Origin of the sequence: uncultured Photobacterium sp., from assembly GCF_947039875.1 — a bacterium.
Taxonomy (GTDB): domain Bacteria; phylum Pseudomonadota; class Gammaproteobacteria; order Enterobacterales; family Vibrionaceae; genus Photobacterium.
Genome location: NZ_CAMRAN010000035.1, coordinates 1 through 41356, shown reverse-complemented (window position 1 = coordinate 41356; position 41356 = coordinate 1). Strand labels below are relative to the sequence as shown.

The 41356-nt window shown below is 39.3% G+C and carries 34 protein-coding genes, 1 tRNA gene and 2 pseudogenes; 11 read left to right on the top strand and 26 right to left on the bottom strand.

The features are described 5' to 3' along the window. Positions 1–183 precede the first annotated feature (183 nt). Positions 184–260, top strand: a tRNA-Pro gene (locus Q0V26_RS12730). A 50-nt stretch (positions 261–310) separates the two neighbouring features. Further along, positions 311–412: pseudogene (locus Q0V26_RS12725) on the top strand. 18 nt (positions 413–430) lie between these two features. Here Q0V26_RS12725 and Q0V26_RS12720 read toward each other — a convergent pair. Beyond that, positions 431–1294 (bottom strand): TraB/GumN family protein, encoded by an 864-nt coding sequence (locus Q0V26_RS12720; RefSeq protein WP_297482001.1) that lies wholly within the window; start codon positions 1292–1294, stop codon positions 431–433. A 200-nt stretch (positions 1295–1494) separates the two neighbouring features. After that, a complete protein-coding gene (locus Q0V26_RS12715) occupies positions 1495–4377 on the bottom strand; it encodes a copper-translocating P-type ATPase (protein ID WP_297482000.1) in 2883 nt (960 codons plus the stop codon). Positions 4378–4480: 103 nt separating this feature from the next. Here Q0V26_RS12715 and cueR point away from each other — a divergent pair, with 103 nt between their 5' ends. Then, positions 4481–4873 carry a Cu(I)-responsive transcriptional regulator gene (gene cueR / locus Q0V26_RS12710; RefSeq protein ID WP_297482004.1) on the top strand — a complete coding sequence of 131 codons (393 nt, stop codon included), beginning with the start codon at positions 4481–4483 and terminating at the stop codon, positions 4871–4873. A gap of 26 nt (positions 4874–4899) precedes the next feature. Here cueR and Q0V26_RS12705 read toward each other — a convergent pair whose 3' ends face one another. Beyond that, positions 4900–5337 (bottom strand): hypothetical protein, encoded by a 438-nt coding sequence (locus Q0V26_RS12705; protein WP_297481999.1) that lies wholly within the window; start codon positions 5335–5337, stop codon positions 4900–4902. Continuing rightward, complete coding sequence (locus Q0V26_RS12700) at positions 5324–5989, bottom strand: winged helix-turn-helix domain-containing protein (protein ID WP_297481998.1); 666 nt, start codon at positions 5987–5989, stop codon at positions 5324–5326. The genes Q0V26_RS12705 and Q0V26_RS12700 overlap by 14 nt, the downstream gene beginning before the upstream one ends. A gap of 704 nt (positions 5990–6693) precedes the next feature. On the opposite strand from Q0V26_RS12700, the gene Q0V26_RS12695 reads away from it, so the two are divergent. Both Q0V26_RS12695 and Q0V26_RS12690 read left to right on the top strand, forming a co-directional pair. Next, positions 6694–7722 carry an OmpA family protein gene (locus Q0V26_RS12695; RefSeq protein ID WP_297481997.1) on the top strand — a complete coding sequence of 343 codons (1029 nt, stop codon included), beginning with the start codon at positions 6694–6696 and terminating at the stop codon, positions 7720–7722. Between the two features lie 140 nt (positions 7723–7862). Then, positions 7863–8273: an META domain-containing protein gene (locus Q0V26_RS12690; protein WP_297481996.1), complete on the top strand. Its 411-nt coding sequence runs from the start codon at positions 7863–7865 to the stop codon at positions 8271–8273. A gap of 74 nt (positions 8274–8347) precedes the next feature. Here the strand turns inward: Q0V26_RS12690 and Q0V26_RS12685 are convergent, their stop codons facing one another. The 3 genes from Q0V26_RS12685 to Q0V26_RS12675 all read right to left on the bottom strand — a co-directional run bounded on the left by Q0V26_RS12685 (position 8348) and on the right by Q0V26_RS12675 (position 11233). Then, positions 8348–9202 (bottom strand): co-chaperone YbbN, encoded by an 855-nt coding sequence (locus tag Q0V26_RS12685; protein ID WP_297481995.1) that lies wholly within the window; start codon positions 9200–9202, stop codon positions 8348–8350. Positions 9203–9794: 592 nt separating this feature from the next. Next, positions 9795–10622, bottom strand: coding sequence for an SDR family oxidoreductase (locus Q0V26_RS12680; protein WP_297481994.1), 828 nt, complete (start codon positions 10620–10622; stop codon positions 9795–9797). After that, the gene (locus Q0V26_RS12675; protein WP_080158085.1) at positions 10619–11233 is read right to left on the bottom strand and encodes an arylesterase; all 615 of its coding nucleotides are present in this window, start codon (positions 11231–11233) and stop codon (positions 10619–10621) included. Before Q0V26_RS12675 ends, Q0V26_RS12680 begins: the two co-directional genes overlap by 4 nt. Between Q0V26_RS12675 and Q0V26_RS12670 the strand changes: the two genes are divergently transcribed. Together Q0V26_RS12670 and Q0V26_RS12665 are read left to right on the top strand one after the other, a co-directional pair. Then, on the top strand, positions 11232–11954 hold the full coding sequence (locus Q0V26_RS12670) for an ABC transporter ATP-binding protein (protein ID WP_297481993.1): 723 nt from the start codon (positions 11232–11234) through the stop codon (positions 11952–11954). The two genes, Q0V26_RS12675 and Q0V26_RS12670, sit on opposite strands and share 2 nt — an antisense overlap. After that, complete coding sequence (locus Q0V26_RS12665) at positions 11947–14454, top strand: FtsX-like permease family protein (RefSeq protein WP_297481992.1); 2508 nt, start codon at positions 11947–11949, stop codon at positions 14452–14454. Before Q0V26_RS12670 ends, Q0V26_RS12665 begins: the two co-directional genes overlap by 8 nt. A gap of 345 nt (positions 14455–14799) precedes the next feature. Here the strand turns inward: Q0V26_RS12665 and Q0V26_RS12660 are convergent, their stop codons facing one another. Continuing rightward, on the bottom strand, positions 14800–15702 hold the full coding sequence (locus Q0V26_RS12660) for a TIGR01777 family oxidoreductase (RefSeq protein WP_297481991.1): 903 nt from the start codon (positions 15700–15702) through the stop codon (positions 14800–14802). Between the two features lie 213 nt (positions 15703–15915). Between Q0V26_RS12660 and yfcE the strand changes: the two genes are divergently transcribed. Further along, positions 15916–16464 carry a phosphodiesterase gene (gene yfcE, locus Q0V26_RS12655; RefSeq protein WP_107276876.1) on the top strand — a complete coding sequence of 183 codons (549 nt, stop codon included), beginning with the start codon at positions 15916–15918 and terminating at the stop codon, positions 16462–16464. Between the two features lie 68 nt (positions 16465–16532). Here the strand turns inward: yfcE and Q0V26_RS12650 are convergent, their stop codons facing one another. The 4 genes and pseudogenes from Q0V26_RS12650 to Q0V26_RS12635 all read right to left on the bottom strand — a co-directional run bounded on the left by Q0V26_RS12650 (position 16533) and on the right by Q0V26_RS12635 (position 21237). Further along, on the bottom strand, positions 16533–16808 hold the full coding sequence (locus Q0V26_RS12650) for a SelT/SelW/SelH family protein (RefSeq protein ID WP_080158080.1): 276 nt from the start codon (positions 16806–16808) through the stop codon (positions 16533–16535). 30 nt (positions 16809–16838) lie between these two features. After that, positions 16839–17599, bottom strand: a pseudogene (locus tag Q0V26_RS12645) (sulfite exporter TauE/SafE family protein). 137 nt (positions 17600–17736) lie between these two features. Continuing rightward, positions 17737–19881, bottom strand: coding sequence for a phosphate acetyltransferase (pta, locus tag Q0V26_RS12640; RefSeq protein WP_297481990.1), 2145 nt, complete (start codon positions 19879–19881; stop codon positions 17737–17739). Positions 19882–20040: 159 nt separating this feature from the next. After that, positions 20041–21237 (bottom strand): acetate kinase, encoded by a 1197-nt coding sequence (locus tag Q0V26_RS12635; protein WP_080158078.1) that lies wholly within the window; start codon positions 21235–21237, stop codon positions 20041–20043. A 336-nt stretch (positions 21238–21573) separates the two neighbouring features. Here Q0V26_RS12635 and yfbV point away from each other — a divergent pair, with 336 nt between their 5' ends. Then, complete coding sequence (yfbV, locus tag Q0V26_RS12630; RefSeq protein WP_297481989.1) at positions 21574–22023, top strand: terminus macrodomain insulation protein YfbV; 450 nt, start codon at positions 21574–21576, stop codon at positions 22021–22023. 95 nt (positions 22024–22118) lie between these two features. On the opposite strand, the gene Q0V26_RS12625 is transcribed toward yfbV, so the two are convergent. The 7 genes from Q0V26_RS12625 to Q0V26_RS12595 all read right to left on the bottom strand — a co-directional run bounded on the left by Q0V26_RS12625 (position 22119) and on the right by Q0V26_RS12595 (position 31378). Continuing rightward, positions 22119–22427 (bottom strand): DUF6172 family protein, encoded by a 309-nt coding sequence (locus Q0V26_RS12625; RefSeq protein WP_297481988.1) that lies wholly within the window; start codon positions 22425–22427, stop codon positions 22119–22121. Positions 22428–22811: 384 nt separating this feature from the next. Beyond that, entirely contained in the window at positions 22812–23768 is a 957-nt protein-coding gene (locus tag Q0V26_RS12620; RefSeq protein WP_297481987.1) for a ChaN family lipoprotein, read from the bottom strand. A gap of 90 nt (positions 23769–23858) precedes the next feature. Beyond that, positions 23859–24689: a 23S rRNA (guanine(745)-N(1))-methyltransferase gene (gene rlmA / locus Q0V26_RS12615; protein ID WP_297481986.1), complete on the bottom strand. Its 831-nt coding sequence runs from the start codon at positions 24687–24689 to the stop codon at positions 23859–23861. A gap of 120 nt (positions 24690–24809) precedes the next feature. Continuing rightward, positions 24810–26084, bottom strand: coding sequence for a sigma-54 dependent transcriptional regulator (locus Q0V26_RS12610; protein WP_297481985.1), 1275 nt, complete (start codon positions 26082–26084; stop codon positions 24810–24812). Then, positions 26074–28458 carry an ATP-binding protein gene (locus Q0V26_RS12605; protein WP_297481984.1) on the bottom strand — a complete coding sequence of 795 codons (2385 nt, stop codon included), beginning with the start codon at positions 28456–28458 and terminating at the stop codon, positions 26074–26076. Before Q0V26_RS12605 ends, Q0V26_RS12610 begins: the two co-directional genes overlap by 11 nt. A gap of 273 nt (positions 28459–28731) precedes the next feature. After that, on the bottom strand, positions 28732–29238 hold the full coding sequence (locus Q0V26_RS12600; RefSeq protein WP_297481983.1) for a YfbU family protein: 507 nt from the start codon (positions 29236–29238) through the stop codon (positions 28732–28734). A 385-nt stretch (positions 29239–29623) separates the two neighbouring features. Then, positions 29624–31378 (bottom strand): formate--tetrahydrofolate ligase, encoded by a 1755-nt coding sequence (locus Q0V26_RS12595; RefSeq protein WP_297481982.1) that lies wholly within the window; start codon positions 31376–31378, stop codon positions 29624–29626. Positions 31379–31708: 330 nt separating this feature from the next. Between Q0V26_RS12595 and Q0V26_RS12590 the strand changes: the two genes are divergently transcribed. Continuing rightward, positions 31709–31861 carry a hypothetical protein gene (locus tag Q0V26_RS12590; RefSeq protein WP_297481981.1) on the top strand — a complete coding sequence of 51 codons (153 nt, stop codon included), beginning with the start codon at positions 31709–31711 and terminating at the stop codon, positions 31859–31861. 105 nt (positions 31862–31966) lie between these two features. On the opposite strand, the gene pflA is transcribed toward Q0V26_RS12590, so the two are convergent. The 6 genes from pflA to xthA all read right to left on the bottom strand — a co-directional run bounded on the left by pflA (position 31967) and on the right by xthA (position 39058). Beyond that, on the bottom strand, positions 31967–32707 hold the full coding sequence (gene pflA, locus Q0V26_RS12585; protein ID WP_297481980.1) for a pyruvate formate lyase 1-activating protein: 741 nt from the start codon (positions 32705–32707) through the stop codon (positions 31967–31969). 125 nt (positions 32708–32832) lie between these two features. Then, positions 32833–34059, bottom strand: coding sequence for an EAL domain-containing response regulator (locus tag Q0V26_RS12580; RefSeq protein WP_297481979.1), 1227 nt, complete (start codon positions 34057–34059; stop codon positions 32833–32835). Between the two features lie 90 nt (positions 34060–34149). Further along, positions 34150–34329 (bottom strand): Hpt domain-containing protein, encoded by a 180-nt coding sequence (locus Q0V26_RS12575; RefSeq protein WP_297482003.1) that lies wholly within the window; start codon positions 34327–34329, stop codon positions 34150–34152. 225 nt (positions 34330–34554) lie between these two features. Then, positions 34555–36828 carry a formate C-acetyltransferase gene (pflB, locus tag Q0V26_RS12570; RefSeq protein ID WP_297481978.1) on the bottom strand — a complete coding sequence of 758 codons (2274 nt, stop codon included), beginning with the start codon at positions 36826–36828 and terminating at the stop codon, positions 34555–34557. A gap of 55 nt (positions 36829–36883) precedes the next feature. Further along, positions 36884–37750, bottom strand: a complete 867-nt coding sequence (focA, locus tag Q0V26_RS12565) for a formate transporter FocA (protein WP_297482002.1) — start codon at positions 37748–37750, stop codon at positions 36884–36886. A gap of 498 nt (positions 37751–38248) precedes the next feature. Continuing rightward, a complete protein-coding gene (gene xthA, locus Q0V26_RS12560) occupies positions 38249–39058 on the bottom strand; it encodes an exodeoxyribonuclease III (RefSeq protein WP_297481977.1) in 810 nt (269 codons plus the stop codon). Between the two features lie 328 nt (positions 39059–39386). On the opposite strand from xthA, the gene Q0V26_RS12555 reads away from it, so the two are divergent. Then, positions 39387–39530: a hypothetical protein gene (locus Q0V26_RS12555; protein ID WP_297481976.1), complete on the top strand. Its 144-nt coding sequence runs from the start codon at positions 39387–39389 to the stop codon at positions 39528–39530. On the opposite strand, the gene Q0V26_RS12550 is transcribed toward Q0V26_RS12555, so the two are convergent. Continuing rightward, positions 39527–41167 carry a response regulator gene (locus Q0V26_RS12550; RefSeq protein WP_297481975.1) on the bottom strand — a complete coding sequence of 547 codons (1641 nt, stop codon included), beginning with the start codon at positions 41165–41167 and terminating at the stop codon, positions 39527–39529. The two genes, Q0V26_RS12555 and Q0V26_RS12550, sit on opposite strands and share 4 nt — an antisense overlap. Positions 41168–41356: the final 189 nt, after the last annotated feature.

Genomic DNA, 41356 nt, shown 5'->3' with positions numbered 1-41356 from the left:
GTTGTCGCGAGTTCAAGCCTCGTTAGCCACCCCATTATTCAGGTTATCTTTTATTCGAGACCTTGGCTTTGTAAGCCTAAACAAAGTCGGTGAATAGCGCAGTTTGGTAGCGCATCTCTGATGTTGGGAATAGCGGACCAGAGGGTTGACCCTTCTAGCAGCGTTCCTAGAAAAGAATTAAGTCGGTGAATAGCGCAGTTTGGTAGCGCATCTGGTTTGGGACCAGAGGGTCGGGGGTTCGAATCCCTCTTCACCGACCACGATTAAGAAACCGTATCGAAAGATGCGGTTTTTTTTCGTCTGTAGAAAGTGGTGAATAGTGCAGTTTGGTAGCGCATCTCTGGCTGTCAGGTGTGGCGGACCAGAGGGGCGGGGGGGTCATTGATATTAGAATCTAGCTCTTCACCGACCACTATTAAGAAATCCCACTTTAGTTGCAATTGGCTTCTGTACTTGAGGTGATTTTCTCAACCTTAAAGCCTTGCCGTTTCATTAGATTAGGAAGGCCTTGATCGCCAATTAAATGAAAGGCACCAACCACAATCATAAATTTTCCTGATTGATAGGGGGGGGTGTGTGCAAGTGTTTCAGCCCAACGCTTGTTACGATCAAAAATTAAAGCATCATCAGTGGCTGGATCAATTTGGCTCTCTTGGAAAAGTTGCTCAAGTTTTTCACTGTCTCCATGTTGCCATACTTTAACCAAACAACGTAATGATGACTGGGTTCTATCCCATTCATTAATAGTGTCAATTAGCATTGGTGCGCCATTTTCTGGCAGGCTTTCTAACATCTTAAATTGTTGGCTAACACTTTCTAATTCAAGGATAGGAAGATGTTGCTGTTGAGCACGCTGCAACAATACATAATCGATACCATAATCAGCTTTAAGGTCGAGCTTATCAGCTAGCGCCAGCTGTAGCGTTACGGCCGTTAACCACGGTGGTTGTTGCAATAATGTTTCAAATGGAATGTTCAATGCGGTAGTGATTTTTTTTAATTTTTTGAGTACTGGTTCAGGTAATGCTTGGTGCGTAAAGGGCGGGGATAGTGTGGGCGTAGCTGGTGATTGTTGCAGTATATTAGCTTCTACAATTAAGGCATCAGCTTGTTGCCATTGCTCAAGAAATATATCAGGCAGAGGGAACATTGCCTCTTTACCCGCATGAATAGAACCTAAAACATAAAATTCACGTTGTTGATCGTAAATTTTCCACACAATAGGGTCGGCAAGTGTAGGTTGAGCAATAAAGGGCAGCACTAATAATGCCTTTGATAAGAGAGATTTGAACATGCGTTACCACAGATTAAGAAACATTGATTAAGTTATACCAAAGATTGATAGAAAACGAGATCAAAAAAGGCTACCGAAGTAGCCTTAATATGATTATCCAGTTACTGGACTCGTATTATTTTGAATTACGAGAACGTGGATTAAGCCAGAACCACCAGACAATAAATCCAATTGCGGCAACGCCTAATAATAAACACATATTATTTCTCCTGATCTTGTCGGCTTGGCTTAAATAAACGTAACCGGTTAGCATTACTTACTACGGTAATGGATGATAACGCCATCGCTGCACCTGCAATAACAGGGCTAAGCAGTGTTCCTGTAAGAGGGAATAACACGCCAGCAGCAATTGGAATGCCTAATGTATTGTAAATAAAGGCACCAAATAAGTTTTCTTTGATATTTCGTAGTGTTGCTTTTGATAACTCTAATGCATCAGCAACACCGTGTAGTGAATGGCGCATTAAGGTAAATTGCGCACTTTCAATCGCAACATCAGTACCGCTACCCATTGCAATACCAACTTCAGCCAGTGCTAGAGCAGGCGCATCATTAATACCGTCACCCACCATAACTACGCGTCGGCCTTGTTGCTGTAATAAGGTAATTTGTGCCGCTTTACCATCCGGTAATACTTCAGCAACGACGTCAGTGATCCCGAGTTTATTCGCAATAACCTTGGCAGTTTTAACACTGTCACCTGTTAACATAACGACTTTAAGACCCATTTTTTGCATCCGTTTAACGGCCGATAATGAATCTTTACGTAATGGATCACTAATACCAATAATACCAGCTAAAGCACCATTCTGTGCAAGATAGACAGGTGTTGCACCTTGATTCGCTATGAAATCAAAATCCATTTCAGCATGGTTAATCGTAATAGCATTTTGAACCATGAATTTAGCATTTCCTAACAGTAGTTGGTGTTGATCTACTGTGCCGGAAACACCCAATCCTGAATACGTCATGAAGTCACTATGAGGGTAGATCTCTAATTGCTGTTGTTGCGCTGATTTAACAATAGCATTGGCAAGTGGGTGCTCAGATCCTTGCTCTAAGCTTGCAGCCAATTGAATTAGCTGCTCACGTGTTAGTGTATTATAAATTTTATAATCAACAACTTGTGGTTTACCCTCGGTTAATGTACCTGTTTTATCTAATACCACGGTATCAATACTTGCGGCTTGTTGCATTGCTTCGGCATCTTTAATGAGAATACCTAGCTCTGCTGCACGGCCTACACCAACGGTTACTGACATTGGTGTTGCTAAGCCTAATGCACATGGACAGGCAATAATAAGTACCGTTGTTGCGGCAACAAGCATATATACAGATGCGGGTTGTGGACCAAAATAATACCAAGCCATAGCAGTTATTATGGCAATAATCATAACACTTGGTACAAAGACACTTGAGATAGTATCCGCTAATCGTGCCAGTGCGGGTTTACTGCTTTGTGCTTGGCGGACTAATTGAATAATACGTGCCAGCATGGTGTCACTGCCAATATGTTCAGCTTTAAAAAGTAAACTGCCTTGCTGATTAATTGTCCCTGCGCGAACGTGATCCCCCGCTTTTTTATGCACCGCAAGAGGCTCACCTGTCAGCATTGATTCGTCAAGATAGCTTGTTCCTTCAATAACAAGACCATCAACTGCAACTTTAGCCCCAGGTTTTAAACGTAATGTCATTCCTGCAATAATGGCACTTAGAGGACGTTCTATTTCTTGACCATTTTCAACTACAATTGCGGTTTGAGGCTGAAGATCGATTAAACGTTCTAACGCTTTTGATGTGCGGCTACGAGCACGCGCTTCTAATGCATGACCAATAGTGATTAGGCCAATTATCATTGCTGATGCTTCAAAATACACGTGACGAGCGGCTAATGGGAATAAATTAGGTGCAAGAACAACTGTCATTGAAAATAGCCATGCAGCACCAGTACCCAATGCAACGAGGGTATCCATAGTGGCACGGTGGTGTAGGAAAGCTTTCCAGCTATTAATATAAAAGTCTTTACCTGCTGTGACTAACAATGCCAATGTGATCAGGCCAATAATGCCCCAACTTATCTGGCTGGTTGTCGAGTTAATCACCATACTTCCGCCAAACAGCCCCCATGCCATTAATGGAACACCTAATGCGAGAGATGCAGTAGCATTACGGATATGGGTTTTAAATGTTTGTTGGTTTTGCTGTTGTTGGCGAATACGACGGGTTTGATCATCTTCACTTTCTTCTGCACCGTAACCGGCACTCTCGATAGCTTCTATAACGGCTTGTGATGATGCTTGACCGTAAATTAAAGCCGTACGCTCAGCAAGGTTAACATTAACACTATCAACACCCTCTACGGTCTTTATAGCTTTCTCTACTGATGCAACACAACTGGCGCAAGTTAATCCAGATAGAAGTAATTGGGTTGCATTACCTTGGGGGGCAATAATTGGTTCAGGGGCGATAACTGTATCAGCTTCAGTTGTTGGTTGAATATCAGTGCTTAATGCTGCTTGATAGCCTGTTGCCACCACGATAGCGATAAGATCGTCAGTAGTTAATGACGTCATTACACTGAGTGTATTTTTATCGAGTGTAATAATTTCAATATCGTCTTGAGTTAATGCTGTGGTCAATTTAGCCACACATTTACCACAAGAAAGGCCATTTAATGTGAAATCATAATGTTGTACCGCTGAATGTGTTACGACTTGATAGCCTAATTCGACAATTACGTTTGTTAGTGCTTGCTTACTGATTGCACCATAAACATCTGCTAATTGTTTAGTAATAGTAAAGTGTGCAATGTCATGACGTGTGGTTAAGGATTGTTCTATTTTTGCCACACAACGTCCACAAGATAACCCTGTAAGAGGCAATTGATAATGGAAGCCGACTTGGTAGCCTAATGCTGAAATAGCATCGAACAAATCAGGTAAAGAGCTGTCTACAGATACTGTTAGTTGTTCAGTATATATATCAATGAGTTGGATGTTAGGTAATAGGCTGATAGCATCACGAATTTTATTGACGCAATGCATACAACTTACATTGGCAAGAGGAAGAGTTATTGTATTCATGTGCTCGCCTTTTTATGCTTAGATGAAATAATGTACCTAGCATAATCCTTCCAGTAACTATAATGTCAAGAGTTGTTTAACCATATAGAGGGAATAAGTGATGATGAGTATCAGTGATGTCGCTAAACAAACAGGATTGACGGCAAAAACGATTCGTTTTTATGAAAGTAAAGGGGTGATCAGTGCTGCGCCTCGTGGCTCCAATGGTTACCGTTATTATAATGAAAGTCACATTGCTGAATTGTTATTAATTAAACGTTCACGAATGATTGGTTTTTCATTAGAGGAATGCCAGCAGTTATTGGCTTTATCGACAAATCCAGATCGTCATAGTCGAGATGTTAAGCAAAAAGCACTGCAAAAATTGATAGAAATTGATCATAAAATTGAAGAGTTAAAGCTAATTAAATTAACATTGGCGGCATTAACGGATCAGTGTCCTGGGGATAAAAGTGCGCATTGCCCTATTTTGGAAAGTCTAACGAAAAACGGCTAAATAACGATTATTTAGCCGTGATTTTGTTAGTGTCCACTATCTGTTATTGATAATGTGCCATCATAAGGAATGATATGTAATGCTTTTTTAGGTGATGAGCTATAGCTAACCATTGTATTCTTATCTAATCGTTTAAGATTAAATTGATACCAAAAACGTTCATGAGTCCAATTGAGGCTTTCAATTGCAGCGTCGGTGATTTTTTTAGTGTGATCTTCTGTATCAACGACTAATACAGCAGCATTACCAAAGGCATAAAAATAAAGCCCTTTTAATACGGTATAACCATTGTCTTGTTTAGGATCTGGGTAGTCAATTAATGTGTATTGACCAAATTTACAGCTGCCAAATTGTTCATGGTTGGAATTTTCGTATTTATAGTTAAAGTCACACCCCATACCGTTAATCACGGGATATAGCATTAAAAGTAATAATGCTATGATGAGATATTTAAATTTTTTCATACATTTTTCCAGTTGTATCAATATAAACCGTATTTTTACTCTTTAAGTTTTGTGGCAGTTTTTGTAGATTGAGCAATTCAATATTACCACAAATCTTTTGATTATTAACGGTAATACAAGGAGGTGATTGCCAACTACTGGCCCAAAGCATAATCCAGGCAACTATAATAGTTAAACAAACGCTATAGCCAATTTTTGTTATGGTAGGAAATGCGTTGCTCTTTGACGGTGCTTTGATGTTATTTATTTCTGTGTCTATTGCATTATTTTCAGTAAGACTATCGGCTTGCTGTAATTGTTCTATTTGATTTTGTTCATTATCGATAACAACTTCAGGTTGAAATTGTTGCTGAATAAAGGTGTTATTCGCAATGGTAAAGCCCGCACCTTTAATCGTAATGATAATTTCGTTTTTGCTTTTAAATGCTTTGCGTAAATTAGCAATGGCAACATTCAATGAATTTGGTACCACAACTTTATCAGGCCAACCGATTTCGAGCAGTTTTTCTCTACTGATAATTTCGCCACTGTTATCAATTAAAAATTGGAGGATTTTTGTTTCGCTAGCACTAAGTTTAGTGGTGGCTTCTTGGTTGGTATAAGCGCTCTTTTGCGGTTCAAAAATATCCTTACCGTATTTATATATGATCATGGCTTTAACTACCTATCTTAGTATCTGTTTTGGCAGTGTACGTCTATATGACCACTGCTTTTTATTGTTATTGCTTTCAGTATCGAAGCGCTTGGGTTTTATAGCGACATAAAGCCTCATTTTTTGGTAGTAGATAAAAGCGTAACTGTGGAGTTACTTCTTCTATTTCAACCATGAAAAAGCCCATCACATCTCTATGAACTTTATTTTCAAAGTAAATGCTAACAAAAAAAAATATTTATGGAAGAGATAATAAAGGATAATTAAAACTATAAATAGCACTGTATGATTATTTATTACATTATGTTAAGTGTGAAAAGGCATTTTTTTTATATTTTTTTCACGTAACATCAATGTGCTAGTTGTTTTTTAAGTTGTTGTTTTTTGTTATTTATTTTTGATGTCTGTGTTTTTATGTTTTTTTATTTAAATTAATTATTTTGAAAAAAAAACGGATTTTTCATTTATCTAAATTATTTCTGAAAGATTTGTTTTTTGGTGGTCATTTTTTTGACGCGTGTGAAAAATAACAATTAATTGTGAACATCATTTTTTATTATTTGCCTTAATGCCAACTGAGTCACAAAATGGTGTGGTATTAAAAATACTGTCCTGCGATACACGCTTAAAAAAATAGATAGTACGCACTTATATATGGACAGATAATTAGAAAGTTTTAAAGTATTTAACCAATGGAGTTAAACATGAAATTGAAATCTCTATCTCTAGCTGTAGTAGCAGCTTTATCTCTAGGCGTTGCTACATCTGCAATGGCTGCTGATGCTCCTGCAACGGCTACAAATAACACTGCATTAACTCAATCTGCAGCTACTGGTCACTGGTACGCTGGTCAAGGCCACGGCTTCTGGGTTGGTGGTGCTCTAGGCATGGGTTATGTTGGCAATAACGATGCAGGTGTGTTTGGTGGTCAAACTAACGCTCCAAGTGTTAAACTAGATGCTGGTTATGATTTTAACCAATACGTTGGTGTTTACGGTAGTTACGATTTTATGTACAACCTAGGCAACGCTGACATGCACATTGGTACTTTAGGTGTTAAAGGTAATTTACCTCTGACACAAAAATTATCTGCATTTGGTAAAGTTGGTGCTTCTTACATCTACGCAGATGGCCAATCTTTCCACCATCAGGCAACTCACCTACATTCAGATAGCTTCTCAGCTACAGCTGGTCTAGGTTTGTCTTACCAAATCACTAATGCACTATCTACTCAAATTGGTGCTGATTACTACCAGAACCTTGATACAACTAATGGTCATGCAGATCTAACTCAAGCGTACTGGGGTATGACATACAAGTTTGGTCAACCAGCAACACCTGTAATTGTTACTAACAATGTAGAAGTTGTTAAAGAAGTTGCTGTTGAAGCACAAATCCCAACTCGTTCTTCTTACGTTCTTCCATACCAAAATGGTCAAACTAAGTTAAACGACTACGGCCGTTACAATCTAGGTGAAGTTGTTGCAACTATGCAAGCTAACCCAGAAGTTAACGCACAAATTATCGGTCGTACTGATAAAGTTGGTAGCCAAGCAATCAACGAAAAAATCTCTGCAGCACGTGCAGCAAATGTTGCTAGCTTCCTAGAAGCAAACGGTATTAGCGCATCTCGCCTAACTGTTTCTCACGTAGCTAACAGCAACCCAATCAAAACTAACTCAGCTGACAGCACTAACTACGTTCAGCGTTCAGTACAAATCATCCTTAAGTAATTAAGACGATAGTACAGACTGTATAGTTTGAATATTAATGCCGGTGAGAGATCATCGGCATTGTTTTATGCGATTATTATCTCAATAGTTTGTTTCTAAATGAATAAAGCAGTCTATTGAGATTGAGTAATAGAGCTATGATGAAAAAAAGTAAATTTTGTTTATTAATATTATTAGTAATTTCATTGACAGGTTGTTTTTCTAATCAGCAACTGAATAAATCAACTCAACTTGTAGGGGAATGGACACTAAAGGGCGATGTATGTATCCCTGGTGTAACAAAGCATAAACCTAAATTAGATATTAATGCTGATATGAAAGTGTCTGGTTTTACGGGCTGTAATCAATTTAAAGGGCGTTTAATTGCCGCTGATGGTAGTTTCACTTTGCCTGTTGTTACCCGTAGGATTTGCTTACCTGAGCTTGTTACTCAGGAAGAAAATATGTTGAATGTATTACGTAGTGCGACCAGTATTGAAGTTATTAATAATACTTTGGTTGTTGACTCAGGCAATAAATTTTTAGTGTTTGAAAAAACGAATGCACGTTAGCAGTTAGCTTTAATTCGCTGAATAAAAAAGGCCCGTAAGTACAAAGCTTACGGGCCTTTTTATTAGTCTATAACTTAATATAGTAAAGAATACAGTTGACGGCGATAAGTTCCTGCAATCGGGTTGCCTTGTCCGAGTGCCGCTAAAATATCCATCATGGTCTTTTTAGCATTACCGTCAGCAAAATTAAGATCGCTACGAAGAATATTTAATAAGAGTGCTAATGCTTCTTCATTACGGTTTACTTGGCTGTATTGAACCGCAAGCTCAAAAGCAATATTTGCATCGCTTGGGTTTGCCGCTAATTTTTCTTCTAATAATTGTATTTCAGGTGAGTTACCCGCTTGTTTATGTAATTCAAGCTTGGCAAGTAGTCCTTTATATTGTGCATCTTGATCTTGCATCGGAATGGTTTCAAGAATTAACTCTGCTTCATCAAATAATCCTGCCGCCACCAAACATTCAGCAATCGCCAGTTCAACCACACTATTTTTAGGAAATTTTTGTGCTAACGGACGTAGTAATGCGAGTGCTTGATTGTAATCTTCGCTTTTTACTAACGTTAATGCGTGTTGCAGTTGTAATTCTTCGGGGGTTGGTAAATGACGGGTTAGCATTTCACGTAAACTTTGTTCTGTTTGTGGACCCGCTGAGCCATCAGTAGGTTGACCATCCTTAAATAGGGCGACAGTAGGTAATCCACGTACGCCAAATTGAGAAGCAACCATCTGTTGAGTTTCACAGTTCACCGTTGCTAGCGTAAATTGTCCTTGGTATTCACGAGCAATTTTTTCAAGGATTGCATTTACTTCTAGCGTTTCTGGCATTGAAGGCGCCCAGAAACTGATCACCACTGGTGTCTGCATTGATTGATCGATGATTTGCTGAAGATTCTGTTCGTTTAATTCAAGAGCGACATTTTGATACATGTGCTGATATCCGTTGGCTATTTGAAAGGCTATATCAAATATATGGGGATGAATCGAGACGAATCAAGAAAAGAGCATTAAATGACATTAATTATTAAAGGTAAGTATAACCGCGAGTGTGATACAGAGACAGATAAGATTAATTTGGCGCAACGACATACTACACCTCAGAGAAGACAATTTTTGATGATATAAGTTTTTTGACTTGCGCTTACTGTAGCGTTTTATTGTGACACTAATATGACGTTAATTATTAAAGGTAAGTATAACCGCGAGTGTGATACAGAGACAGATAAGATTAATTTGGCGCAACGACATACTACACCTCAGAGAAGACAATTTTTGATGATATAAGTTTTTTGACTTGCGCTTACTGTAGCGTTTTATTGTGACACTAATATGACGTTATTATAGATTTTGTCATTGATAGAGAAGAATGTTGGTATAAAGGTTATTTGTTTAACTTTAAGTGCGGAAATGTGATGTATTTTGCTTTGTTTATTTTTTGATTGTTGTTTTTGTCATCATTTTATCTGAATAAAATAAATTAAAATCAGCCATAATAAACGTTGTTATTATGGCTTATATTTAATTAATTACTCTTTATTAGCAGTTTATCTAACCATTTTGTCGGTAATATACGACGAAGAAAGCCAAAAATATATGTTGGTTGAGTAACATAGTAACGTGCTTTGGGGCGCTTACTGTTAATTATAGCCAACACTTGCTTAAAGACGGCATCGGGTCCTAAAGTGAACTTATTGTTTGGAGTTGTCGTGCCTAATCTATGTAATGTTTGTTGATAAGCATCATGATGACGAGAGTGATTAATATCAATGTGTTGTTCAAATTGAGATTTAGCATTTTGACGAAAATGACTTTCAATAGGTCCAGGTTCTATTAAGGCAATTTTTATGGGGGTGTTCGCTAATTCTAATCGAAGCGTATCAGTATAGCCTTCAATGGCAAATTTACTGGCGTTATAAGCTCCACGGTATTTCATTGCTACTAAGCCTAGAACTGAACTATTTTGAATTATCTTACCGTGGCCTTGTTGTAGCATCAACGGGATCACTGCACGAGTTAGTTGATGCCAGCCAAAGAAGTTAGTTTCAAATTGAGCGCGCAATGCCTCTGTAGATAAATCTTCTAATGCTCCTGGTTGGCCATAAGCCGCATTGTTAAATAGCATATCTAGTTGACCATTTGCTAAAACTAATGCTTGTTTTAATCCGCGATCAATCGATTCAGAACAACAAAGATCTAGTTGAATGCAATGAATACCTTGGTTATTTAATCGTTCTACATCGCGTTGCTGGCGACAACTGGCGATGACGTTATAGCCTAATTTATTGAGCTCGGCGGCGCAGTAATAGCCAATGCCAGAACTACAGCCAGTAATTAAGATAGAAGTCGTCATTGTGAACTTTCCTGATTGAGATACGGTTGAAGTTGCTTTGCCATAAATTGGGCGATAAGCGGTTGTGCTTCCGCTGTTGGATGAAGACCATCTTTCATCATCAGTTGAGGTTTAACAATGATGTCAATAAGGAAAAAAGGCAACAGTGGTACGTTCAATGATTGGCTTAACTCTGGGTAAGTATTACGAAACAACATGTTATAACGCTTACCATAATTAGGTGGAATTTCGATTTGCATTAATAACGGCTGTGATCCCATTTCTTTAATTAAAGTGATCATCTGATTGAGATTATTGCGTAGTATTTTAGGAGCAAAACCGCGTAAACCATCGTTTGCACCTAATTCGATTAATACTATGTCAGGTTGGTATTGCTTAAGCAGTTGCGGCAGTCGTGCTAACCCATTACCACTGGTATCGCCTGAGATACTGGCATTGATAATTGTCGTTGGTTGGGATTGTTGGGCTAATATTTCAGGTAGTAGTACAGGCCAGCTTTTATTGGTTGGCATTTGATAACCCGCACTTAAGCTATCACCCAAGACTAATAGCGTTTGACTAAATGCTGTCGATGAAAATAACAGCATTAATAATGAAAGGATTCGTATCATGTCAATCTCCGTAATAAAAGCACACGCTGTTTCTAAACAGGTTACGACAGCCTTGTCGCCAATGACCATTTTGCAGGATGTTTCGCTTGAGGTCGAGCAAGGCGAGTCAATTGCGTTAGTGGGTGTATCAGGCGCAGGAAAATCGACCCTAATGACGTTGCTGGCAGGGTTAGATGTGCCCACTGCCGGTGAGATTGAACTATTAGGTCATAATCTAACGCGCTTAGATGATGAACAACGGGCACAGCTGCGCAGTGAATCGATTGGGTTTGTGTTTCAAAACTTCTTATTATTGCCGACCTTAAATGCGTTAGAAAACGTTACTCTGCCATGTTTGATTCAAAATAAAGCGATCGATATTGAACGTGCTAAACAATTGTTAGCTGTTGTTGGTTTACAAGGACGAGAGACTCATATACCGAGCCAATTATCAGGTGGCGAGCAACAACGGGTAGCATTAGCACGCGCGTTTATGATCAACCCTAAAATTTTGTTTGCCGATGAGCCAACAGGAAATTTAGATCAACAAACGGCTGCAATGGTGATTGAGTTATTGTTTGAGCTTAATCGAGACAACGGTACTACCCTGATATTAGTGACTCATGATGATGCCTTAGCCGCACGGTGCGATCGAGTGCTGCGATTAGATAATGGCATATTAAATCAAGTGCAAAATAGGACTGATAATAAGCCATTAAATAAGGACGATCGCGATGTTTAATACTGCTGTTGCTGCTAATAATCGATCATTTATTGTGCGTTGGGCATGGCGTGAAATTCGCCAAGGTCAATTATGGTTAGTCACTTTAGCGTTGAGTTTAATTATCGCGTGTGTGTTTGCGTTATCAGCATTAGTGAGCCGAGTAGAAGCGATCATTGTTGATCAAGGACGATCTGCATTAACGGCTGATAGTGTGCTTGTTTCTTCACAGCCGATTGATCTTTCGCAGCTTAAAGCATTATCAACCGATGCGGTAAAAGTCGCTCAGCAAATCCGTTTTGGTACTATGGCATTTAGTGATAACGGCATGCAGTTGGTGAGTGTTAAAGCTGTCGACTCAGGCTTTCCATTACGGGGTGAACTTAACTTACAAAGTGCAGATACCGCGTTATTAGAACACCATGTAAAACCGCAGCAATTATGGCTAACTGAGCGCTTATTTTCGCTGTTAAACGTGAAAATTGGTGATGTACTAATGCTGGGTGATGCAGAGCTAAAAATTAGCGGACGCATTACTCAAGATCCAGAACTATCGTTTAATCCGTTTAGCCAAATGCCGACGGTGTTTATTCATCAACAAGATATTGAAGCTGTCGGTGGTGTGCAGCCCGGCAGTCGTATCAGCTATCGTTATTATTTCTCTGGTTCCAATCAAGTATTAGATGATATTCGTCAGCAATTAATCTTAACTCCAAGTCAACGGTGGCTAACTGAAAATGATGCTGGACGCAGTGGTGATTTTATTGAACGTGCGCGGCAATATTTATCGCTCACATTGGTGCTGGTGGTATTAATGGCTGCTGCCACGTTAGTGCTAACTTGCCAACACTATGCGGCAACGCGTAAGACGGCGGTGGCGATGATGAAAAGTCTTGGTGCGACTCAAGGTTTTTTATGGCGCTGGCTATTAACTCAGATCGGCCTCGTGTTTGTGGTTGCGATCATTATTGGTTTAACGCTTGGATTAGGGCTTGAGTGGTTGCTGCGTTATCCCCTGCAAAACTTATTACCCGATCAGCTACCTGCGATGGGAATTGCGCCTTTTGCGATCAGTTTATTGTTGGCATTGTTAATTGCACTACCAGCGTTAGGGATCCCGCTGTCACGGTTAGTTCAAACCTCCGCGATCAATTCAGTACAAGTATCGACAATAGCCCCCACTTCTAGTCGTTTGGCATGGTTACTGTTATTGCCTCCTGTGTTAGCGGCTATCGTGTGGATTGGCACTAATTTTTTAGTGTGGTTAACCCTGTTAGGTATCGTGGGGTTGTTGTTGGTTTTAGCGGGTATTGGTGTGACTGCTATCGCGTTATTACAACGAGTGAAATTAGGCGCAGCTTATCGTTTAGCGTTAAGCCGTGTGAATCGCAGTAAAAACAAAACTGCGACTCAACTGGTGGCGTTAACTTGCTCATTAATGTTATTGGCGGTGATTGGATTATTACGTAATGAATTACTCGCGGATTGGCAAAATACCCTACCTGCGAATGCGCCGAATGTGTTTGCACTCAATATCGCCCCTGAGCAACAGCAAAGCTATTTAGCTGATTTAGATAAAGCTAATCTAACCCGTTCGCAAGGCTATCCAGTAACGCGAGGGCGGTTAGTCGCAATTAACGATCAACGTTTTTACGCTACATCAAATAAAACGGCGACTGATCAAGCTGAAAATAATACTGAGATAAATAATGAGCTAAATCGAAAGGCCGATGATGACAGTGTTGATCCTGCTTTAAGGCGCGAGCTTAACTTTACATGGGCCAAAGAACTGCCAAGTCATAATGTGGTTACCAAAGGGCAATGGGATAAAGCGGACGGTGTTTCAGTTGAATCTGGAATTGCCAAACGATTGAATATTCAGTTGGGTGATAAGTTGGTATTTACCGTTGGCGGGTTGGAATTTAACGCTACCGTTAACAGCATTCGACATGTTGAATGGCGCAATATGAAGCCTAATTTCTACTTTATTTTTACGCCGGATGTGTTGCAGTCATTTCCCGCTACGGGATTGGTCAGCTTTCGAGTTGGTGAGCAACAAAATGGATTATTAAATACTTTAGCTAGCAAATATCCTACTGTGAGCGTGCTTGATTTACGGATGATGGCAACCCGTATTCAAGGTTTATTGGCGCAAGTAAGTTGGTCGTTAGCAGTGTTAGCTGGACTCGGTATTGTTAGTGGTTTATTGCTGATCATGACGTTGTTACGGTTAAGTATTTCTGAGCGTCAAACGGAAATTCAGTTATACCGAACCTTAGGTGCTAGCCGAAAACGCATTGCTGCTACTCTGTGGTTTGAGTATGGAATTATTGCCGTGTTAGCAGGAGTGATTGCTGCGATAGGCGCAGAGTTGGTGGTCGGTTTGCTGGTGGTTAAAGGGTTTGAATTACCGTTTAGTTTACATCCGATGATTTGGGTTGGCTTACCTGTGTTGGCGATTGTGTTGGTATATTTCGTATCGCAATCGCAGATCAAAAAACTACTATTGCCATTACGATGATGATGTTGGCGTTAACAATATTTTGATTATTTGCCGATTATGACTTGTTTGAATGAAAAAAAGATCGAATATTTTTAATGATCAGTGCTGATGTTAGCAAAATAGGTACTGATACCATTAAAACCAAAATGATAGTCTCGAGACCTAAAAAAATAAGCGATGTAATTACGGTAGGATTAGTTAGATCTAACATAATAAACTCCAATGTTGCATTTATTATACATGTTATTGGGTGGGGATAATTATAGCAAGATCTTTAGGTCTAATATCTGATAACTTTATTACAGGATTATTATTCGACAGGGCTGTTACTCAACCCTGCTTTTATTGTGCTAACATACTTAATCAATCCCCCAACGTCTGCTTTAACGCCTGCTCAATATAAGGGAAGGTAAAGTTAAACCCTGCTGCCTGTAATTTGTTCGGTAATGCGCGTTGACCGTCTAATAGCAGTTGTGAAGACTCTCCAAGGGCACATTTTAATACCCAAGCAGGGGTAAATAATAAATGTGGTCGATGCAATGTACTGGCAAGGGCGGCACTGAAAGCGCGATTAGTAATGGGGTTGGGGGCGGTCATATTATACGGACCTTGAGTATTACTATTATTAAGTAAAAATAAAATCCCTCGCACCATATCTTGCAGTTGGATCCACGGGAAATATTGCTGACCATCGCCAATAGGGCCACCAACGCCTAATTGATAAGGCAGTAACATTTTCGCCAATGCACCGCCTTGTTTAGCAAGTACGATCCCCGTTCTTAATAAGCATACACGCGTTTTATCAGATTGTGCTTCAAGGGCTATTTGTTCCCACTGAGAGCAAACGTGCTGGGAAAAATCAGTATTATTAGGCTCAATAGTAAAGCTTTCATCAATGGTTTTATCATGTTGATTACCGTAGATGCCAACAGCTGAGCCACTGATAAACGTTTGTGGAGGGGTATCACTGGCTTTAATTTTATCAACCAGTTGTTGGGTAATATTCCAACGGCTGTCTTCAATGATATGTTTTTGTTGCTCACTCCAACGTTTACCGATAATAGGCTCACCAGCAAGGTTAATTACCGCCTCAAATTGATCAAGGTTGGGTAATGATTCGAGGGAATCAAGCGCATTAATATGATGACCTAATTGTTGATAAGCGCGAGCGGGATCACGGCTAATAACCGTAATTTCATCATGATTTAAATGGGGAAGCAGTGCTTTACCGATGAGCCCTGTCGCGCCCGTCACTAAGATTTTCATAGTGTTATTCCTCGCGGTTATCGATGTACTATATTAAATTAACTGATGCTATAAACAAGTTTGTGCTGCAATGAATATTATTATTGCCAATTACTTTCACAGTATAAGTGATACTGGCTGATCACATTATGGCTTGATTGTGATAATAGTATTTTTATTGCAGCTCACGTAGACTGAATCAATATATTTACGATTTTTTGGTCGAGCTTAATCATGAAATTATTTTTTGCATCAGATATTCACGGTAGTTTCGTTGCTGCTCAAAAAGCCATTGCTGCTTTTGAAAAAAGTGGGGCTAAGTATCTTATTTTATTAGGTGATATTCTTAATCATGGGCCTCGCAATGCGTTACCTGAAGGGTACGATCCGATCAAAGTGGCTGAATTATTAAATCAGTATGCAGATCGAATTACCGCGGTAAGAGGTAATTGCGACAGCGACGTTGATCAAATGCTGTTAGATTTTCCAATGATGGCAGATTATAACTTGGTGATGTTAGCTGATGGTCGACGGTTATTTTTAACTCATGGTCATATTTATAATGCCGATAAGCATCCACCGTTGATGAATGGTGATGTGATTGTATCTGGCCACACGCATATTCCTGTTGCTGAATTAAAATCGGATTACTACGCCTTTAATCCTGGCTCCGTTGCTATTCCTCGTAACGGTTTACCTGCAAGCTACGGTTTATTAGACGGTAATCAGCTATCTGTGATTAGTTTTGAGGGTGAGGTGTTGGCGCAAACAGTGCTTAATTAGCATCTTAGCCATTAATAAAAAGCGCATGCTTGAGCTATCGAGCATGCGCTTTTTTGTTGAAAGCAAGATTATCTATCGATATGACCTAAATCACGTTCGGGATCTATCTCATCACGAATCCGTTGTTTAAGTTGTTTTGCATCAGGAAAGCCGCCATCGACTTTACGTTCCCAAATAAGCTGTTTATTACAAAAAATTTCAAAACGTCCACCGGTATCAGGATGAAGGCTAATGGAAGTGATTTCTTCACTGAAGGTATGCAGTAATTCTTGTGTCATCCATGTTGCTCGCAGCATCCAATTACACTGACGACAATAATAAATATCGATGGTGGCTTTATTCATGTTTATTCCTGTTTGAGGCGGTGGTTATTATTAAAGATCGAGTAATAATTTAAAACCAATCACAAAAGTTAAGCTTTCAAAGCAACGCTTAATTAACTGATTACTACGTTGATGGGCAAGGTGAGCACCAAGATAGCCACCGAGTAACGATCCAATTAATAATACTGTAGCCACGGCCAGTAAATGGTTGCCCCTGCTTGGTAGATAGCAATGGCACCGATGGTATTCCAAAATAATCCAACGCTGACTAAAGTAATGGCGACAGCTTGTTTATAGTCAAATCCAAACCATCGCACTAAGAACATAGTGACAAATAAACCACTCCCCGCGGTCAGTGAGCCGTTAATCATGCCGATAATAAATAAAATAATAGCGCCAATAATAAATCCTAAACTATGCCGACGTTGTGGTGTGGATGTTTGGCCAAGATCTTTAGTAGTAACAGAATAAATACCTAGGCTAATGATCAATGCACCTAAGGCGGCTTCGGCAAATTTAACGGGGATAGCAAGAATGAGATTTGCCCCAATAATGACGCCAATAGCGCCAACGATAATCACGTAGAAGGTGAGTTTCCACGGTAAGTTGCCATTACGGAGATGATTAACGGTAGCACCAATACCTAAAGCAACACTGGCAACTTTATGGGTCGCAAGGGCAATACCAAACGGTAAACCAAGAAAAAGAAGTAATGGGAATTGAATTAAACCAGCACCACCACCAGAAAGTGAAGCGAGGGTATTTGAAACTAAAGAGCCGATAAAAAGCCCTAAGGTATTGAGCACATCCATGCTATTGGGTCATCCTTAACCTAAGTAGACAATTAGCATAAAGGCTTAAATCCGCTGTTGCCAGCAATAAAAAACGCCCCTGCACAAAATTATTGTGCAGGGGCGTTAGAACAGTTTTTTAAGTAAGAAAAAATAACTTACTTAGCGTTAGCTTGTTCTGCCTGAATCGCAGTTAGTGCAACTGTGTAAACGATATCGTCTACTAGTGCGCCACGAGAAAGGTCGTTAACTGGCTTACGCATGCCCTGAAGCATTGGACCGATAGAGACTAGATCTGCAGAACGCTGTACCGCTTTGTAAGTTGTGTTACCCGTATTTAGGTCTGGGAATACAAATACAGTTGCTTTACCTGCTACTGGAGAGTTAGGCGCTTTAGAAGCCGCTACGTTTTCCATGATTGCAGCATCGTACTGTAGAGGACCGTCGATCACTAGATCCGGACGTTTCTCTTGAGCAAGTTTAGTTGCTTCACGTACTTTATCTACGTCTGCGCCTTTACCAGAAGTACCAGTAGAGTATGAGATCATAGCAACGCGAGGGTCGATACCAAATGCTTTTGCAGAATCTGCAGATTGGATAGCGATTTCAGCAAGTTGCTCAGCTGTTGGATCTGGGTTGATCGCACAGTCACCGTAAACCAATACTTGGTCAGGTAGTAGCATGAAGAATACAGACGATACGATAGACGCATCAGGTGCAGTCTTGATGATTTGGAATGGAGGAACGATAGTGTTCGCAGTTGTGTGAACTGCACCAGACACTAGACCGTCAACTTCGCCATTCTCAAGCATCATTGTGCCTAGGAATACTGAATCTTGTAGTTTCTCACGCGCTACAACGTCAGTCATGCCTTTCGCGCCACGTAGCTCAACTAAACGAGCAACGTAGTTTTCACGTACTTCATCAGAGTTGATGATAGTTACGCCAGCACCAAGAACAACGCCTTGTTGCTCAGCAACGCGACGGATTTCTTCTGGGTTACCTAGAAGCACACATTCAGCGATACCGCGCTCAGCACAGATAGCCGCAGCTTTAACTGTACGTGGCTCATCACCTTCAGGAAGAACGATACGCTTAGCAGCTTTACGAGCAAGTTCAGTTAACTGGTAACGGAATGCTGGTGGGCTTAGACGACGCTCACGGTTTGAACCTTCAGTTAGAGACTCAATCCAGTTACCGTCGATGTGGCTTGCCATGTACTCGTTAACAAACTCAACGCGCTCTTTATCGTCTGCAGGTACTTCTAAAGTGAAGCTCTGTAGGTTAAGCGATGTCTGCCATGTGTTACCTTGTGCAGTCATAACAGGAAGGCCTGTTGCGAATGCGCGCTCACAAAGATCCATAACAGGTTTAGGTAGGTCGTAACCACCTGTTAATAGAAGTGCACCTAGCTCAACGCCGTTCATTGCAGCAAGACATGCAGCAACGATAACATCAGGACGGTCAGCAGACGTCACAAGTAGTGAACCTGGACGGAAGTGCTCAACCATATTAGGGATAGAACGAGCACAGAATGTGATGCTCTTAATACGACGCGTTTCTAGATCGCCTGCATTGATAATTTCAGCATTTAGGTGCTGAGCAATATCTGTTGCACGAGTAGCGATTAGCTCAGCGCTCCAAGGTGCACAACCAAGTACACGGATAGGGCTTGAGTTAAACACTTGCATGATTTCAACATTTGAAGGAACAGTACCTTCAACATCGTCAAAAATCTCAGAAAGATCAGGGCGAGTACGGCCTTCAGCATCAACAGGTGCGTTAAGTTTATTAACGATAACACCAGAGATTTGCTTGTTTTTAATGCCGCCAAAGTTAGAACATGCTACTTCGATACGTTCTTTTAGCTGTGATGGGTTATCTGTGCCAGGAGAGACAACGAATACGATTTCAGCATCAAGTGTTTTTGCAATTTCAAAGTTAATTTGATTTGCAAATGGGTGCTTACGAGTAGCAACTAGACCTTCGATTAGCGTTACATCAGCATTTGCTGCTGCTTTAAAGCGAGCAACAATGTCTTCTAGAAGAACGTCAGTTTTGTCGTTACGAATAAGTTCTTCTGCGCTTGCCATTGAGAATGACTCAGCGATTTGCATATCGCTGTTAGCACGGATGATCGTTGTTGTTAGATCAGGCTGGTCGCCACCTTGACGTGGTTGCGCGATTGGCTTGAAGAATGAAACACGAACGCCTTTGCGTTCCATTGCACGAAGCACACCAAGACTAACGCTTGTTAGACCAACACCAGCGCCAACTGGGATAAGCATAATAGTACGAGACACTATAGATTCCTCTGACTATTGAATCGATACAGCACTGTTCAATAACAATTCGACTTAGTATTTAAGTAGAATAATCATAGAGCAGCACCACAGTAAAATATGACAAAATGCCATGAAAAAACGGCTGACAAAAAGTCAGCCGTTTTAATAATTGTAAGATTAGATTTCAGCTAGAAGCGCTGTATCTTCTGCGATTACTAATTCTTCGTTAGTAGAAACAACCATTGCAGGAATGCGGCTGTTTGCAGTAGTGATAACACCTTCGCCACCGAAACGAGCTTTAAGGTTAGCTTCGCTGTCTACTTCGATACCGAAGATAGCTAGACGCTTAAGTACTTCTTCACGGATTGGTGCAGAGTTCTCACCGATGCCGCCTGTGAATACGATTGCGTCTAGACGACCGTCCATTGTTGCTGCGTAGCTAGCTACGTACTTAGCAAGACGGTGACAGAATACGTTCATTGCGCGAGTTGCTTCTTCTTTAACGCCGTAGTTTTCTTCAACGAAACGACAGTCAGAAGTCACACCAGTAAGACCTAGTAGGCCAGACTCTTTAGTGAACATAGTATTGATTTCAGCAACGCTCATACCTAGACGATCGTGTAGGTGGAACATAACTGCTGGGTCAAGGTCACCACAACGAGTACCCATTACTAGACCTTCAAGAGGTGTTAGACCCATAGAGATATCTACAGATTTACCGCCTTTGATTGCACATACAGATGCGCCGTTACCTAGGTGACAGTTAATGATGTTTAGTTCATCAAGAGGCTTGTCAAGAAGGATCGCTGTTTCACGAGCGATGAAGCGGTGAGAAGTACCGTGTGCGCCGTAACGACGGATACCGTTTTCTTTGTATAGGTTGTAAGGGATAGCGTATAGGAATGCTTCTTCAGGCATAGTCTGGTGGAAAGCAGTGTCAAATACAGCAACGTTCTTCAGGCCAGCGAAGTTATGCTTAGCAGCTTCGATACCAACAACGTGTGCAGGGTTGTGTAGAGGTGCGAAATCAGACGCATCTACGATACCTTGAAGAACAACATCGTCGATTAATGCTGATGCAGAGAACTGCTCGCCACCGTGTACGATACGGTGACCGATAGCGCCTAGAGACTCTTTAAGTTCTGGCTTAGAAGCAAGAATAGTGTCAACCATGAATGCTAGAGCTTCTTCGTGAGCAGCGCCGTCACCTAGTTGTGCTTCGTGCTTGCCATCAAGTTTCCACTTGATTCGAGCTTCAGGAAGGCCTAGACATTCTGCTAGACCTGAAAGATGTTCTTCACCTGATACAGGATCAATGATTGCGAATTTAAGAGATGAACTACCGCAGTTTAGAACTAAAACCAGCTTAGACATGAGAGTGACTACCTATAATCTGTCTGAAAGTTGATATTCATTTTTGAATAAAAAAGTACCCCTAGAATAGTCGAATATTTATGACTCGTCTTACTAGAGGGAAAAATCACGCTCTTTCCTGAGAAATAGAATTGAGTTACCTCTAATTCTGGGTCATCCTTGACAGAGCCTAGTTTGCAGTTAAGGTCATTAACAGCAACAATTACATCTAGGCTGGTCTAGAATAACCGATTGTTACGCAATATAACAAAAAGATTTTTAGAATATTTTAATTTGAATCAAGTTTGTTGTGTATTTTTTTTAAATGTTATAATTTTTTTTGATGAGTGGTGCATTATGGCTCAACATACAATGTGGAAATACTTTCAGAATGGTCAGCATTACATGACAACATGGCCAATGCGCAAAGAGCTGGCGGCTGTTTTTCCTGAACATCGGTATATTAAAGCCACCCAATTTGCGACAAAAGTGATGCCTGCGGTCGCTGCAATCAGTATTTTGACTCAAATGGCATTTCATAATTATGATGCGATGCCACAAGCCATAGCTATTGCGTTATTAGCGATTTCAATGCCATTACAAGGCTTATGGTGGTTGGGGAAACGCAGTCAAACGACTTTGCCGCCATCACTCGCGAAGTGGTATAGCGAAATTTATCAGAAGATTGTTAGTGAAGGGCATGCAATGCAGCCTAAAAAATCGCAGCCGCGCTACCAAGAATTAGCTGATGTACTTAACCGAGCATTCAAGCAATTAGATCGACATGCATTAGATCGTTGGTTCTAAGTAATTGAATTTGTTTTGTTGCAATAAAAAAGAGTCACATTAGCGACTCTTTTTTGTTTGGATCTATAGCACATTACATAATGGCTAATGAGCAATTATTCTTCGTCGAAATCAAATTCTGGACGTGGTGCACGTGTTGCAGGCTTTGCCAGAATTTCTAAGTATAGTGACGGTAGCTCAAGCTTTTCAGCTTCATCAATGCACTTGTTGATTTCTTTTACGTGAATAACTTTTGCTTCTTGCTCTGTATGACCAAACTTGCAATCAAAATCCCAAAAATCAGTACCAGCAGGTAATGTTTTATTACGCTCACGACGAATGTATTTCTTCACATCGTGTTTAATTGCTTCTACAACACGCGCAGCCGCTTTCTTGGGATGAGTTAAAGCAAATGTTTTTTTCATTGTTTTCCTAATTAATTTGGCTCAAAGAAAAGAGCTCTGGTTTTATTTTACTGTAAATTGGCGTGGGTAGCGATGGGGTAAAGCTGAAATTCGTGCGATAAAAAATATTCAGTGATCGAGATCTTTTTTGCAACCAATCTTAATCACAGTGGTCTTATCTATATAGGAACACATAAATGATGTTATGCAGTAACCATAATGTCATGCTATAACCGTATTATAGTACGAATATCATTCGATAATGAATGATTATTCAGGCAACAAACAGGTTGTTTAAGGTATACTTGCTCAGTAACTTGAGATATAGCTGTTATCTCTCTTAGAACCCCAACTGCTTGGCCGCCGATGGGGTTCTTCTTTATCTAGTGTTTTTATTGACTTATATTAATAGCATTTTAAATCAGAATTTCTTTTCCCCATGGCACTCATTGCCGCCATCATTTTATCTTTTTGTACATACCGTTGTGGTAAAGGCTGCATTTTTACCGTGAAATCAGGTGCGTTCGCATGCAATGTGACTTGATTTGAAATTGGGGTCACCATCATTATTTTAAGCGTTGGGTTTCGCGCTTGAATTCGTGATGCGGTACCTAATCCTTCTGCAGTATGAAACCGTCCAGCAACATGAATTATTTGTTGTTGTGGGTGCTGTTTTAAATAATCAACCATACTTTCTGCCATGGTGTCATCCCATGTCGTTTGGGCCGCAAATTGACGTTTAGTTTGTGCTTTATTGCCATGGTGCATCGAAGCAATAAAGGTTTGCTGATAAGCATCCGTGGCTAGTGTTAATGAACGCGCGACCCATAATCGTTCATTAGGGGGAAGCTTATTAAGGTATTCCGGCCCTTGACGTCCAACACAACGAACAATTGATTTTGGTGCATTTGCTGCAATAACATCTACGTTATTTTGTTTTGCAAACTCAACTAATGGGCGGTAATCGCTGTCATAGTTAGGCCATGCATTGGCCTCTTTGATTAATGTTTTTTCACCGATGTTACCAGCTAAATAATCATTAAGGATCAGTTGGTTGTCACGTGTAAATTGTTCCATTGATAAGGTGATTTTAGGATTTTGTTGGTACAGTGCTGCCAATAATTGGGCTTGTAAAAGATGGGCTGCGGGGTGGCTATGCCATTCACCAACTAAAATAATATCAGCGTCACGTAGCGCTTGTGCTAATTGAACGACGGAAAGAGGCTCATCTTGAGGACTTGCAATAGTGTAATCATACATGGTAGTTGCGGTGCTGGTGGAGGCGAGAGTGTTATTGGCTGACGGGGGAGAGGCGCAACCAATTAATAAGCTTGCAACACCTAAACAAATTAATGACTTCATTGTCGTTATACCGAGAGGATAAACGGCAAATAATAGACAACTTGAGATTGATTATCAATATCAAATGATAATCAATCTCACTATTTATAACTATTGGCGACGATAAACACGAATAGCAAAATCAGCTTCACATTCGAAATTTTGGGCTTGTGCCAGTTGTTGCCATACTTGTTCTGATGTTTTCCATGCAAAAGGCGTCATTTGCATTAGTGCTGTTGCTTCTTCACCACTTAATGTCATGTCGTAATGCAATTGTTGATCTACGACTAACTCAAATCCTTCAATATTCTCTACAGGCACATCATGCAAGTTAACGCCGTCATAAATTAATTCTTTTAGTTGATATAAATGGCGTGGTGCAGGGGTTACTGCAACAAGAATTCCACCAGATTTAATCGCGCGATGTAACTCTTCACCTTTACATGGGGCATAAATACGAACGACACCATCAAAAAAGTGATCGGCAAATGGTAAGCGGTGACTAGAAGCCACACAGAAATTACAATCATGGTAACGCTTGGCGGCATATTTAACCGCAACTTTAGAAATATCTAATCCATGAATGCTGATAGTCGGAAATTGTTGGCCTAATTGAACAAATTCAGAGGTGTAATAACCTTCACCACAGCCAATATCAAGCAGTTCTGTAGCTTGTTGCGGTAAGTACTGACGTAACTGTGCCATAACAGCATCGCGTAGTGGCTGATAATGTTCAGTGTTAAGAAATAAGCGTCGTGCTTGCATCATTTCTTTATTGTCACCTGGGTTTTTCGAACTTTTATGATGCACAGGCATTAAATTTACATAGCCTTCTTTTGCCTGATCAAACTGGTGATTATTGCTACAACGGTATGAGATTGATGATGTGTTGTTAGCATCGACATTAAGAGGCAGGTGACATAAAGGGCATTGATAAGACATGTAATAGACCAAAGCTGAAAAACAGCCGTAAAGTGTAATGGTTATTAGCGGTTGCCGCTAACAGATTTTGAGGATAAAAATAAAGCCCTCATTATTGAAGGCTTGTTGGATTATGTATGGTTAATTTGTCGTACGTACTTTATATTCAGCTTTATCTAAACCGTGTTTTTTCATTCTCAAATACAACTTTTTACGGGGTATTTGTAAGTATGATGACACTTCATTGATACGGCCTGAAAATAGGTATAACGCATCTTCAATAACTTGCTTTTCATAACCATCAACCAGATCATCAAGTGGACTACTCATTTGATCTAATGGTTTTGAGCGTTCTTGCCCGGCAAGTTTGACGATCCCTATGGCGTATAATTCAGCCACATTTTTAAGTTCTAATACATTTCCCGGCCATTCATAACGATTTAATATCGCCAGGTAAGCTTTATCTATGGCGGGGATTGCTTTGTTCAATTTTTTACAACTTTGCTTAATATAGTGCTTAAATATCAATGTTATATCACTACTACGTTGACGCAATGTTGGTAAGTTAAATCGTACCTGACTTAAAAAGTAGAACAGCTCAGGTAAAAACTGCTCAGTTTCAACAGATTCCGTCGGATCACCATCAAATAAAGCGATAACGCGGACTTCTTTTTTCCCTTGGCGTTCTTGCTCAAGTAAAAAACGACACAACCATTGTTGAGTTTCAATGGGCATGTGGTGGGGGTTAGATAAACATAAGCACCCACTACGGGCTGAAATCATGCTGCGTTGTAAATCAGGCGTACGGATAATATTTGCGGCATTGACTTCAACAAAAGGACCATTACTTAATTGACTATTTTGATGAAGTAATTTTGCAACCGTATGGCGACCTGTACCACTTTCACCTTCAATTAACACATCTTTAGTCGTTAATGCGATGGTTTTTAACTGTTCGCGGATTTTAATGATTAGTGGGCTTTCTCCCAATAATACTTCTGCGGTTGTCGTGTGCAAGGTGTTACGTTGTTCAATAATTTGGCGACGTTGAGGTAAATACTTTTCAAGTAGCGTAATTAACTCTTTAGGCTGTAACGGTTTTTGTAAAAAATCAACCGCTCCTTTTTTCAATGCTCCTACAGCCATTGGAATATCACCATGACCTGTAATAATAATCACAGGTAATTCATGATCATACTGTTGAATTTTAGCTAGTAATTCCATGCCATCTAAGCCGGGCATGTACATATCAGATACTATAACACCAGGCCAATTACGCTTTAGCATTCCTAATACTAAGGTGGAATCTGTTACTGTTTGCGCTTTAAATCCAGCTATTTCAAGTAGTTCTTGATAGGCTTCGACAACATCATGATCGTCATCCACAATCAATACTTCAATATCATCACTTATCATATTTATTTAACTCCAGTACGACCATTGCTCCACCTGTTAAACTAGAAGCAAGGAAGATTTCACCTTTTAGTCGCGTCATAATTGAACCACAAATACTTAATCCAAGGCCTAACCCAACATCTTTGGTGGTGGTAAAGGGAATGAATAATTTGTCAATGATAGTGGCATCAAAACCATCACCATTATCATAAACAGCCAACCGAATTTTATTGGATGGGCTATTTAGTTGAATAATTGTTATATCTCGTTGTTCGCAATGGGCAACCGCATCACAGCCATTAACTAATAAATTAACCAAAATTTGCTCAAACTGGACTTGATCTGCAAGTGCGTAAAGTGGGTGTTCAATGGTGTTCACCATCGTTATCTTTTGCACTTTAGCGCGGCTTTCTACCAAGATTAACGCTTGTTTAATCGCATTTTGAATATCTACTTTGCCTAGTGGTTTGGTTGCTGATTGTTTTTTAGCAAAGTTTCTAAAGTTCGTTATCAGTTTACTCATTCGAGTAACAAGATCGTCTATTTTTGTCAGATTTGTAGGTAGATTTTCGTATTTTTTATGATCAAGTGCAAGTTTAGCACTAAATATTCGCGTTGAAATTGCAGATAGTGGTTGATTGAGTTCATGTGCCAGAGAGGTCATCGTTTGACCCACTACGGCCATTTTTGCCGCTTGAATTAATTCGTCTTGAGTTTCAATTAAATCACCTTCAATACGTTTACGATCTTCTATCTCATCACGCAGTTGTTGGTTTCGAATGGTTAATGATTGTGTTTTCTCCGCCACCGTATTTTCAAGCCAGCGAGCGGTATTTTCTTGTTCGGTGATATCCGTCATTGTAATAATAACTTTGTCATCATTACCTTGAGTAAAAGTGCGGAAATCTAGTCGTAAATATAAACTTTGATCATTTTTCGTCATTAATTTGACGGTCATGTTATAAGCGCCATTGGTCATTAATGGCCCGTTAGTAGTAAATAAATGTTGTAGTTTAGTCAGAGTTGAAATATTAAACAGGTTCCAAACTTGATGTTTTTGGGTGACATTACAAAAATTTAATTGCTTTAATGCTTGAGGGTTTACAGATTCAACAGCACCATTGAGATCACAAGTAATAATACTTGCTTGAGTATTATTAATGAGATTAAGCGCATTTGAGTTTTGTATTTCTTGCATCTGCTGGCAGAAGTAGCGTAAGTTATCCCCTAAAATACCTATTTCATCAACGCCCGTTGTTTGAATATGGGCGTTGAGATTACCATTGGCAATCGCTTGTAAATCTTGACCTAAAAGATTTAAGCGTTTTACTACGCCACGACCCACTAAATAAATCGATAAAATAACACTAAGGATAATGGTAATAAATACCACCCCAAATAAAATTAAATTACTGATCCAGATCGAATGTCTGGTTTTACCATTTAATTTTGAGAGTGCATTATCAGCGTGACCCACAAGTGTTTGAATTATATTTTCTTGTTGTGTTAATTGATTCCGAATATCACGTTGAGATTGAGTTATTTTTAAATTATTAACATGATCTAATATTAATAATTTTTGAAGACGGCCATTAGGTGTCACTAATTGAGTAAATTCTTGTTGTAATTGGCGGTAAGTAATTGTTGAAGGATAATTATTTAATTGCTTACTGATTTTATTGAGTTGTAATATTTTTTGAGCAATAGCATCAAAGGCTGTATTAATGTCACTATGTTGGCGATGAAGCATAGTATCTTCTATTTGTTGATGTAATTCATTGATATTGATTGTGATTGTTTGAATTACCGAAAATTCAGCTATTACATTTTTGATATTAGTATCATTTGTTTGTGGTGATTTTTGAGAGCTATTCAACAATCGCGTCATTTGCCATTCGATTTCGAGACGTAGTGGTTGTAATTCATCAATTAAATCTTGATGTAGCCATTTGATATTATTTTCAATTTGTTTTAATGCTAATTGCTGAGTATTTCTTTGTTGTAATAATGCTATATAGCTATCAATATTTGCGACTAATAGTTGTTGGCCCGATTTTATCTTTGGGTAGTAATATAAACTTGAAATATTATCTATTGATTGTCTAATGGACGTTAGAATAGAAACGATATTTTTTTTGATCGCTTTATGCTTTAACGGATTAGCATTCATGTCTAGTGCGGTTAATGCCGCCTGTAATTCTGCTGTGCTGCGCTCTAAACGATAGCTAGAACGTAAAGTTGGCATATTATCATTGGCAATAGTACCTATTTGCTGACTCAATTTTTGCCATGTTAATGCGGCAATAACACTGACACTAATCGTTAAAAATGCCATTAATATAATGGCAGAGGTCAGGCGATTACCAATGGTGTTATTTTTTACATAGCGAATCATTGTTATTATCTATTCTATTTAAATGGCATATTACTAATAAATACAACCTTGCTAGGTTACTCATTAGCCGCGTAGAAGAAGATTGATTATACGTTAGTGGTAGAAATGATCACTAATGGTTTTTATAACAAAAAAATGCTGTTATTAGTGTTAGAGAGAGATGTTATTGTAAATAATGGATCACGTATTAATTTTGTTTATTGTTTTCGTAGTATGAGAATAAAAACAAAACCGAGTCTATCAACTCGGTTTTATTATGAATAATGATCAAATTTATGCAGTAATGATTTGTTGAATTTCACTGCATGATAAATGATAGTGACGAGGACATGCGCGCCAAATAGTTAGCATTCGTTGGTATTTATCTAGCATTGGTACATGGCTATTGAACTGGTGTTCGTTCTTAGGAAATTGTGGGTATAAACCTTCATCATTAGTAAGAAAACGGACGTAATTTACTAACTTAGCTTCAGTAATTATATCAAAACCTAAGAATTGTAGTCGACGTTGATCAATGTCTTTAGCGCCATCACAACGGCAATCTTCTAAATTAAATGATTCTTGTAAGGCATGATACATTTCCATGATTTCAAGAGTTTGTTTACATTCATCTTCAGAAACTTCACCAAAATCCTTGTTAAGTTCACGCATCTGTAAACAGTAACCACGTTCAATGATCATTTGTAAACGACGGTATTTGTCTGCATTTTCAGGTGCAAGTTTTGACATGATGTAATATTGATTCGATAGAATTAGACGTTGAGCGTTAGTCATTTCCATTGTAGTAAGCCTCAAAAATTTTTTATAGATTGTACTCGTTCAGTTGTGATTTTATCGCTGTAGTGAGCACAAGGAATATTTCTTATGGGAGTGAGGTTAGCAGGTTGCGTGTAAAATAAAATGATCTGGCACCACGAATAGGATTATTTTTTGTTAACGGATGTTATCCATTTGATATATTGATAAAAAACATATCTATTTGATTTCAATTGAAAACCGCTTTTTTTGTAGGCTTATTTAACGGTTAAATATTATTGTAATATGAATTGATAACAAAAAAGAGGGAAGTTAATGTACATTTATGATGCGGTGATTGAGATCGAGGGAGAAATCAGTATCGATAATCATAACAATTACCGATACCTATATATCTAATAATACGATTTTAGCTTAGGCCAATAATGTTGCCATCAGCATCAAGATCAAGATTCATAAATGCTGGTTTTTCTGGTAGGCCTGGCATAGTCATAACATTACCGCATAAAGCATAGATGAACCCAGCACCTGCACATAATTTTAACTCTCTTACGGGGACGGTGAAATCTGTTGGTGCACCTTTAATATGAGGGTCTGTAGTAATAGATAGAGGGGTTTTTGCCATACAGATAGCTAAATCATTAAATCCTTGTGCTTTTAATTGAGTTAGCTGTTGTGTTGCTAAAGGTGACAGTTCAATATTTTTCGCGCCATAACCGACTTCAGCAACCGCCATTAATTTCTCTTCAATTGGTTGATTCAAGCGATATAGTGGTGTGAAGTTTGCCAGCGTTTTACAAGCGTTAACCACCGCATGGGCGAGTTCAATTGCACCATCGCCACCTTTGGCAAAAGCTTCACTGAGTGCAACATCTACATGAACATTAAATGTTGTCGCTAAAATTAATTGCTTTAATTGCTCAAGTTCTTGATCAGTATCTTGTGGAAAACGATTAATCGCCACTACAACGGGCACACCGTATTTGGCGGCATTATTAATATGCCAACGTAAATTTTCAAAGCCAGCTAATAAAGCAGCACAATCGGGTTCAAAAATACTATCAGGCAATGATTGCCCTGGCTGTAAATCATAGATTCCTGAATTTGCTTTTAGGCCACGTAACGTTGCAACAACGACTGCGCAATCAGGACCACGCTGTGCTTGTTGTGCTTTAATATTACAGGCTTTTTCAAATCCCATATCAGAACCAAAGCCACCTTCAGTCACCGTAAACTCACTCAATTTTAGTGCGATTTTATCGGCGATGATTGATGAGTTACCGTGAGCAATATTCGCAAATGGCCCGGTATGAATAAGTGTTGGCACCCCTTCTAAGGTTTGCATTAATGTCGGCTCAATCGCTTCGCACATAATGACTGCCATTGCGCCTGCAACTTGCAGATCTTCTGTTGTAACGGGCTCACCATCAAGGTTATAAGCCACTACTATTTTACCGATGCGTTGACGCATATCAGCTAGATCTGTAGCTAGGGCTAAAATAGCCATTAATTCAGAAGCAGCTGAAATATCAAAACCATCTTGACGTTCTAAGCCATTAATGGTTTTTCCTGGCTCATTTTGACCAACTGTAATCATACGTAATGCACGATCATTGTGATCCATTACTCGCTTCCAGCTAATATTATTAATATCAATCCGTAGGGCGGCTAAGTCCGTATGTGCAGTAAAACCGTCATAGCCTAAGCGTGATTCATGGTATAGACGAGCATCTAATGCAGCTGCTGCAAGATTATGCGCCGCAGTTACGGCATGAATATCCCCCGTTAAGTGCAGATTGAGCTTTTCCATTGGTGCCACTTGACTATAACCTCCTCCGGCAGCACCACCTTTAATTCCAAATACTGGCCCCATTGATGGCTGGCGAATACAAGCAAATACGGAGTGTTTAATTTTAGCTAATCCTTGCGCTAGGCCAATGGTTGTTACTGTTTTACCTTCGCCAAGTGGGGTTGGAGTAATGGCGGTTACCAGAATGAGCTTACCTTCAGGTTTGTTAGTTAGCCGTTTTAAAATAGCGGGTTTAACTTTCGCTTTTAAGCTGCCTTGAGGCGTAAAATCTTGTGCTTCAATGCCGGCATTGAAGGCGATGCGATCTATGGGAGTGAGTCGCGTTTCACGGCAAATTTCGATGTCGCTTTTCATGAGAGCTTATTTCCTCATAGGCAGATAGAATAATACTAATGCTGATATTTAACGCTTTTTTAACTGCAAATCTGTTCTTTTATATCGATGCAAACGTTTGCTTTTGGTTTATACCATAATTTTATCATGGATAAATATCATTTTATGTTTTTTATAGGAGCTATTACTATTTAGTAAAAGATAAAGAGATGATGTTTTTAGTTTTTAATAAAAATGGAATGTATTATTCCATTTTTATTTGTTGGTTGTTTTTTACTCTGCATTTAAAGTATGCTGTATATAAAAATGATCCTTATCAATTAGAGTGTAAATTTAGCAAAGGAAGTCGTTATGCAAGAACCAGTAACTAAAGGTGTAGATTTAGCAAAAGAAGTTGTTATACAAGAACCAGTAACTAAGTGGCAATACACATTACCTATCTCACTATTTATCATGGCGTTGTTAATCGTTTTTCTTGTCACAATATTACCGTTGTCACGATAAATACTTTTTATAGTATACGCTTCAATAGAAAAGAGCGACTTATCTCACTCCTTAGAGGATAAAGATAAGCCGCTCTTTTTGTATTAGCAACACTGACCTGATGGCTTAATACATAACTTTTTTGCCATAGCTTGCAAGGATATTCTTGATGTTTTCCATGGTTTCTTTTTTCGGGGGTTTAACCCCAGCCAATGGGTATTCAAAGCCTAGAGCTTCCCATTTATGTTCACCAAGTTGGTGGTAGGGCAGCAGTTCAATTTTTTCAATATTGTCCATGTCTTTGATGAACTCACCAAGTTGGTGTGCAGATTGTTCATCATCAGTATATCCCGGTACAATTACGTAGCGGATCCATGTTTTTTGACCACGTTGGTGTAGGTAACGTGCAAAATCAAGCACACGTTTATTTGAAACACCAACCAAGTTTTGGTGAACATTATCATCCATTTGCTTAAGATCAAGCATCACAAGATCGGTAGCATCTAGCACTTCATCAATTACGTCTGTATGTTTACGAATGTAGCCGTTAGTATCAAGACAAGTATGAATACCATCTGCTTGTGCAGCACGGAAGAAATCGCGGACAAATTCTGGTTGTAGCATTGCTTCACCACCGGAGGCGGTAACACCACCGCCAGAAGCATTCATGAAGTGACGGTATGATCTTGCTTCATGCATCAATTCTTCAATAGTAGCTTCACGACCGTCATGAGTATCCCATGTATCACGGTTGTGGCAGTATTGGCAACGCATTAAGCAACCTTGCAGGAATACAATAAACCGAATTCCTGGGCCATCGACGGTTCCGCAAGATTCGAAAGAGTGAATACGACCTGTTACTGACATTGTTCTAATTCTCCGCATACTGCGTTTTATTTATGTGTTATTTTATTACAAAATGAGGTTTGAATATAGCGAAAACTCAGGATCTCTACTCACCATCGAGGTGTAAAAGTAGAAGGTATTCATATCTATTGTGTTTTAACGGCGATCTCTTTTGAGATTAAATTATTGAGTAATTGTTGGCTTCGTTGTAGCCATTGAGCATGCCAAATTGGAATTTGACTAGAAGGTAACGGTGGTGAAATAAAATAGCCTTGTGCTAATTCACAATCCATTTTTTGCAGTTTTAACCATAAGGTAATATCTTCGACACCTTCAGCAATTGCTGTTAAATTCAGCCGATGTGCTAATAATAAACACGTTTCAATAATCACTTTAGCGGTGTAATTTGTTGGCATCGCTTGCACAAAGCTAATGTCTAACTTTAGTGACTTAAACGGCAAGATATCGAGTTGTTTTAGCGATGAATAACCCGTACCAAAATCATCAATTGAAAGATTAAAACCACGCATACCTAATCGGGCAGCGGCTTCTAATGCTTTGCCTGCTGATTCAAATAAATCTGATTCGGTTAATTCAAAATAGAGCCAATGATGCAGTTGTGGGTATTGATTATGCAACGCTAGCACATGATTAATAAAATTACGTTCAACTAAGGTTTTGGCCGAAATATTGACAGCTACTCTTCGGCCTTCAAATATAGCTTGATGACTAATTATATGATTGATAATGAGTAAGGCGAGATGGCTGTCTTTACCTATTTGGGTTAAGTGTTGAATGAAACAACTTGCGGGGACGATGCCATAAGATGGGTGAATAAATCGAATTAATGCTTCGCTAGCAACCCAGTCACCTGTTTTTAAATTAACGATAGGTTGATAATAAGGGGTTAAATAGTTGGCATTAAAAGCATCAATAATATCTTGTTCTGTTAGCGTTAGTTGTAAAGGCGTTGGTATATTACACAACGGGTGCTGATTAATTGCCTGTATTAATAATTGTTTTAGTTGTTCAAGATGTATCGGTTTAGCTAATGTGCCTAATAAATTAAGACCATAGCTTTTACACATTTTATTGACATTAAGTACGACATCAGCATTTAAGGCGCTGGTAATAATAATCGCACCAGTAAACTGTTGTTCAGCGAGATGACCGAGGAAACTGATGCCATCCATTTGTGGCATATTGAGATCACAGAATAATAACTGCGGTTGATAACGTGCCACCGCTTCTAATGCTTCAATACCATTGGTAGCACAATATATGTGGTCTTGATTTGGATCGATAAGATGAGCTAATTGGGCTGCAAGAACTTGACGTTGAAAGTCATGATCTTCAATCAATAATATGTTCATTCTTCGATCCTATTTACTGTTAATTTGGCGTGATAATAGTTCAATTAGCTGTTCAATGTACAAGTAGCGCTGTTGTAAAGCGGTCGAGTCTTACGAGTGTAATTTAAGCTCTTGGGTTACTTGTGCCAATGGATGAAAAGCCATCATCCGTGCAGTACCTTTCATGCGATGACTAACCATAAAGATACTATCATTATTTTGTTGTGATATTGCTGTTTTAAGCAGTGATAAATCGTCAAAACAAGATTCTAGGTATTGTTGTAGTAATATTTAGCCAAGACTATTACCACCAAAGATTAGGTATAATTTAACCATATTAAGAACACGATGGGGAAATATAAGTTTGATGGTTAATTGCGATATTCTTTGATATTGAAGTTTAAAATTAAAGATACAGCATGAAGGGTGTTTTCATTAAATTTGGGGTATAAAAAAACCGGCTATATAAGCCGGTTTTTTATTAGGAAGCGAACTTCCTACACAGAAGGCTCTATATTATAGAGACGCTGTGAAAGTACGAGCGATAACGTCAGCCTGCTGTTCAGCAGTTAGAGAGTTAAAACGCACAGCATAACCCGATACACGGATAGTTAACTGTGGGTAGTTCTCTGGGTGCTTAACTGCGTCTTCTAGAGTTTCGCGGTTAAGAACGTTAACGTTTAGGTGTTGACCACCTTCGATGCCAGTCTCATGGTGGAAGTAACCATCCATTAGGCCAGCTAAGTTAGTTTCTTGAGTATCAAGATCTTTACCTAGTGCGTTTGGAACGATAGAGAATGTGTATGAAATACCATCTTTAGCGTGTGCAAACGGTAGTTTACCTACAGAAGTAAGTGAAGCTACAGCGCCTTTTTCGTCACGACCGTGCATTGGGTTAGCACCTGGTGCGAAAGGAGCACCTGCACGACGACCGTCTGGAGTGTTACCCGTTTTCTTACCGTACACAACGTTAGATGTGATAGTTAAGATAGACTGAGTAGGGATCGCATCACGGTACATCTTGTGAGTACGGATCTTGTTCATGAAGGTTTCAACTAGTTCACATGCGATATCATCAACACGTGAATCATTGTTACCGAACTTAGGATAGTCACCTTCGATTTCGAAATCGATAGCGATGCCATCTTCGTCACGGATAGGCTTAACAGTTGCGTATTTGATAGCTGATAGTGAGTCAGCAGCAACAGAAAGACCAGCGATACCACAAGCCATTGTACGCTTGATGTCACGATCGTGTAGAGCCATTAGCGATGCTTCGTAGCTGTACTTGTCGTGGCTCCAGTGAATAGCGTTTAGCGCAGAAACGTAAGTCGTTGCTAACCAATCCATGAAGTGATCTAGACGATCCATAGTATCTGTGTAGTCAAGAACTTCAGCAGTTACTTTATCAGTCTTAGGACCTACTTGGATCTTAAGCTTCTCATCTACACCGCCGTTGATTGCGTAAAGCATAGTCTTAGCAAGGTTAGCACGAGCACCGAAGAACTGCATTTGCTTACCAACAACCATTGGAGATACACAACAAGCGATTGCGTAATCGTCAGAGTTCATGTCTGGACGCATTAGGTCATCGTTTTCGTACTGGATAGAAGATGTATCGATAGATACCTTCGCACAGAACTTCTTGAAGCCTACAGGTAGTTGCTCAGACCAAAGAACAGTGATGTTTGGCTCTGGAGAAGGACCCATAGTGTATAGGCTGTTTAGGAAACGGAAGTTTGAACGTGTAACTAGTGTACGACCGTCAAGACCCATACCACCCATTGATTCTGTTGCCCAGATTGGGTCACCAGAGAACAACTCATCATATTCAGGCGTACGTAGGAAACGAACCATACGTAGCTTCATTACGAAGTGGTCGATCATTTCTTGAGCTTGTGCTTCTGTGATCTTACCATCAGCGATATCACGCTCGATGAAGATGTCTAGGAAAGTCGAAGTACGACCTAGAGACATTGCAGCACCGTTTTGTGATTTAACTGCAGCTAGGTAGCCGAAGTAAGTCCACTGGATAGCTTCTTGTGCAGTAGTTGCAGGAAGAGAGATATCACAACCGTATTTAGCAGCCATAGTCTTGATTTGACCAAGCGCACGGTGCTGTTCACAGATCTCTTCACGACGTTGCATCGTCATTTGAAGATCTTCGCCATTCTCAAACATTTCTTCTAGAGATTTGAATTGAGCTAGCTTGTCAGCCATTAGCTTGTCGATACCGTAAAGTGCGATACGACGGTAGTCACCAATGATACGACCACGGCCGTATGCATCAGGAAGGCCAGTTAGAACACCAGACTTACGACACTTAATGATAGAAGGAGTGTAGATATCGAAAACACCTTGGTTGTGTGTTTTACGAAGCTCTGAGTAAACCTTCTTGATAGTAGGATCTAGTTCACGACCGTATACTTTGCATGAGTTTTCGATCATGCGGATACCACCGTTAGGGATCAAACCACGCTTAAGAGGCGCGTCAGTTTGAAGACCTACGATAGTTTCAAGTTCTTGGTCGATGTAACCAGCGTCGTGTGCAGTGATAGTAGAAACAACGTCAGTATCGAAATCAACAGGTGCGTGAGTCGCGTTTTCCTGTTTGATGCCTACCATTACAGCTTCCCAAAGTTTAGCTGTAGCTGGAGTCGCTTCTGTTTCTAGGAAAGAGCCGTCACCCTCGAAAGGAGTGTAGTTCTTTTGGATAAAGTCACGAACGTTTACTTCGTTCTGCCAATCACCAGCTGTGAAGCCTTCCCATGCAGCAAATTGCTCTGCCATTGTATACCTACCTATACTATTCAGTAGAAAAAAATAAGTGTTACCGCGTTAAAACTTAATGATGGCTATTGCCGTTAAGTTCAGGACGACGGTGAATAACCCAATATGTTAGTCCAACTAATACACCGCCACCAATGATATTACCAATGGTTACAGGGATTAGATTGTTTACAATAAAATTATGTATGTTCAAGTCTGCAAACTGCATAGGATCGACACCTGTCATAGCCCAAAATTCAGGACCAGAGAAAGCATGTATTACGATACCCATTGGAATCATAAACATATTTGCAATACAGTGCTCAAAACCACATGCAACAAACATTGCAACTGGTAGCAACATTACCATAACTTTATCAGTGGCACTACGGCATGAGAAAGTCATCCATGTTGCAAGACAAACCATTAAGTTACATAACATACCTAGAACAACAGCTTGTCCAAAATCATGATGAAGTTTATGTTGAGCGATTTTCATTGCATTAATACCCCATTGACCATTTGCGCCAAGGTGTTGTCCTGCAATCCAAATACAGGCAACAAAGAAAATTGCACCAACAAAGTTACCGAGGTAAACAATGCCCCAGTTTTTTATTAACTGACCAGTAGTAATGCGACCGCTTGCACGAGCAACAGTGGTTAATACAGAAGAGGTAAATAACTCGCCACCGCATATAACTACTAGGATTAAACCTAAACTAAATGCTAAACCACCGACAAATTTAGACATGCCCCAAGGTGTATCACTAGCGCCTGTAGTTACTGTTGTATAAAAAACAAAAGCAATTGAGATAAAAACACCTGCAGTTATCGCTAAAAAGAATGACTGCAACGGGTGTTTTGTCGCTTTATAAACGCCGACTTCTTCGGCTTTATGTGCCATTGCTGGTGGCATCAGTGAGTCAAAAGGATTAGTTTCCATTTTCACAGGGGTGCTCTTTAATGGTTTAAGTTTGGCTATGGGAATAATAGCAAAGGTTGTGAATCACAAATTTGATCTGGATCATTGCGGTGAAAATTTATAACAAAATTAGACATATTGTGACACTGCGAAATAATGTAATTAGTTGAATATTAACGGTATAATTTTTTTGAGAAAACTAAAAAAAATTTTAATGTAATTTAATTTCATAATTTCCTAACTATGATCCTAAAATCAAGTACCAAATAAAAACAATAACTTACAGTTAACCTTGTTTTTTTAAAACGTATTTATGCTGTTAAAAAAATATTGATTCAACTTTTTTTATATTAAGTATCATCAACAGATAATATTCAGCAACGTAGTTAACCCCATGCTGTAACGGTATGATGTCAGTATTGTGGTGAATATATATGCAAAATAAACAGAAGCCGCTATCAATGATAGTCGGCTTCAACTGCGATTGATTGTTTTAGCTATGGTGATTTAATGAGCATATCAATTGCTGAAAGTTGACCAAATTGGAGCGTGATCAGAAGGCTTTTCAATTCCACGTAATTCATAATCAATTCCGGCTTCAGTACAACGATTTGCTAATATTGGCGTTGCAAGAATCACATCAATACGTAAACCTCTGTTATCAACAAAACCTTTTGAACGGTAATCAAACCATGAGAATTGATCATCTACTGTGGAGTGAAGTTGACGGAATGTATCAATAAAGCCCCAATCTAATAATGTCTGCAACCATTGACGTTCAATTGGTTGGAATGAACATTTACCTGTTTTTAACCAACGTTTAGCGTTTACTGGGCCGATACCAATATCTAAATCGATAGGGCTAATATTAATATCGCCCATTACGATAAGTTGTTCATCATTGGTGTGTGCGGTATTAAGGTAATTCATTAGATCACTGTAAAATTTCTCTTTTGCCGGAAATTTGGTTTCATGCTTAACGTTATCCCCTTGAGGGAAATAACCGTTCATTACCGTTATATTACTGCCATTTTCTTGCTTAAAGGTTGCCATGATCATTCGACGCTGAGCTTCATCATCGTCAGTTGGAAATCCTTTCTGAATACTAATCGGCTCTTGTTTACATAACATAGCAACACCGTAATGGGCTTTTTGACCATGAAAGTAGACTTTGTAGCCCATCGCCTCGACATCCGCTAACGGAAAAGCTTCATCATGAACTTTAATTTCTTGTAAACCGATAACATCAGGTTGGTGTTTATCGATAATAGCTTGTAGTTGATGTAATCGAGCACGTAGCCCATTGATGTTAAAAGAAATAACTTTCATATTTAGTATCCATAACTGCGAATGATTATGGTTACTGATATTAGCACATTGCGCTATCACTTCGATATATGATCATTTCAATCAGAGGCGATCATAGCTGTAGTGTAAGTTTATTTGGGTATAAGGAAGATATGGGTCTATGCTAAAAGGAAATATATCATTTATGACAAGTTATTGTTTTTAAATAACTCGCTGACATGTCGTTAAATAGATGATGTTTTTACTGGCCTATTCGTTAACGGGCTTATGCCTGCTAGTGGCTATGATGGCTGTTTATTAATCTTAGCAATCTTAGCGTTGTTTCGACGCTATAACCATGGAGTAAAGTATGTTTGATTTTATAAAGCGTATGTTTGGTGCAGAACCTGAAGTGAAAGTAGAGAATCAAGAGCAAGAGCATAATGAACAAGATCAGATAAATGATAAATACAGACAAGGTGCACCAAGTGATAGTAATGATGGTGAAAGTTAAGGGTAAACCACACTGTGTTTATCAAGATACAATTGCTGTAATTGAATGAACCACTCTTGTAATGGTGAAGCGAGCGGCATCTTTTTAATTTGTTGTAAGCTGACATCAATTTCTGGATGATGTATTTGTTGCAGCATAAGTAAGCTATTCATGCGCCCTAAATGTGCTTCTGTATTATAAGGATAATCACGTAAAATTGTGTGATAGATACGGTAAGCGCGTTGAGGGTCTGGTGATATAGTTGCTTTTGCCGTCGCAAGTTGATCAACTAATAGACGCACGTTTTCAACAATAAATTTATTATCTTGAAGCTGATTAAGCCGATGATGGCTATGCTCATCTAATATACTGCGCGTCATTAATGCTTGATATATTTCTTTAATTAATTGAGCCTCTCCGAAATACACTAATAAAGGTAACGCATCAACCATAACGGCTGCTGGTGCTTGCGACATTTGTCCAAAATATATCTTCAGACCATGTAATAAACGCCGCTTTGCTTTTAATGGTTGGTTATTGGTTGCAGCAAATCTTGCTAAGGTAATGTGACGAAACGCAGTGAGAATGATTTTTTGAGGATGAGAGAGTCGTCGGCGGGCTTGATAATGGATCTTTGTGAATTGTTTGATTAATTTTCGTTGTTGTTGTGGGGATAGTTGTTGGTTATGGAGTTGTTCAAATAAAGCCGTAAATTGAGCAAATTGAATGATCCAATCATTATCAATCAGAGGTAAATGAGCCACCAGTATTTTACCTGTTTTTATAAATAAAGATGGATCGTTGGTATTTACGGCTAATTGAGCAACGTGTAATGAACGATGGCTGATACTTGGAGTTAGCACGAGTGCTTGGTAAGCGATTTCTTTTGCTGCATTCGATTGATGTTGTTGATGTAATAAAATGGCTAATTCGTCATAAGCTTCGACAAATAAGGGTACCTGTTTAATCAACGTTTGTAATAGTTGAATCGCTGCGAGGGTATCGCCTTGTTTATGCATTAATTGGGCTTGACGTAATCCCAGTTTGTGGTGTTGACTACGCTCACTAAATAGAGTTAATAATTGCTGAGCGGGTAACCAGTCTTGTTGGCTGATTAATAAATCAAGCAATATAATTTCAATATCAATATTATGGCCATGCCGCTGCAACAATTGTCGGCATAACGAAATAGCATCGAGAATATGGTTATTTTCTATGGCGATATAAATTGGTTTGCGAATCAAGCATGCTTGATAAACGGCTATGATGCGTTGTTTTAATTGACCAATATTTAATGGCTTACTGAGAAAACTATCAGCATCTAGGCTAATCGAAGTCACAATAACTTCAGGGGTGCGATCGCCTGAGATAAAGATAATGCCGCAATAGGCGCTGATATCGTTATTTTTTCTCATTACGGTAAGAAGTTCACTGCCACTGAGCTGTGGATCAAGATGAAAATCAATCAGTATTAAATCATATGCTGTGGTTTTACAAAGTTGACGCGCATTAAGACTGTTCGTTGCTATATCAATCGCAGCCAGATTTATACTGTGTAGAATATTCTGAATAAGTAATGCTGAAGAAAGTTGATCATCAATAATCAGTACCTTCACATGTTGCCAATCGGCATTCGTATAGGGTGGAGTTTCTGTCATAACGATCCATATATAAGTCAGATAAACATATGCAGTATCGCACATATAAAATAAGTTAACCTGATTTGTTGATCTTTATATGGTGTTATTTTTTTGATATGAAAAAGCCAGTTGCTAAGCAACTGGCTGAATGGTGGTGGTGGGAGAAGGATTCGAACCTTCGAAGGCAGTGCCGGCAGATTTACAATC

Bases quoted from the DNA above. Each gene is read 5' to 3' on its own strand.
- cueR (WP_297482004.1), top strand. From the start codon at position 4,481: ATGAGTATCAGTGATGTCGCTAAACAAACAGGATTGACGGCAAAAACG.
- rlmA (WP_297481986.1), bottom strand. From the start codon at position 24,689: ATGTCTTATCAATGCCCTTTATGTCACCTGCCTCTTAATGTCGATGCT.
- xthA (WP_297481977.1), bottom strand. From the start codon at position 39,058: ATGAAAGTTATTTCTTTTAACATCAATGGGCTACGTGCTCGATTACAT.
- yfcE (WP_107276876.1), top strand. From the start codon at position 15,916: ATGAAATTATTTTTTGCATCAGATATTCACGGTAGTTTCGTTGCTGCT.
- Q0V26_RS12610 (WP_297481985.1), bottom strand. From the start codon at position 26,084: ATGATAAGTGATGATATTGAAGTATTGATTGTGGATGACGATCATGAT.
- Q0V26_RS12685 (WP_297481995.1), bottom strand. From the start codon at position 9,202: ATGTATCAAAATGTCGCTCTTGAATTAAACGAACAGAATCTTCAGCAA.
- Q0V26_RS12590 (WP_297481981.1), top strand. From the start codon at position 31,709: ATGCAAGAACCAGTAACTAAAGGTGTAGATTTAGCAAAAGAAGTTGTT.
- Q0V26_RS12650 (WP_080158080.1), bottom strand. From the start codon at position 16,808: ATGAATAAAGCCACCATCGATATTTATTATTGTCGTCAGTGTAATTGG.
- Q0V26_RS12600 (WP_297481983.1), bottom strand. From the start codon at position 29,238: ATGGAAATGACTAACGCTCAACGTCTAATTCTATCGAATCAATATTAC.
- Q0V26_RS12690 (WP_297481996.1), top strand. From the start codon at position 7,863: ATGAAAAAAAGTAAATTTTGTTTATTAATATTATTAGTAATTTCATTG.
- Q0V26_RS12555 (WP_297481976.1), top strand. From the start codon at position 39,387: ATGTTTGATTTTATAAAGCGTATGTTTGGTGCAGAACCTGAAGTGAAA.
- Q0V26_RS12675 (WP_080158085.1), bottom strand. From the start codon at position 11,233: ATGATACGAATCCTTTCATTATTAATGCTGTTATTTTCATCGACAGCA.
- Q0V26_RS12595 (WP_297481982.1), bottom strand. From the start codon at position 31,378: ATGAAAAGCGACATCGAAATTTGCCGTGAAACGCGACTCACTCCCATA.
- Q0V26_RS12550 (WP_297481975.1), bottom strand. From the start codon at position 41,167: ATGACAGAAACTCCACCCTATACGAATGCCGATTGGCAACATGTGAAG.
- Q0V26_RS12660 (WP_297481991.1), bottom strand. From the start codon at position 15,702: ATGAAAATCTTAGTGACGGGCGCGACAGGGCTCATCGGTAAAGCACTG.
- Q0V26_RS12605 (WP_297481984.1), bottom strand. From the start codon at position 28,458: ATGATTCGCTATGTAAAAAATAACACCATTGGTAATCGCCTGACCTCT.
- Q0V26_RS12695 (WP_297481997.1), top strand. From the start codon at position 6,694: ATGAAATTGAAATCTCTATCTCTAGCTGTAGTAGCAGCTTTATCTCTA.
- Q0V26_RS12665 (WP_297481992.1), top strand. From the start codon at position 11,947: ATGTTTAATACTGCTGTTGCTGCTAATAATCGATCATTTATTGTGCGT.
- focA (WP_297482002.1), bottom strand. From the start codon at position 37,750: ATGGAAACTAATCCTTTTGACTCACTGATGCCACCAGCAATGGCACAT.
- Q0V26_RS12620 (WP_297481987.1), bottom strand. From the start codon at position 23,768: ATGAAGTCATTAATTTGTTTAGGTGTTGCAAGCTTATTAATTGGTTGC.
- Q0V26_RS12715 (WP_297482000.1), bottom strand. From the start codon at position 4,377: ATGAATACAATAACTCTTCCTCTTGCCAATGTAAGTTGTATGCATTGC.
- Q0V26_RS12635 (WP_080158078.1), bottom strand. From the start codon at position 21,237: ATGTCTAAGCTGGTTTTAGTTCTAAACTGCGGTAGTTCATCTCTTAAA.
- Q0V26_RS12625 (WP_297481988.1), bottom strand. From the start codon at position 22,427: ATGAAAAAAACATTTGCTTTAACTCATCCCAAGAAAGCGGCTGCGCGT.
- Q0V26_RS12680 (WP_297481994.1), bottom strand. From the start codon at position 10,622: ATGACGACTTCTATCTTAATTACTGGCTGTAGTTCTGGCATTGGCTAT.
- Q0V26_RS12720 (WP_297482001.1), bottom strand. From the start codon at position 1,294: ATGTTCAAATCTCTCTTATCAAAGGCATTATTAGTGCTGCCCTTTATT.
- pflA (WP_297481980.1), bottom strand. From the start codon at position 32,707: ATGTCAGTAACAGGTCGTATTCACTCTTTCGAATCTTGCGGAACCGTC.
- yfbV (WP_297481989.1), top strand. From the start codon at position 21,574: ATGGCTCAACATACAATGTGGAAATACTTTCAGAATGGTCAGCATTAC.
- Q0V26_RS12705 (WP_297481999.1), bottom strand. From the start codon at position 5,337: ATGAAAAAATTTAAATATCTCATCATAGCATTATTACTTTTAATGCTA.
- Q0V26_RS12700 (WP_297481998.1), bottom strand. From the start codon at position 5,989: ATGATCATATATAAATACGGTAAGGATATTTTTGAACCGCAAAAGAGC.
- pflB (WP_297481978.1), bottom strand. From the start codon at position 36,828: ATGGCAGAGCAATTTGCTGCATGGGAAGGCTTCACAGCTGGTGATTGG.
- Q0V26_RS12670 (WP_297481993.1), top strand. From the start codon at position 11,232: ATGTCAATCTCCGTAATAAAAGCACACGCTGTTTCTAAACAGGTTACG.
- Q0V26_RS12580 (WP_297481979.1), bottom strand. From the start codon at position 34,059: ATGAACATATTATTGATTGAAGATCATGACTTTCAACGTCAAGTTCTT.